Annotated in this window: 46 protein-coding genes, 1 tRNA gene and 1 riboswitch; of the genes, 13 read left to right on the plus strand and 34 right to left on the minus strand. The window is 72.2% G+C overall.

Going from position 1 to position 45319, the window contains the following annotated elements; translation table 11 throughout:
• Positions 1–294: 294 nt before the first annotated feature.
• Genes ACFQW6_RS19885 through argC form a run of 9 tightly spaced genes read right to left on the minus strand, consistent with a single transcriptional unit; the run spans position 295 to position 9555 of the window.
• On the minus strand, positions 295–861 hold the full coding sequence (locus ACFQW6_RS19885; protein ID WP_378549625.1) for a DNA-3-methyladenine glycosylase: 567 nt from the start codon (positions 859–861) through the stop codon (positions 295–297).
• Positions 845–2299, minus strand: coding sequence for an argininosuccinate lyase (gene argH, locus ACFQW6_RS19890; protein WP_378549628.1), 1455 nt, complete (start codon positions 2297–2299; stop codon positions 845–847). The genes ACFQW6_RS19885 and argH overlap by 17 nt, the downstream gene beginning before the upstream one ends.
• Positions 2299–3735, minus strand: coding sequence for an argininosuccinate synthase (gene argG / locus ACFQW6_RS19895; RefSeq protein WP_378549631.1), 1437 nt, complete (start codon positions 3733–3735; stop codon positions 2299–2301). Before argG ends, argH begins: the two co-directional genes overlap by 1 nt.
• Positions 3732–4313: an arginine repressor gene (locus ACFQW6_RS19900; RefSeq protein WP_378549634.1), complete on the minus strand. Its 582-nt coding sequence runs from the start codon at positions 4311–4313 to the stop codon at positions 3732–3734. The genes argG and ACFQW6_RS19900 overlap by 4 nt, the downstream gene beginning before the upstream one ends.
• A 5-nt stretch (positions 4314–4318) precedes the next feature.
• Positions 4319–5245: an ornithine carbamoyltransferase gene (argF, locus tag ACFQW6_RS19905; RefSeq protein ID WP_378549637.1), complete on the minus strand. Its 927-nt coding sequence runs from the start codon at positions 5243–5245 to the stop codon at positions 4319–4321.
• Complete coding sequence (locus ACFQW6_RS19910) at positions 5242–6432, minus strand: acetylornithine transaminase (protein WP_378549640.1); 1191 nt, start codon at positions 6430–6432, stop codon at positions 5242–5244. Before ACFQW6_RS19910 ends, argF begins: the two co-directional genes overlap by 4 nt.
• The gene (gene argB, locus ACFQW6_RS19915; RefSeq protein ID WP_378549642.1) at positions 6429–7367 is read right to left on the minus strand and encodes an acetylglutamate kinase; all 939 of its coding nucleotides are present in this window, start codon (positions 7365–7367) and stop codon (positions 6429–6431) included. Before argB ends, ACFQW6_RS19910 begins: the two co-directional genes overlap by 4 nt.
• A gap of 8 nt (positions 7368–7375) precedes the next feature.
• Entirely contained in the window at positions 7376–8527 is a 1152-nt protein-coding gene (gene argJ, locus ACFQW6_RS19920) for a bifunctional glutamate N-acetyltransferase/amino-acid acetyltransferase ArgJ (RefSeq protein WP_378549645.1), read from the minus strand.
• Complete coding sequence (gene argC, locus ACFQW6_RS19925) at positions 8527–9555, minus strand: N-acetyl-gamma-glutamyl-phosphate reductase (RefSeq protein ID WP_378549648.1); 1029 nt, start codon at positions 9553–9555, stop codon at positions 8527–8529. Before argC ends, argJ begins: the two co-directional genes overlap by 1 nt.
• A 91-nt stretch (positions 9556–9646) precedes the next feature.
• Between argC and ACFQW6_RS19930 the strand changes: the two genes are divergently transcribed.
• Positions 9647–10462 (plus strand): maleylpyruvate isomerase family mycothiol-dependent enzyme, encoded by an 816-nt coding sequence (locus ACFQW6_RS19930; RefSeq protein WP_378549651.1) that lies wholly within the window; start codon positions 9647–9649, stop codon positions 10460–10462.
• Positions 10463–10557: 95 nt separating this feature from the next.
• Here the strand turns inward: ACFQW6_RS19930 and pheT are convergent, their stop codons facing one another.
• From pheT to ACFQW6_RS19965, 7 genes are all read right to left on the minus strand, one after another.
• On the minus strand, positions 10558–13044 hold the full coding sequence (gene pheT / locus ACFQW6_RS19935; protein ID WP_378549654.1) for a phenylalanine--tRNA ligase subunit beta: 2487 nt from the start codon (positions 13042–13044) through the stop codon (positions 10558–10560).
• Positions 13045–13060: 16 nt separating this feature from the next.
• On the minus strand, positions 13061–14173 hold the full coding sequence (pheS, locus tag ACFQW6_RS19940) for a phenylalanine--tRNA ligase subunit alpha (RefSeq protein ID WP_378549657.1): 1113 nt from the start codon (positions 14171–14173) through the stop codon (positions 13061–13063).
• A 155-nt stretch (positions 14174–14328) separates the two neighbouring features.
• Entirely contained in the window at positions 14329–16962 is a 2634-nt protein-coding gene (locus ACFQW6_RS19945) for a DUF4153 domain-containing protein (RefSeq protein ID WP_378549660.1), read from the minus strand.
• The gene (locus ACFQW6_RS19950) at positions 16959–17681 is read right to left on the minus strand and encodes a response regulator transcription factor (protein WP_378549663.1); all 723 of its coding nucleotides are present in this window, start codon (positions 17679–17681) and stop codon (positions 16959–16961) included. Before ACFQW6_RS19950 ends, ACFQW6_RS19945 begins: the two co-directional genes overlap by 4 nt.
• 73 nt (positions 17682–17754) lie before the next feature.
• Positions 17755–18843 (minus strand): ATP-binding protein, encoded by a 1089-nt coding sequence (locus tag ACFQW6_RS19955; protein WP_378549666.1) that lies wholly within the window; start codon positions 18841–18843, stop codon positions 17755–17757.
• A gap of 23 nt (positions 18844–18866) precedes the next feature.
• A complete protein-coding gene (locus ACFQW6_RS19960; protein ID WP_378549669.1) occupies positions 18867–19145 on the minus strand; it encodes a DUF4031 domain-containing protein in 279 nt (92 codons plus the stop codon).
• A 37-nt stretch (positions 19146–19182) separates the two neighbouring features.
• Entirely contained in the window at positions 19183–20301 is a 1119-nt protein-coding gene (locus tag ACFQW6_RS19965) for an epoxide hydrolase family protein (RefSeq protein ID WP_378549672.1), read from the minus strand.
• 79 nt (positions 20302–20380) lie between these two features.
• On the opposite strand from ACFQW6_RS19965, the gene ACFQW6_RS19970 reads away from it, so the two are divergent.
• A complete protein-coding gene (locus ACFQW6_RS19970) occupies positions 20381–21355 on the plus strand; it encodes a helix-turn-helix transcriptional regulator (RefSeq protein WP_378549675.1) in 975 nt (324 codons plus the stop codon).
• A 3-nt stretch (positions 21356–21358) separates the two neighbouring features.
• Here the strand turns inward: ACFQW6_RS19970 and ACFQW6_RS19975 are convergent, their stop codons facing one another.
• The 5 genes from ACFQW6_RS19975 to ACFQW6_RS19995 all read right to left on the minus strand — a co-directional run bounded on the left by ACFQW6_RS19975 (position 21359) and on the right by ACFQW6_RS19995 (position 24500).
• The gene (locus tag ACFQW6_RS19975; RefSeq protein ID WP_378549678.1) at positions 21359–22138 is read right to left on the minus strand and encodes a TrmH family RNA methyltransferase; all 780 of its coding nucleotides are present in this window, start codon (positions 22136–22138) and stop codon (positions 21359–21361) included.
• Between the two features lie 8 nt (positions 22139–22146).
• Positions 22147–22533 (minus strand): 50S ribosomal protein L20, encoded by a 387-nt coding sequence (rplT, locus tag ACFQW6_RS19980; RefSeq protein WP_378549681.1) that lies wholly within the window; start codon positions 22531–22533, stop codon positions 22147–22149.
• A gap of 74 nt (positions 22534–22607) precedes the next feature.
• A complete protein-coding gene (locus ACFQW6_RS19985) occupies positions 22608–22820 on the minus strand; it encodes a 50S ribosomal protein L35 (protein WP_090971167.1) in 213 nt (70 codons plus the stop codon).
• Positions 22821–22947: 127 nt separating this feature from the next.
• Complete coding sequence (infC, locus tag ACFQW6_RS19990) at positions 22948–23631, minus strand: translation initiation factor IF-3 (RefSeq protein ID WP_378549751.1); 684 nt, start codon at positions 23629–23631, stop codon at positions 22948–22950.
• A gap of 302 nt (positions 23632–23933) precedes the next feature.
• The gene (locus ACFQW6_RS19995; protein ID WP_378549685.1) at positions 23934–24500 is read right to left on the minus strand and encodes an SseB family protein; all 567 of its coding nucleotides are present in this window, start codon (positions 24498–24500) and stop codon (positions 23934–23936) included.
• 78 nt (positions 24501–24578) lie between these two features.
• Here ACFQW6_RS19995 and ACFQW6_RS20000 point away from each other — a divergent pair, with 78 nt between their 5' ends.
• Genes ACFQW6_RS20000 through ACFQW6_RS20010 form a run of 3 tightly spaced genes read left to right on the plus strand, consistent with a single transcriptional unit; the run spans position 24579 to position 26807 of the window.
• Positions 24579–25037 (plus strand): hypothetical protein, encoded by a 459-nt coding sequence (locus tag ACFQW6_RS20000; RefSeq protein ID WP_378549687.1) that lies wholly within the window; start codon positions 24579–24581, stop codon positions 25035–25037.
• On the plus strand, positions 25034–26251 hold the full coding sequence (locus ACFQW6_RS20005) for an amino acid deaminase/aldolase (protein ID WP_378549690.1): 1218 nt from the start codon (positions 25034–25036) through the stop codon (positions 26249–26251). Before ACFQW6_RS20000 ends, ACFQW6_RS20005 begins: the two co-directional genes overlap by 4 nt.
• Positions 26241–26807: a 4-amino-4-deoxy-L-arabinose transferase gene (locus tag ACFQW6_RS20010; protein WP_378549693.1), complete on the plus strand. Its 567-nt coding sequence runs from the start codon at positions 26241–26243 to the stop codon at positions 26805–26807. The genes ACFQW6_RS20005 and ACFQW6_RS20010 overlap by 11 nt, the downstream gene beginning before the upstream one ends.
• Here ACFQW6_RS20010 and ACFQW6_RS20015 read toward each other — a convergent pair.
• Positions 26797–27771 carry a GNAT family N-acetyltransferase gene (locus ACFQW6_RS20015; RefSeq protein ID WP_378549696.1) on the minus strand — a complete coding sequence of 325 codons (975 nt, stop codon included), beginning with the start codon at positions 27769–27771 and terminating at the stop codon, positions 26797–26799. The genes ACFQW6_RS20010 and ACFQW6_RS20015 overlap by 11 nt on opposite strands.
• A 34-nt stretch (positions 27772–27805) precedes the next feature.
• Between ACFQW6_RS20015 and ACFQW6_RS20020 the strand changes: the two genes are divergently transcribed.
• A complete protein-coding gene (locus tag ACFQW6_RS20020) occupies positions 27806–28735 on the plus strand; it encodes an aldose 1-epimerase family protein (RefSeq protein WP_378549699.1) in 930 nt (309 codons plus the stop codon).
• A 19-nt stretch (positions 28736–28754) separates the two neighbouring features.
• Here the strand turns inward: ACFQW6_RS20020 and ACFQW6_RS20025 are convergent, their stop codons facing one another.
• The 3 genes from ACFQW6_RS20025 to ACFQW6_RS20035 are packed head-to-tail and all read right to left on the minus strand — an operon-like array spanning position 28755 to position 30355.
• Positions 28755–29246, minus strand: coding sequence for a PH domain-containing protein (locus ACFQW6_RS20025; protein ID WP_378549702.1), 492 nt, complete (start codon positions 29244–29246; stop codon positions 28755–28757).
• A complete protein-coding gene (gene hisG / locus ACFQW6_RS20030) occupies positions 29230–30075 on the minus strand; it encodes an ATP phosphoribosyltransferase (protein WP_378549705.1) in 846 nt (281 codons plus the stop codon). The genes ACFQW6_RS20025 and hisG overlap by 17 nt, the downstream gene beginning before the upstream one ends.
• Before the next feature lie 16 nt (positions 30076–30091).
• Positions 30092–30355 carry a phosphoribosyl-ATP diphosphatase gene (locus ACFQW6_RS20035; RefSeq protein ID WP_299931560.1) on the minus strand — a complete coding sequence of 88 codons (264 nt, stop codon included), beginning with the start codon at positions 30353–30355 and terminating at the stop codon, positions 30092–30094.
• A gap of 107 nt (positions 30356–30462) precedes the next feature.
• On the opposite strand from ACFQW6_RS20035, the gene ACFQW6_RS20040 reads away from it, so the two are divergent.
• Positions 30463–30726 (plus strand): DUF3072 domain-containing protein, encoded by a 264-nt coding sequence (locus ACFQW6_RS20040; protein WP_378549709.1) that lies wholly within the window; start codon positions 30463–30465, stop codon positions 30724–30726.
• Here the strand turns inward: ACFQW6_RS20040 and ribH are convergent.
• The 6 genes from ribH to ACFQW6_RS20070 all read right to left on the minus strand — a co-directional run bounded on the left by ribH (position 30723) and on the right by ACFQW6_RS20070 (position 36609).
• Positions 30723–31202: a 6,7-dimethyl-8-ribityllumazine synthase gene (gene ribH, locus ACFQW6_RS20045; protein ID WP_378549712.1), complete on the minus strand. Its 480-nt coding sequence runs from the start codon at positions 31200–31202 to the stop codon at positions 30723–30725. The two genes, ACFQW6_RS20040 and ribH, sit on opposite strands and share 4 nt — an antisense overlap.
• Positions 31199–32500 carry a bifunctional 3,4-dihydroxy-2-butanone-4-phosphate synthase/GTP cyclohydrolase II gene (locus tag ACFQW6_RS20050; protein WP_378549715.1) on the minus strand — a complete coding sequence of 434 codons (1302 nt, stop codon included), beginning with the start codon at positions 32498–32500 and terminating at the stop codon, positions 31199–31201. Before ACFQW6_RS20050 ends, ribH begins: the two co-directional genes overlap by 4 nt.
• Positions 32497–33198, minus strand: a complete 702-nt coding sequence (gene pnuC, locus ACFQW6_RS20055) for a nicotinamide riboside transporter PnuC (RefSeq protein WP_378549718.1) — start codon at positions 33196–33198, stop codon at positions 32497–32499. The genes ACFQW6_RS20050 and pnuC overlap by 4 nt, the downstream gene beginning before the upstream one ends.
• The gene (locus ACFQW6_RS20060; RefSeq protein WP_378549721.1) at positions 33195–33833 is read right to left on the minus strand and encodes a riboflavin synthase; all 639 of its coding nucleotides are present in this window, start codon (positions 33831–33833) and stop codon (positions 33195–33197) included. The genes pnuC and ACFQW6_RS20060 overlap by 4 nt, the downstream gene beginning before the upstream one ends.
• Positions 33834–34901 (minus strand): bifunctional diaminohydroxyphosphoribosylaminopyrimidine deaminase/5-amino-6-(5-phosphoribosylamino)uracil reductase RibD, encoded by a 1068-nt coding sequence (ribD, locus tag ACFQW6_RS20065; protein WP_378549724.1) that lies wholly within the window; start codon positions 34899–34901, stop codon positions 33834–33836.
• Between the two features lie 83 nt (positions 34902–34984).
• A riboswitch (FMN riboswitch) is annotated at positions 34985–35114 on the minus strand.
• Between the two features lie 151 nt (positions 35115–35265).
• Positions 35266–36609: a M20/M25/M40 family metallo-hydrolase gene (locus tag ACFQW6_RS20070; RefSeq protein ID WP_378549727.1), complete on the minus strand. Its 1344-nt coding sequence runs from the start codon at positions 36607–36609 to the stop codon at positions 35266–35268.
• 80 nt (positions 36610–36689) lie between these two features.
• Between ACFQW6_RS20070 and ACFQW6_RS20075 the strand changes: the two genes are divergently transcribed.
• Positions 36690–36778, plus strand: a tRNA-Leu gene (locus ACFQW6_RS20075).
• A gap of 84 nt (positions 36779–36862) precedes the next feature.
• Here the strand turns inward: ACFQW6_RS20075 and ACFQW6_RS20080 are convergent.
• A complete protein-coding gene (locus tag ACFQW6_RS20080) occupies positions 36863–37771 on the minus strand; it encodes a universal stress protein (protein WP_378549729.1) in 909 nt (302 codons plus the stop codon).
• 193 nt (positions 37772–37964) lie between these two features.
• Positions 37965–39575: an amino acid permease gene (locus ACFQW6_RS20085; protein ID WP_378549732.1), complete on the minus strand. Its 1611-nt coding sequence runs from the start codon at positions 39573–39575 to the stop codon at positions 37965–37967.
• A gap of 144 nt (positions 39576–39719) precedes the next feature.
• Between ACFQW6_RS20085 and ACFQW6_RS20090 the strand changes: the two genes are divergently transcribed.
• From ACFQW6_RS20090 to ACFQW6_RS20110, 5 genes are read left to right on the plus strand one after another with little or no spacing between them, the layout of a single operon-like run.
• The gene (locus ACFQW6_RS20090) at positions 39720–40454 is read left to right on the plus strand and encodes a FadR/GntR family transcriptional regulator (protein WP_378549734.1); all 735 of its coding nucleotides are present in this window, start codon (positions 39720–39722) and stop codon (positions 40452–40454) included.
• Between the two features lie 52 nt (positions 40455–40506).
• On the plus strand, positions 40507–41874 hold the full coding sequence (locus tag ACFQW6_RS20095) for a glutamine synthetase family protein (protein ID WP_378549736.1): 1368 nt from the start codon (positions 40507–40509) through the stop codon (positions 41872–41874).
• A gap of 23 nt (positions 41875–41897) precedes the next feature.
• Positions 41898–43247 carry an aldehyde dehydrogenase family protein gene (locus ACFQW6_RS20100; protein WP_378549739.1) on the plus strand — a complete coding sequence of 450 codons (1350 nt, stop codon included), beginning with the start codon at positions 41898–41900 and terminating at the stop codon, positions 43245–43247.
• A 31-nt stretch (positions 43248–43278) separates the two neighbouring features.
• Positions 43279–44058, plus strand: coding sequence for a 3-oxoacyl-ACP reductase (locus ACFQW6_RS20105; protein ID WP_378549742.1), 780 nt, complete (start codon positions 43279–43281; stop codon positions 44056–44058).
• Between the two features lie 8 nt (positions 44059–44066).
• On the plus strand, positions 44067–44789 hold the full coding sequence (locus ACFQW6_RS20110; protein WP_378549745.1) for a gamma-glutamyl-gamma-aminobutyrate hydrolase family protein: 723 nt from the start codon (positions 44067–44069) through the stop codon (positions 44787–44789).
• Here the strand turns inward: ACFQW6_RS20110 and ACFQW6_RS20115 are convergent.
• Positions 44786–45232: a VanZ family protein gene (locus ACFQW6_RS20115; protein WP_378549748.1), complete on the minus strand. Its 447-nt coding sequence runs from the start codon at positions 45230–45232 to the stop codon at positions 44786–44788. The two genes, ACFQW6_RS20110 and ACFQW6_RS20115, sit on opposite strands and share 4 nt — an antisense overlap.
• Between the last annotated feature and the right edge of the window lie 87 nt (positions 45233–45319).

Here is a 45319-nt window from a genome sequence, read left to right on the forward strand (position 1 = left end):
CAAAACAAACTAATTCGTCGACTAATCAAACACACTGTTGAGTTCTCAAGAATCAGACGCACCCGATCCTCGCCGGCTGGGCCGGTCCGGTCGCGGGGCAACCTGCAGAAACTTACCGGGCGCTTCTCTCACCGTCAAACTGGCGAGTTCGGCACTTCGGTGTGGTCGCAGCTGGTCTCCGCTTCAGCTGACCTTCTGGCCAGGAGGCGGCGCCGCTTGCGGCGACAGGAAGAACATTAGACCCTCCTCGCGGACCATGCAAAACCGGGGGTGCCCGTGATGCATAAGCGCAGGTCAGCGGCCTGCGGCGAGACGCGGAGCCGCCGGACGGTACGTGCTGACGGTGGGGTCGTCGGTGATCCAGAACCGCCACGGACGCTCTGCTGCGAGCCGGAGCCCGACCCGCGGCCCGGTGCTGATCTGGGCCACCGGCTCCCCCGGCACCAGGTCGGGACGGATCCCGTTGTCCGCGAGGTCGATGCCGAGCACCCGGCACAGCCGGGCCGGGCCCCGGGCGAGGTCGCGGTCACGGCTCGCGGGGCGGCGCTCCCGGGCGATGTCGAGCCCGGCGACCACCTCGCCCGCGCGCAGGAGCACGGCGCCGGGGTCGCCTTCGGGGCCGGTGACCAGGTTGGCGCAGTGGTGCATCCCGTAGACGAAGTAGACGTAGAGCCGGCCGGGAGGGCCGAACATCACCGCGTTGCGGGCCGTCCGGCCGCGGTGCGCGTGAGAGCCCGGGTCGAGCGGGCCGGCGTACGCCTCCACCTCCGTGAGGCGCACCGAGACGCCGCCGTGGGTGAGGACCGCGCCGAGCAGGCGGGGTGCCACCTCGAGGGGGTCGCCCTCAGCCCAGGCGGTCACGGTGCCCGATGGTCGCCGTACGTACCTGGTCGAGCTGTTGGCGGACGCGGTCCGGTGCCGTGCCGCCGCGACCGGAGCGCGAGGCGACAGATCCCTCGACGGTCAGGACCGTGCGGACCTCCGGCGTCAGGGACGGCGAGATCCCGGCCAGCTGCTCGTCGGTGAGGTCGGGCAGGTCGCAACCGAGCTCCTCGCAGCGGCGTACGCACGCACCGGCGACCTCGTGGGCGTCACGGAACGGCACGCCCTCGCGCACCAGCCACTCGGCGACGTCGGTCGCGAGCGAGAAGCCTTGCGGGGCGAGCTCGGCCATCCGCGGGCCGTTGAAGGTGAGGGTCGCGACCATGCCGGTCATGGCGGGCAGCAGCACCTCGAGCGTGCGGACCGAGTCGAAGACCGGCTCCTTGTCCTCCTGCAGGTCGCGGTTGTAGGCCAGCGGGAGGCCCTTGAGGGTAGCCATCAGCCCGGACAGGTTGCCGATCAGCCGCCCGGACTTGCCGCGCGCCAGCTCGGCGATGTCCGGGTTCTTCTTCTGCGGCATGATGCTCGACCCCGTCGACCACGAGTCGTGCAGCGTCGCGAAGTCGAACTCCCGGGTCGTCCAGAGGATGACCTCCTCGGCGAGGCGGGAGAGGTCGACGCCCACCTGGGCGGTGACGAAGGCGAGCTCGGCGGCGAAGTCACGCGACGACGTGCCGTCGATGGAGTTGGCCGACGAGCCGGTGAACCCCAGCTCCGCCGCGACCGCCTCCGGGTCGAGGCCGAGCGTCTGTCCGGCGAGGGCCCCGGAGCCGTACGGCGAGTCGGCCGCCACCCGCGCGTCCCAGTCGCGCAGCCGCTCGACGTCGCGCAGCAGCGGCCACGCGTGGGCGAGCAGGTGGTGTGACAGGAGCACGGGCTGGGCGTGCTGGAGGTGCGTGCGCCCGGGCATGACGCTCTCCTGGCCCGGGGTGAGGTGCTTCCCCGCCTGCCCTGCGAGCACGTCGACCAGGTCGAGCACCAGGCCCGCGATCGAGCGCGCGTGGTCGCGCAGGTACGCCCGGAAGAGCGTCGCCACCTGGTCGTTGCGCGAGCGACCCGCCCGGAGCCGGCCGCCGACCACGGCCCCGACCTCGTCGAGCAGCAGCCGCTCGAGGGCGCCGTGGACGTCCTCGTCGGTGGGCGCGGGGACCAGCTCGCCGGCGTCGTACCGCTCCCCCAGCACCGACAGCCCGCGCAGCAGCTCTGCGTGGTCTGCATCGGTGAGCAGCCCGGCGCGGTGCAGGGCGTTGGCGTGCGCCCGCGACCCGGCGAGGTCGTAGGGCGTCAGCTGCCAGTCGAAGTGGGTCGACCGCGACAGCTCCTGGAGCTCTGGTGAGGGTCCGCTCGCGAAGCGTCCGCCCCACAAGGAGCCCTCGTTGGTCGTGCCCTGCGTGGACGGTTGGGTGGCGTCGGGCATCAGTCGTTCCCGACGTCCATCGCGGCGTGGTCGAGCGCCTCGTCGTCGAGCGAGTCGCCCTCGCCCGCGCCGGGCGTGGCGATCCGGTCGGCTCCCCCGGGCTCGATCTCGCCGAAGAGGTTGCCGTTCTCGACCAGGACGTGGCCCTGGTCCTGCGGCTGCATGGCGTAGAGCTCCAGCTTGCTGCGTGAGTCGGCGATGTCGAGGTTGCGCATGGTGAGCTGCCCGATCCGGTCGGTCGGCCCGAAGACGGCGTTGTCCGTGCGCTCCATGGACAGCTTGTCCGGGTGGTAGGAGAAGGCCGGCCCGTCGGTCGCCAGCACGGTGTAGTCCTCTCCGCGGCGCAGGCGCAGGGTGACCTCACCGGTGACCAGGGAGGCGACCCAGCGCTGGATCGCCTCCCGCATCATCAGCGCCTGCGGGTCGAGCCACCGACCCTCGTAGAGCAGGCGGCCGAGGCGACGGCCCTCGTAGTGGTAGTTGGCGATCGTGTCCTCGTTGTGGACGGCGTTGAGGAGCCGCTCGTAGGCGATGAAGAGCAGCGCCATGCCGGGGGCCTCGTAGATGCCGCGCGACTTGGCCTCGATGATGCGGTTCTCGATCTGGTCGGACATGCCGAGGCCGTGGCGGCCGCCGACCTCGTTGGCCCGCAGCACGAGCTGCACCGCGTCGGCGTACGTCTCGCCGTTGATGGCGACCGGCCGGCCCTGGTCGAACCGGATGGTCACGTCCTCGGTCTCGATCGCGACCGCGGGGTCCCAGAACTTCACGCCCATGATCGGCTCCACCGTCTCGAGCGAGACGTCGAGGTGCTCGAGGGTCTTGGCCTCGTGGGTGGCGCCCCAGATGTTGGCGTCGGTGGAGTACGCCTTCTCCTGGCTGTCGCGGTAGGGCAGGTCGCGCTCGGTGAGCCAGGCGCTCATCTCGTGGCGGCCGCCGAGCTCGGTGACGAAGTCGGCGTCGAGCCACGGCTTGTAGATGCGGAGCTCGGGGTTGGCGAGCAGGCCGTAGCGGTAGAACCGCTCGATGTCGTTGCCCTTGAAGGTCGAGCCGTCGCCCCAGATGTCGACGTCGTCCGCGTGCATGGCCCGCACCAGCATCATGCCGGTGACCGCGCGCCCCAACGGCGTGGTGTTGAAATAGACCCGGCCGCCGGAGCGGATGTGGAAGGCACCGCACGCCAGCGCCGCGAGACCCTCCTCGACCAGCGACGCGCGGCAGTCGACCGCTCGCGCCAGCTCGGCGCCGTACTGCAGGGCCCGGGACGGTACGCCGGAGATGTCGGGCTCGTCGTACTGGCCGATGTCGGCGGTGTACGTGCACGGCACCGCGCCCTTGTCGCGCATCCAGGCAACCGCCACCGAGGTGTCGAGGCCGCCGGAGAACGCGATGCCGACGCGCTCGCCGACCGGGAGGGAGGTGAGGACCTTGCTCACTGGGAGTCCTTTGCAGAGCTGGAGTTCGGGCTGGAGTCAGGGGTGGTGTGCGAGAGGCTGGAGGCGGGGCTCGAGCCGTGGCGGACGTCGTTGGCCAGGTCGAGGAACCGCTGGGCCAGGGCGTCGCCGCCCGCAGGGTCGCGGCCGATGACGAGCAGGGTGTCGTCGCCGGCGATGGTGCCGAGGATGTCGCCGAGGTCGGCCTTGTCGAAGGCACTGGCGAGGAACTGCGCGGCACCGGGAGGGGTGCGGAGCACGACCAGGTTGGCGCTGGCCTCGGCGCTGACGAGCAGCTCGGCGCACAGGCGGGCCAGCCGGTCACGGCCGGCCGCGGTCTCGCGGGGCGCGGAGACGCTGCGGTCGCCGCCCTCACCCGGCACGGCGTAGACGAGGGCGCCGTCGGTGTCGCGCACCTTGACCGCGTCGAGCTCGACGAGGTCGCGGCTCAGCGTGGCCTGGGTGACGCGGACGCCGTGGTCGCCGAGGAGGTCGGCGAGCTCGGTCTGGGAGTGCACCGGGTGGGCCGTCACGATGTCGATGATCCGCTGGTGCCGGGCGCTCTTCGTCAGCGGGGTCATGGCGCTCACGATGATCGCTCCAGCAGCCAGGTCAGTACCGCCTTCTGGGCGTGCCGGCGGTTCTCCGCCTCGTCCCAGACGACCGAGTGCGGCCCTTCGATGACCTCCTCGGAGATCTCCTTGCCGCGGTAGGCCGGCAGGCAGTGCATGACGATCGCGTCGGGGGCGGCGTGGGTGAGCAGGTCCTCGGTGACGCCGAAGGGCGGGAAGATCCGCAGCCGTTCCTCGGACTCCTCCTCGCGCCCCATGCTGACCCACGAGTCGGTGACCACGACGTCGGCGCCGCCGACCGCCTCGACCGGGTCGGACGTGAGCTCGATGGAGCCGCCGGTGCCCTGCGCGATCTCGCGCGCCCTCGCGACGACATGGGAGTCGGGCGTGAACCCCTCGGGCGCGCCGACGACGACGTGCATGCCGGCGGAGGCGCCGGCGAGGACCCACGAGTTGCCCATGTTGCAGGCGCCGTCGCCGACGAACGCGACCCGGATCCCGGCCAGCCTGCCCTTGTGCTCGCGCACGGTCTGCAGGTCGGCGAGGAGCTGGCAGGGGTGGAACTCGTCGGTGAGCGCGTTGAGCACCGGCACGCCGGCGTACGCCGCCATGGTGACGACGTCGCCCTGGTGGGCGGTGCGCCACACGACCGCCGCGGCCTGGCGGCCGAGGATGCGCGCGACGTCCTCGACGCCCTCGCGGGACCCCATCGCAGCCAGGCCGCCGTCGACCGTCATCGGGTTGCCGCCCAGCTCGGCGATGCCGGCGGCGAACGACACCTGGGTGCGCAGGGTCGGGCGGTCGAAGACCAGCGCGACCGTCCGCGGACCGGCGAGCGGCTTGTGGTCGAACGGCTCCGCCTTCATCCGGTCGGCCAGGTCGAGGACCTCGAGCAGCTCAGCGGGCGACAGGTCGTCGTCACGGAGGAAGTGGCGGGTCATGGAGTGGGCTCCTGTGCGGCGTCGCGGGCGGTGTCGAGGACGTGGGGCAGGGCCGCGTCGAGGGCGTCGAGGTCGGCGGCGGTGATCACCAGCGGCGGCACGAACCGCAGCCGTGTCGGACCGGTGGCGTTGAGGATGAAACCGGCCTCGCGCCCGGCGGCCACAGCGTGCGTGGCGTAGGGGCCGTCGAGCTCGGCGCCGCGCATGAGGCCGGCACCGGTCACCTCGACGACGCCGGTCTGCTTGCGCAGGAGCGCCTCGAGCTGGGCGCCCCGCTCGACGGCGGCGTCCATCAGGCGATCGGCCTCGATCGTGTCGAGGACCGCGAGGGCGGCCGCCGTGGCGACCGGGTTGCCGCCGAAGGTGGTGCCGTGGTTGCCGGGCTGGAGCAGCGTCGCCGCGTCGCCGCGGGCCACGGTCGCGCCGATGGGGATGCCGCCGCCGAGGCCCTTGGCGAGCGTGACGACGTCGGGCTGCACGCCCTCGAGCAGCTGGTGGGCGAACCACGCGCCGGTCCGGGCGACGCCGGTCTGCACCTCGTCGAGCCAGAGCAGGGCGCCGTGGTCGTGGGCGATCCGCTGGGCGGCGGCGAGGTAGTCCGCGGACGGCACGACGACCCCGGCCTCCCCCTGGAGCGGCTCGAGGACGACCGCGGCGACGGTCTCGTCGACGGCGGCCTCGAGCGCGGCCACGTCGTCGTACGGGACGAAGGTGACGTCGCCCGGCAGGGGCTCGAAAGGCTCGCGGTACGCGGCCTTGGACGTGAGGGCCAGCGCGCCCATGGTGCGGCCGTGGAAGGAGCCCTCGGCGGCGACGAGCCGGGTGCGGCCGGTCCGGCGGGTGAGCTTGAGCGCGGCCTCGTTGGCCTCGGTGCCGGAGTTGCTGAAGAACACACGCGCGTCCTCGGACCAGCCGAGGAGGCCGACGAGGCGCTCGGCCAGGGCGACCTGCGGCTCGGTGGCGAAGAAGTTGGAGACGTGGCCGAGCGTGCGGAGCTGGGTGGCGACGGCCTCGACGAGGGCGGGGTGGGCGTGGCCGAGGGCGTTGACGGCGATACCGCCGAGCAGGTCGACGTACTCCTTGCCGTCGGCGTCCCACACGTGCGCTCCCTCCCCGCGGGCGAGGGCCAGCACGGGCGGGCCGAAGGTGTTCATCACGGCGCCGGTGTAGCGGTCCTGGATGCTCATGACGCGTCCTCCGTCGGGTAGGGCTTGCGCATCCGCGTGGCGACGCCCGGGAGCACCTGGGTGCCGACCCCCTCGTCGGTGAAGATCTCGAGCAGCACGGAGTGGGGCTCGCGGCCGTCGACGACCGTGGCGCGGGGCACGCCGCCGGTGACGGCCTCGTAGCAGGCACGCATCTTGGGGACCATTCCCGCGTCGAGGGACGGCAGCATCTCGCCGAGCGCCTCGGGGCTGATCTCCTGGATCAGGTCGTCGGAGTTGCCGTAGTCGCGGTAGAGGCCCTCGACGTCCGTGAGGACCAGCAGCTTCTCGGCTCCCAGCGCGACCGCGAGGGCGGCGGCGGCGGTGTCCGCGTTGACGTTGTGGACCTGGCCGTCGACGTCGGGCGCGACCGAGCTGACGACCGGCACCCGGCCGGCCTCGATGAGGTCGAGGACCGCCTCGGGCCGCACCTCGGCGACCTCGCCGACGAGGCCCAGGTCGACCTCCGCGCCGTCGACGACCGTGCTCGTGGGGACGGCGCGGAAGAGCCCGGCGTCCTCCCCCGACAGGCCGACCGCCAGTGCGCCGTGCTGGTTGATGAGGCCGACCAGCTCGCGCTGCACCTGGCCGACGAGCACCATCCGGACGACGTCCATCGCTTCGGGCGTGGTCACCCGCAGGCCGCCGCGGAACTCCGACTCGATGCCGAGCCTGTCGAGCATCCGGGAGATCTGCGGGCCGCCGCCGTGCACGACGACGGGCTTGAAGCCGGCGAAGCGCAGGAAGGCGATGTCCTCGGCGAAGGCGACCTTGAGGGACTCGTCGGTCATCGCGTTTCCGCCGTACTTCACGACGATCGTGCGGCCGTGGTAGCGCTTGAGCCACGGCAGGGCCGCGGCCAGCGTGCGGGCCTTGGCCGGGTCGGGCCGGCGCGGGTTCTGGACGGTCTCGGGCATGGGCTGGGTCATGAGCTGTAGGCGCTGTTCTCGTGGACGTAGGCGTGGGTGAGGTCGTTGGTCCAGACGGTGGCGCGGGCGTCGCCGGACTTGAGGTCGATGGTCACGCTCACCTCGCGGCCGGTGAGGTCGACGCCCGCCGGGTCCTCGGCGGGGGTGGACTGCCGGCACACCCACACCCCGTTCATCGCGACGTCGAGGTCGGCGGGGTCGAACTTCGCCTGCGTCGTGCCGATGGAGGCGAGCACCCGACCCCAGTTGGGGTCGTTGCCGAAGACGGCGGCCTTGAACAGGTTGCTGCGAGCGACGCTGCGGCCCACCTCGACCGCCTCCTCCTCCGACGCGGCGTGGAGGGTGGTGATGGCGATCTCGTGGTCGGCGCCCTCGGCGTCCTTGAGCAACTGCATCGCGAGGTCGGTGCAGGCCTGCGTGAGCGCGGCGGTGAAGTCCTCGGGCGTGGGGGTGATGCCGCTGGCGCCGCTGGCCATGACGGTGACCGTGTCGTTGGTGGACATGCAGCCGTCGGAGTCGAGTCGGTCGAAGCTGACCCGGGTGGCAGCGCGGAGGGCGGCGTCGAGGTCGGCGGCGGGCACGACGGCGTCGGTGGTCAGGACGACCAGCATGGTGGCCAGCTGCGGGGCGAGCATCCCCGCACCCTTGGCCATCCCGCCGATCGACCAGCCGGCGCCCTCGACGACGGTGTTCTTGCTGACCGAGTCGGTGGTCATGATCGCCTCGGCGGCGCTGGTGCCCCCGTCGGGGGACAGCGCCGCGCTCGCCGCCTCGACGCCGGCCAGGAGGTCGTCGCGGTCGTTGACGAGGCCGATCAGGCCGGTGGAGCAGACGACGACGTCGATGGCGCCGATGCCGAGGCCCTCGGCGACCTTCTCCGCCACGGCGTGGGTGGTCTGGAAGCCCTCGGGACCGGTGTAGCAGTTGGCGCCCCCGGAGTTGAGGACGACCGCCTTGACGGTGCCGTCCTTGACGACCTCCTGGCTCCAGAGCACGGGGTTGGCCTTGCAGCGGTTGGCGGTGAAGACCGTGGCGGAGTCGAAGGCGGGTCCGTGGTTGACGACCAGGGCGAGGTCCTTGGCGCCGGTGGACTTGAGCCCGGCCGCGACGCCGGCGGCCGTGAAACCGCTGGGGTGGGTGACTGACATCAGGGGGCGATTCCGATCGTGGTGAGCCCGGCGGCCTCGTCGAGGCCAAGGGCGAGGTTCATGCACTGGACGGCGGCGCCGGCGGTGCCCTTGGCCAGGTTGTCGACCACGGCCACCGCCACGAGTCGTCGTACGCGCTCGTCGACCGCGACCTGCACCTGCACGGCGTTGGAGCCGAGCACCGACTGGGTCTGCGGCCACTGGCCCTCGGGGAGCAGGTGCACGAACGGCTCGGTGTCGTACGCCGTGGCGTAGGCGTCGCGGACCTGGTCCGGGGTGACGCCGTCGAGCAGGGGCGCCTGCACGGTGGCGAGGATGCCGCGGGACATCGGCACGAGCAGGGGCGTGAAGCCGACCCTCACCGGCCCCCCGTGCACGGCGCTGAGGTTCTGGACGATCTCGGGCGTGTGGCGGTGAGTGCCGCCGACGCCGTAGGCGCTGGCGTTGCCCATCACCTCGCTGCCGAGCAGGTGGGGCTTCGCCGACTTGCCTGCGCCGCTCGTGCCGGACGCGGCGACGACGGTGACGTCGGGCTCGACCAGGCCGGCCGCGAGGGCGGGGACGGCCGCGAGCGTCGAGACGGTCGGGTAGCAGCCCGGCACGGCGATCCGCCGGGCGCCGCGGAGCAGCTCCCGCTGACCGGGCAGCTCCGGGAGTCCGTAGGGCCACGAGCCGGCGTGCTCTCCGCCGTAGAACGTCTGCCACTCCCCTGCGTCGGTGAGGCGGAAGTCGGCGCCGCAGTCGATCACGACGGTGTCGTCGCCGAGCGCCCGGGCGATCCCTGCGGACTGGCCGTGCGGGAGCCCCAGGACCACGACGTCGTGCCCCGCCAGGGTGTCGACCGTCGTCTCGTCCAGCACCCGGTCGGCCAGCGGGACCAGGTGCGGCTGGAGGGAACCTAGCCGCTCACCGGCGTTGGCACCCGCGGTCACCGCACCCACCTCGACACCCGGGTGGCCCAGGAGGAGGCGGAGGACCTCTCCCCCGGCGTACCCACTGGCTCCGGCGACGGCGACTGTTGCGGTCATTTGCATGACTATACATTGGACTGCATGTATGCGCCGCCTGGGGTCCGATAAGGCGAGGCGGAGCGTCGGTCCCCTCCCTTACGGTGCCCGGATGACCTCACTCCACACCCGCCTGTCCCCCGACGTCTACCTCGACCACCTGCGCGCGGAGTCCGCCCGCTTCCGCGACGTGCTCGCCGCCTGCGACCCGGCGGCCCGGGTCCCGGCCTGTCCCGACTGGGACGCCGCCGACCTGCTGTGGCACCTCGCCACGGTGCAGCGGTGGTGGACCGAGGTGCTGACGGCGAGGCCCGAGCAGCCGGAGGAGATCGACCCGCCCCGCCCGGAGGCGTACGACGACCTGGTGCGCGCCTACGACGAGTGGTCGGCCGGCCTGGCCGCGGCGCTCGACGGAGCGGACCCGCAGGAGGAGGCGTGGAACTGGTCGGACGACCACACGGTCGGTTTCATCCTCCGCCGGCAGGCGCACGAGGCGCTGGTGCACCGCGTCGACGCGGAGCAGGCCGCCGGGGTCGCCAGCGAGCTCGACCCGCGGCTGGCGGCCGACGGGGTGCACGAGTGCCTCGACGTGATGTACGGCGGGATGCCTCCCTGGGGGTCCTGGGAGCCCGGCGACGGTTTGGTACGCGTCGACGTCACCGACACCAGCGAGTCGTTCTGGCTCCGCTTCGGGATCTTCTCGGGCACCGATCCCGACAGCGGGACGTCGTACGCTGACGAGGAGGACTTCCACGTCGTGCCGGCGCCGGACGACGCCGACGTCGAGCCGGACGTGGTCGTCGACGGGCCGGCGGCGGCGCTCGACCTCTGGCTCTGGAACCGCGGCGACGACGCCGACATCTCGACCGCCGGGGACCGGGACGTGCTCGAGCGGTTCGCGGCGATCGTGGCGTCGCCGATCAACTGAGGCGACAACCGGTGGGCTGAGACGACGTACTGGCCCTTGAGTCTCCAGGAGACTCAAGGGCCAGTGTCGTGCGGGAGTGTCGCGGCGGAGGTGGGTCAGGCGCGCTGCACGGCGCCGGTGCGCTCCGCTGCCAGCGCGACGGCGGCGTCGCGGGCCGCAGACGCCTCGCCCTCCTTGAGGGTCCGGTCGATCGCGCGGAAGCGCAGGGCGTAGGCGAGGGACTTCCTTCCCTCGCCGACCTGGTCGCCGGTGTAGACGTCGAAGAGCCGGATCGACTCGAGGAGCTCGCCGGCGCCCTCGCGCAGCGCGGACTCGACGTCGGCGGCCGGCACGGCGGCGTCGACGACGAGCGCGACGTCCTCCTTCGCGACCGGGTAGGACGAGAACGTCGGCGCCGTGCGGAGGTGCACCGCGCGCGCGATCAGCAGGTCGAGGTCGACCTCGGCGGCGACGGTGCGCTTTGGCAGGCCGAACGCCTGGCACACCGTGGGGTGCACCTCGCCGGCATGGCCGATGACCTCGCCGTCGACCGTCAGCTCGGCGCAGCGACCGGGGTGCCACGGCGCGACCTCCGTGGCCGCGGCACTGACCTCGAGGCCGAGCGATGCCGCGACCGCTCGTACGGCCTCGACGGCGTCGGCCCACGAGAAGGGCCCGGCCTCGCCCCACCAGCCGCCGGACACCGCGTCACCTGCACCGACGAGCGCGAGGTGGAGGGGCTGGGCGGGCAGCGCGGCGTCGAGGGCCTCGAGCTCGGCCTCGGTCGGGCGGCGGTCGACCGGCAGGATCGGGGCCGGGCCGGCGTGACGCGGGAGCGTGACGGTGGCGGTCTCGAAGATCGCGAGGTCCGTGGTGCCGTGCCCGACGTTCTTGCCCGCCGCGCGCAGCACGCCCGGCAGGAGGGTCGAGGTCATGAAGCCGGCCTCGGCGTTGAGCGGGTTGGACAGCCGCAGCAGGTCGCGGCGCGGGTCCTCGGCCGGCAGGCCCAGCGCGTCGAGATCGGACTCGCCGACGAACGGGAAGGTCACCACCTCGACGAAGCCCTCACCGGCGAGCGTGCGCCCGATCCGGCGCCGCAGCTGCTGCGGGCGGGTGAGGCCGCGACCGGACGGAGGCGTGGGGAGGACCGAGGGCACCTTGTCGTAGCCGACGAGCCGGACGACCTCCTCGGAGAAGTCCTGGGCGTCGGTGAGGTCGGGACGCCACGGGGGTGGGGTGACCGACAGGGTGCCGGAGCCGTCGACCTCGCAGCCGACGGCACGCAGGCACGCGACCGACTGCTCCTCGGTGATCGGCATCCCCGAGACACGGGCGGCCAGGTCGCCCGCGACCTCGACGACCGGCATGGCCGGCGGGGTCCCGACGACGGTGACGCCCGGGTGGGCCGTGCCACCGCCGTGCTCGACGAGCAGCTCGACGACACGGTCGGCGGCCGCCTCGCAGATGGTGGGGTCGACACCGCGCTCGTTGCGCTTGCCTGCCTCGGAGGTGATCTTGTGCCGGCGACCGGTGCGGAACATCGACACCGCGTCCCAGTGGGCCGCCTCGACGAGGACGGACGTGGTCGTGCCGGAGATCTCGGTGGTCTCCCCGCCCATCACGCCGCCGAGGCCGATGATCCCGGAGTCGTCGGTGACGACGAGGTCGCCGGGGTCGAGCGTGCGGGCGGTGCCGTCGAGGGTCGTGAGCTTCTCGCCCTCGCGCGCCCGGCGTACGACGATCGCGCCCTGCAGCCGGTCGGCGTCGTAGCCGTGGATCGGGCGGCCGGTCTCGAGCATCACGTAGTTCGTGACGTCGACCGCGAGCGAGATGGGTCGCATCCCGGCCGCCGTGATGCGCTGGACCATGAAGTCCGGCGTCGTGGCCGCGGGGTCGAACCCGTCGACCCGCCGCGCCACGAACACCGGGCACCCCTCAGCGTCCTCGACGACCACGGGGTGGCCCTCGTCGTTGGCTGCCGGGGTGTCGCGCAGCGCCGGGTCACGGAAGCCGCTCGCCCCGTCGACGGAGACGAGGACCTCGCGGGCGATGCCGCGCAGGGACAGGGCGTAGGCCCGGTCGGGGTTCACCTCGAGCTCGATGACCTCCTCGTCGAGGCCGAGCACCGCACGGACGTCCTGGCCGGGCTCGCCGGCGTCCGGTGGCAGCACGATGATGCCGTCGTGGTCCTCGCCGAGGCCGAGCTCGCGGGCCGAGCAGATCATCCCGGCGGAGAGGTGGCCGTAGGTCTTGCGGGCGCCGATCTCGAACCCGCCCGGCAGCACGCCGCCGGGAAGGACCGTGACGACGAGGTCGCCCGGCTCGAAGTTGTGGGCGCCACAGACGATGCCCTGCGGCTCACCGGTGCCGTTGGCGCTCCCGACGTCGACGGTGCACCAGTTGATGGTCTTGCCGTTCTTCTGCGGCTCCGGCTCCATCGTGAGGACCCGGCCGATCACCAGCGGGCCGGTGATCTCGCGGCCGGGGCTGACGATCGCCTCGAGCTTGAGGCCGGTCAGCGTGAGCCGGTCGGTGATCTCCTCGGTGGTGGTGCCGGCAGGTACGTCGACGAGGTCCAGGATCCAGGACAGGGGTGCCTTCATCGCTCGTTCTCCCCTCTCAGATCTCGGTGCCGAACGCGCTGCTGAACCGGACGTCGCCCTCGAAGAGCGGACGCAGGTCCTCCAGGTCGTGGCGGAACATGAACGACCGGTCGATGCCCATGCCGAAGGCGAAGCCGCTGTAGACCTCGGGGTCCACGCCGCAGGCCACCAGGACGCGGGGATTGACCACGCCGCAGCCACCCCACTCGATCCAGCCTTCGCCGCGGCAGGTGCGGCACGACGCGGAGCCCCCCTCGTCGACACCCGTGCCGCGGCACACGAAGCACAGCACGTCGACCTCGGCCGACGGCTCGGTGAACGGGAAGTAGGACGGCCGGAACCGCGTGGTGATCCCGTCGCCGAACAGCTGGGACGCGAAGTGGTCGAGCGTGCCCTTGAGGTGCGCCATGGTGATGCCCTCGTCGACCACGAGGCCCTCGACCTGGTGGAACATCGGCGAGTGGGTGGCGTCGTACTCGTCGGTGCGGAACACGCGGCCCGGGCAGACGACGTAGATGGGTGGCTCGCGGGTCAGCATCGTGCGCGCCTGGACGGGCGAGGTCTGGGTGCGCAGCACGACGTGGTCCTCGGCCGGCTCGGTCCAGAAGGTGTCCTGCATGGTGCGCGCCGGGTGGTCGGGCCCGAGGTTGAGGGCGTCGAAGTTGAGCCACTCGGCCTCGACGACCGGGCCCTCGGCCACCTCGTAGCCCATGGCCACGAAGAGGTCGGCGATGAGCTCGGACTGCAGGGTCAGCGGGTGCCGGCCGCCGCGGCGGCGGCGGGTCGTCGGCAGGGAGACGTCGACGGTCTCCTCGACCAGCATCCGCTCCTCGTGCTCCGCCTCCAGCACGGCCTGGCGGGCGGCGATGGCCTGGTTGACGGCGCCGCGGGCCTGGCCGACGCGCTGCCCGGCCTCCTTGCGCGCCTGCGGCGGCAGGGCGCCGATCTCGCGGTTGGCGAGGGCGAGCGGCGAGCGGTCACCTGCGTGGTCGAGCCGGACCTGCTTGAGGGCGTCGAGGTCGGCGGCGTCCGCGATCGCGGTCAGCGCCGCCTCGCGCATCGCCTCGACCTGGTCGGCCTTGAGCGGGGTCACTTCGACGGGGTCGTAGTCGGTGTTGGGGCCGGACATGGCTCCCTTTCGCGCGGCGACAGCAGTTCGCCGCAGAGTCTAGAAGTGGATGAGCGTCGGGTCGGACGGGGACTCCCCGGACCCGGTGACGTCAGCTACCCGACGGACCAGGTCCGGGGCGCAGAAATCGTCGGCTCGTGTCCACGGTGGGGATGCTACTCCCCGAAGGCGGCCCAGACGTCACTGCACTCGTCGACCGGGACGCTCGTCCCGACGTCGGACGCCGCCTGCTCCCCGGCCGGCAGCAGGCCCAGGTCGGTGAGCGGACCCTCGGCTCGGCTGCGGCCCAGGTTCCACGCGCGGGGGTCGTCGAGGGCCTCGGCGCGCATCTCGTTGTCCGGCAGCTGCTCGAGCACGCAGCGGGAGACCTCCGGCGGCAGCCGCTCCGCGATCACCGGCGTCGCGTCGGCGGAGAGGTCCTGGAGGTAGCGGAGGTCGAGCTTGCCAGTGGCGTCGTAGCGGTCGAGATTGCGTCCGGCGACCCAGGCGTCGGGGTTGATCGCGGCCAGGCCGACGAGCGCGACCGCCCCGGACACGAGCGCGATGCGCGGGAGCCAGGCACCGCGTCCGACGGCGCCGGCGACCATGATCGCGAGCACGACGAAGCCGAGCCACCCCTCGAAGACGTCGACGAAGAGCCGCAGCGTGGTGAAGCCGTACGCGTCCTGGTAGACCGACATGCCACGCAGGGCGGATGCGACGACCAGCAGCGTGAGGACGCAGAGCAGTCCGAGCGAGCCGCGCATCCAGCGGCGGTCCTCGACGCCGTCGCCGGCGCGCCGCGAGGCGATCCACACGACCAGCACCGTCAGGGCCGTGGCCAGGGTGAGCTGACCGAAGCCCTGGTGGACGTAGTCGGCGTACGTCAGCCCGGTCGTGGCCTCGATGTAGTCGCGTCCGCCGACCAGCGCCCGTGCCTGCGCGGCGATGAAGGCGAGGAACACGGCGTCGACGACGAGCACCGGCACGAGCCACTCGAAGCGGTTGGCGAGCGCCGTGGGCCGGCGCCTGCCCAGCACCTCGACGTCGGCGGGGTTGAGCGCGAGGTAGGCGGCGCCGAGGGTGACGGCGAAGACGAAGCAGGCCAGGAACGCGCGTCCGACGAGGTCGTTGAAGGTCAGGTTGGGCACGAGCTGGTCGACCCAGGACCCGAAGACCGGGTTGGCGCTGGCGAAGATGGTGCCGAAGACAGCGAGACCCAAGAGCGACCACACCGTCGTACGCACCACGGCCGGGGTGCGCGACCCGGTGCCGGCGATCCGGAGGGACCGGCCGAACCACGGCAGGCCGCGCAGCGACGCGAGCGGCCACGCCATCCCGGACAGCAGGATGCCGGGAAGCGTGCGCGCTCCGGTGACGCCGCAGAGGAACACGGCGGCCGCCACGACGAGCCCCAGCATCTGCACCCACCAGGCGGCCCGCAGGGTCATCGGCAGCACGAGCAGCACGGCCAGTGCTGCGCAGAGGAGGGTCCACGGCTCGCGTCGCCGACGGGCGGTGGCCAGCGCGGCCGCACCGCACGTCAACGCGACCAGCGTCCAGGTGATGCCGACCGCGGTGAACGACAGGGCGATGCCCGCAACGAGCCCGGCCCCTGCCGCGGCGACGACGGTCCGGAGCCCGTGCGGTGCGGCGCGGTCGGGCCAGAAGCGACCGAACACGGCGTCCAGGCCGGACTGCGGCCGCGGGGTCGTCTCCGGCACCTCGACGGTAGGCGGGACGGCGGCACGGACGGCGGACGGGACGGCGGACGGGACAGGGGTCGGCGAGGTGGGGCCGGTGGTGGCGCGCCGGCCGGGGACCTCGAGCCGGATCCGGGCGCCATGCCCCTCTTCGGGGTCGATGAAGCGGAGGGACCCCCCGTGGAGCTGGGCCACCCACCGGGCCACGGCGAGCCCGAGGCCGGTCCCCCCGGCACCGTCAGTCCCGAAGCGCTCGAAGACGCGTTCCCGGTCCTCCGGCGCGACTCCCCCGCCGGCGTCGACCACCTCCAACCACCACGAGCCGGCGGTGTCCGCTCTGTCGGTCCCGGCGTCCCCGGCGGTGATGCGGACGGACGTCTCGGCGGGCGCGTGGCGCGCCGCGTTGTCCACCACGTTGACCAGCAGCTGGCGCAGCCGGGCCGGGTCACCGGCGACCACGAGGTCGCCGGCGACGTCCATCGCGACGTCGCGCGTCCGGCCGGTGGCGCGCACCTGGGCGACGACGTCCTCGACGAGCGCGGCCAGCGCCACGTCTTGGCGGTCCAGGTCGACCACTCCCGCCTCGAGGCGGGAGAGCTGGAGCAGGTCCTCGACCAGCCGGCCCAGGCGCTGGGCCTCCTCGAGCGCGGCGCCGAGGTGCTGGGAGTCGGCGGGCACCACGCCGTCGGCGAGGTTCTCGAGCAGGGCGGTCATGGCCGTGAGCGGCGTCCGCAGCTCGTGGGACACGGTGGCAATCAGGTCGCGCCGCTCGCGGTCGACCCTCGCGAGGTCCTCCGCCATCCGGTTGAAGGCGGTGGCGAGCTGGCCGACCTCGTCGGTCGCCGACGTGCGCACGCGCCCGCTGTAGTCGCCGCGCGCCATCGCTCGCGACACCTCGGTCATCCGCCGCAGCGGCGCGACCATGCCGGCGGCCAGCAGCTGCGTCACGCCCAGCGCGAGCGCGACGCTCACCGGCAGCACGAGCAGGGGCGAGACGTCGGCGGCGGAGCCCAGCAGGGTCAGCAGGACCGCGGTGACGACCGATGCGATCACCAGCAGCCCGAGCTTGGCCTTGAGGCTGGACACGGCGTCGAACCAGGCGCTCATGCAAGGTCCTCGAGGGCGTAGCCGACGCCGTGCACGGTGCGGATCCGCGACGCACCCACCTTGCTGCGCAGCGCCTTGACGTGGCTGTCGACGGTGCGGGTCGCGCTCGCACTGGCCCAGGCGTCGCCCCAGTCCCAGACCTCGCGCAGCAGCCGCTCGCGGCTGAGGACCTGGCCGGGCGCCCGCGCCAGGCACAGCAGCAGGTCGAACTCGGTCGGGGTGAGGTGCACGGCCTCGCCTGCGACCGTCGTACGCCGGGAGCCGGGGTCGATCCGCACGCCGCCGACCTCGATGGCGGCGGGTCGCTCATCCGCCAGCGCCGCCGCCCGCTCCACGCGACGCAGCAGCGCAGCGACGCGGGCGACGACCTCACGCATGGAGAACGGCTTGGTCAGGTAGTCGTCGGCGCCGACCCCCAGCCCCACGAGCACGTCGGCCTCGTCGTCGCGTGCGGTCAGCATCAGCACCGGCACGGGCCGTGCGGCCTGGACGCGGCGGCAGACCTCGAGTCCGTCGAACCCCGGCAGCATCACGTCCAGTAGCACGACGTCGGGACGCACCGCAGCGGCCCGCTCGACCGCTGACGGTCCGTCGAAGGCCTGCTCGACGACGTAGCCCTCGGCGCGCAGCCGCTGCGCAAGGGCGTCGTTGATCGTGCGCTCGTCCTCCACCACCAGGGCGGTCCTCGGCCTGGACGTGGCGGGCGTGCGGGAGGTCATGCCACGACCCTAGGAGGACGGACGGGTCGACGGCGGGGACGACTCGTGAAGGTTGTGTGGAGGTCGCGGCCCGTCAGTCCGGGCGCAGGTCCTCGCGCGGCCAGTCGACCATGACCCGGGCGCCCCCGCCCGGGGCGTCGTCGATGGTCACCCAGCCGCCGTGCGCCCGCGACAGGCCGCCGACGATGTACATCCCGAGGCCGCTTCCGCCCGAGTCGCCGGTGGTCCAGAACTTCGTGAAGACGCGCCGGCGCAGCTCGGCCGGGATGCCGTCACCCTCGTCGTCCACCGTGATCCGGACGCCGTCGAGGGACTCGGAGAGGGCGAGCCGGACCCGCACCTGACCCTGCCCGTGCCGGACGGCGTTCTCGACGAGGTTGGTGACGACCTGGGTGAACTTGTCGGGGTCGGCGAACACCTCCGGCAGGTCCGGCTCGACGTCGAGGCTGATGCCGCGGGCGGTGCCGGCCTCGATGGAGTCCACGACTCGTCGCACGAGCACCTCGGACGAGACCTCGCGCGGGTAGAGCTGGAGGCGACCGGTGTCGATGCGGGCCACGTCGAGCAGCTCGGCGATGAGGCGGGCGAGCCGGTCGGCGTCAGCGTTGACCGTCTCGAGCATCAGCTTGCGCTGGTCGTCGGTGAGCTTGTCCCACCGGTTGAGCAGCGCCTGCACGAAGCCCTTGACGCCCGTCAGCGGTGACCGCAGCTCGTGGGCGACGGTGGCGACGAGGTCGGACCGCTCGCGGTCGAGCCGCGCCCGCCCGCGGCCGCTGCGCAGCCCGATGGCGATGCCCACGACCTGTCCGAGCGGGCCCTCCCGCACCATGCGCGCCGTGGTGAGCACCTCGTCGCCGGAGGCGTTGAGCCACGACTGCTCGGGCACGCCGCGGGTGATCGAGATGGCGTCGAAGGGCCGGTTGACGTCGAGCCAGGTCCGACCGTCCTGGTCGAGCAGCCGCAGCACGTCGGGCAGGGGCAGCCCCCTGGCCTCCTCGGCGTCGACGCCGAGCAGCGAGGCCCCCTGGGCGTTGAGGATCGTCACCACGCCCTGGCGGCTCGCCCCCAGGATCCCGTCGGGGTAGAAGTCAGCGAGCGCACGCAGCCTGCTGGGGCGGGCGGCGTCCACCCGGTGGCGCGGGGCGTAGTCGTCGTCTGACACGCCTCGAACCCTAGTCGGCGCGCCTACCGGTCGCCGTGGTCACGCGCCACCGCCTTGGGCCGGCGCAGACCGGCTGCGCGCAGCGCCGCGACGATCTCGCGCGAGGTGACCGGGACCGCTCCCGCGGCCACCAGGGCGTCGTACGCGTCGGCGGGGACGTCGTAGTGGTCGCGGTCCCAGCCGCGAGCAGGCACGCCGTGGGCGGCGGCGAACGCATGCACCTCGTCGTAGGAGGTGTCGCTGGCGAGGTGGGACCAGAGCCGGTCCCACCTCGCCACGGCAGGTGGGTCGATGAGGATCATTGACGAAGGAGGCTAGCCGGCCGGCCGGCCTTCGGCGTCAGGCGTAGAAGCCGCGGATCGCCCGGGCCAGCTCCTCGGGGACCTCCATCGAGGCGAAGTGGCCACCCTCGGGGTGCTCGGTCCACGACACGATGGCGGTGTTGTCGCGCTCCGCGAACGGCCGCATCGAGCGGAAGTCGTCGGCGAAGACCGCGACCCCGATCCGGCCCTCGTTGACCCGCGGTTCGACCGCCTGCTCCGCGCGGTAGGCCTGCACGGCGCCACCGCTGCTGTTCGTGAACCAGTAGAGGCTGACCTGGGTCAGCACCTGGTCGCGCGTGACCCGCGACGTGCCGTTCCCGAAGCTCTCGAAGAGCTCGTTGTACGCGAGCTGGCCGACCGGCGAGTCGCTGAGCGCGGCCGCGATGGTGCGGGGGCGGGAGGCGTTCATCGTCGCGTAGCCGTTGACCGTCTGGAACCAGCCGGCGAACTCGAGCGCCGCGTGGTCGGCCGGCGTCATCCGCTCGAACTCCGCCGGGTCGCCGGACGGGAAGGAGAACAGCTGGAGGACGTGGGCGCCGAGGAAGCCCTCCGGAGCCAGCATCGCGAGCTCGCGCGCGACGACCGCGCCGTTGTCGGAGCCGTGCGCGCCGTACGACGGGTAGCCGAGCGCGCGCATCAGCCGGTCCCACGCGCGGGCGTTCCGGGCGGAGTCCCAGGCGCCGTCGGTGAGCGGCTGGCTGAAGCCGACGCCGGGGATCGTGGGGATCACGAGGTGGAACTCGTCGGTCAGGTGCGGGACGAGGTCGAGAAAGTCGACGAACGAGCCGGGATAGGTGTGGAGCAACAGCAGCGGGGTCGCGTCCTCGTTCGACGAGCGCACGTGCACGACGTGGATCGTCTGCCCGTCGATCTCGGTCAGGAACTGCGGGTAGGCGTTCATCCGCTCCTCCTGGACACGCCAGTCGAAGCTGCCGCGCCAGTGCTCGACCATGCCCTTCAGGTACGACACCGGCGTGCCGCCGGACCAGTCGTCGGTCCCCGCGGTGTCGGCCGGCTCGGCGGCGAAGCGGGTGTGGGCCAGGCGGGCATGCAGGTCGTCGATCGCGGACTGCTCGACGGACACCGTGAAGGGTCGGAAGGAGAGGGTCTGGCTGGTGTTCTGGTGAGTGGTCATGGAGGTACGGTAGGAAGCAATCCGGCACGGATCGGCCCTGATTTTTCGGGCTCTCCACCACCGATCTCGAGGTGGGTCCATGGCACTCCAGACGTCCTCCCGGCTGTTCGCCCTCCTTGGCCACCTGCAGGTGCGGAGGACGGCGACCGGGCCCGAGCTGGCCGCGCTCCTCGGCGTCGGCGAGCGCACCGTGCGCAAGGACGTCGAGCGCCTGCGCGAGCTCGGCTACCCCGTCGAGGCCGTCCGTGGCGCCGCCGGCGGCTACCGCCTCGGCGACCACGGACGCCTCCCGCCGCTGCTGCTCGAGGCCGACGAGGCCGTCGCAGTCGCAGTCGGCCTCGGCAGCGTGTCCGCCGTGCGGGGCATCGAGGAGGCCGGAGCGCTCGCCCTCGCCAAGCTGGAGCACGTGCTGCCCGACCGGCTGTGGCGGCGCGTGCGGGCGCTGACCGAGAGCACCGACGTCGGCCCGGCCAACACCGGCACCAACGTGGAGGCGCCACCCGTCGACGTCGCACTGCTCGCGGACCTCGCCACGGCGATCCGCGACCGGGAGGGCCTGCGCCTGTTCCACCGACCCGGCGGCGGGGCCGAGGAGCGGCTGGAGTGCGACCCCTACCGCCTCGTGAGCTGGCAGGAGCGTTGGTACGTCGTCGTGCGCATTCGACCCGACGGGCGGTGGCGGGCCCTGCGGGCGGACTGGCTGGAGCTGCGGATCCCGGGCGCCGGACGGTTCTCCCCCGAGCCGCTCGACGGCGGCGACTACGCCGCGTTCGTGCTGCGTGACGTGGCGTTCTCTGGGTGGACCGTGCACTGCCGGATCGCGGTCGACGCGCCCGCCGAGGAGGTGCTGCGGCGGATCAATCCGACCGTCGGCGTGGTCGAGACCGTCGACGACGAGCACTGCGTGCTCGTCACGGGGGCAGACAGCGTGGAGATGGTCGCAGTGTGGATCGGCATGCTCGGTCTGGACTTCCACGTCGACGAGCCGCCCGAGCTGGTGGCGCACCTGCGCACCCTCGCGACGAGGTACGCCGCCGCCGTCCCCGGCGGGTAGCCGTCAGGAGCGCTGGGCGCGCGCGCTGGCGTAGAGGCACACGGCCGCGGCGGTGGACAGGTTCAGGCTCTCCGCCCGGCCGTGGATCGGGATGGCGACGCGGTGGTCGGCCAGCGCGGCCAGCTCCTCGGGCAGGCCCCACGCCTCGTTGCCGAACAGCCAGGCCGTCGGCCCGGACAGGTCGGCGTCGAACAGGTCGACCTCGCCGGCGCCGTCGGCCGCGAGCACGGTCAGCCCGCGCTGCTGCGCGGACCGGACCGCGGCCGCAGGGTCCGGCTCGAGGGCGAGGGGCAGGTGGAACAGGCTGCCGACGCTCGCCCGGACGGTCTTGACGTTGTAGGCGTCGACGGACTGCCCGGCCAGCACGACGCCGTCGGCACCGGCAGCGTCAGCCGTGCGGATGACCGTGCCGGCGTTGCCCGGGTCGCGCACGTCGGCGCAGATGGCCAGCAGGCGAGGAGCGGCGGCCACGACGTGGGCCAGGGGCGCGTCGACCGGCCGGCACACGGCCACCACGCCGGCTGGTGACACGGAGTCCGACAGCGACGCGAGCGCCCGGTCGTCGACAAGGGTCACCGGCGCGGCGCCCAGCAGGTCGGCGTGCTGCTCCGCCGCGTGCGGGGTCGCGAAGACCTCGACGACGCACCCGGCGACGGACAGCGCCCCCTCGACGGCCTTCGGGCCGTCAGCGAGGAAGAGCCGCCGCTCGGTGCGTACCGAGCGACGGCTCAACTTGCGAGCCTCCTTGACGCGGGTGTTCCCGACCGTCAGTGGAGTGCTCATGCGTGGCTTCAGGCGGAGACCTTGGGCGCGTTGACGTCCTCGGGCAGCGCGGCCTTGGCGGCCTCGACGAGCGCGGTGAAGGCCGGCGCGTCGTTGACGGCGAGCTCGGCGAGGATCTTGCGGTCGACCTCGATGCCGGCCAGGCCGAGGCCCTGGATGAAGCGGTTGTAGGTCATCCCGTTGGCGCGGGCCGCAGCGTTGATGCGCTGGATCCACAGCTTGCGGAAGTTGCCCTTGTTCTTGCGCCGGTCGTTGTAGCTGTAGACCAGGGAGTGGGTGACCTGCTCCTTGGCCTTGCGGTAGAGGCGCGAGCGCTGGCCGCGGTAACCGCTGGCGCGCTCGAGGGTGGTACGACGCTTCTTCTGGGCGTTCACTGCGCGCTTGACGCGTGCCATGGTGCTACTCCTTGTTGCAGGGGAAAGTCAGACGGACGGCGGCTGAGCCACCAGGGTGGTGCGGTGGGTGAGGCTCAGATGCCGAGCATCTTCTTGGCGCGTGCGACGTCGCCCTTCTCGAGCTCGACCATGCCGGCGTTGCGGCGGTGCTTCTTGCGGCTGCCCGTCGTCGGCGCGGACGCGAACGCAGCGCCGGACTTGCGGCCGGCCTGCAGACGCATGATCTTGCCCGAGCCGGTCACCTTGAAGCGCTTCTTCGCGCCCGAGTGGGTCTTGTTCTTCGGCATGTGTCTGCCTCAACTTCCTTGTACGTGTGGTTCGGGGTTCGGGGTGCGCGACCCGGCGCTGGGGTCGTTGTCACGGCTTCGCCGCGACCTGCTCGAGCGAGGCCTTCGCTTCGCTCAAGCCTTGCTCTCAGGCCTCGATCTCAGGATCGAGGTTCTCGGAGCGACCGCGCTCCTTCTTCTGCGCGACCGGGCCGGCGAGGTGAGCGGCCTCGCGCTCGGCGTCCTCCTCGGCCTTGCGGTCCGCACGTGCCTGCTCCTTGGTGGCGCGGGCAGCGTCGGCGTCGATCTTGGCGTCGGCCTTCTTCTTGTGCGGACCGAGGACCATCGTCATGTTGCGGCCGTCCTGCTTGGGCGAGGACTCGACGAAGCCCAGCTCCTGCACGTCCTCGGCCAGCTTCTGGAGCAGCCGGAAGCCCAGCTCGGGGCGGTGCTGCTCGCGGCCGCGGAACATGATCGTGATCTTGACCTTGTCGCCGGCACCCAGGAATCGCACGACGTGACCCTTCTTGGTCTCGTAGTCGTGCTTGTCGATCTTGGGACGAAGCTTCATCTCCTTGATGATCACGTTCGTCTGGTTGCGCCGCGACTCGCGGGCCTTCTGGGCGTTCTCGTACTTGAACTTGCCGTAGTCCATGAGCTTGCAGACCGGGGGGCGTCCCTGGGGCGCGATCTCGACGAGGTCGAGGTCGGCCTCCACGGCCAGCTTGAGTGCCTGGTCGGTCGGCACGATGCCAACGGTCTCGCCGTTGGGTCCTACGAGCCGGACCTCGGGTACGCGGATCCGGTCGTTGATGCGCAGCTCGGTGCTGATGGGTCCTCCAGTGGTTCGGGTGGAAGGGAGTCCCTCGCCCGGCCCGACTGGTGTGCCGGAAAATGGACAATGGCTCCCGCTGTTGCCAAGCGGGAGCCAGTCACGACACGTCTCCCCTCTCGGGGAAACTGAGGTGTCCACCTCCGTCTCGCGACGGTGGTGGCTCTGGACCGGGACCCGACGACCTGTGGTGCTGGGCGGTCGATGCGGGTGGGAGACGGTGGTGCGTGCCTCCGCTTGGCGAGATCGGTGTCACCGTGAAGCGTGGTGTCACTGATCGGTCAACACAGAAGGTTAGCGGATCATTCCGTCGAGGGGCCAATCCACCCGTGACCCGCCGAGCCGTCGCCGATGGCGACCAGGCGCCACCCTGCCGCGAGCCGGGTGAGGTCGTCGCCGTCGACGACGTACGACGCGGGGCCGGCGAGGTCCACCAGCAGCGCCTCCGCGCCGTCCTGGATCGCCGCGGTGGCCGCCGTGGCCGCCGGCACCGGCACCGGCCTGGCCTGCGGGTCCCACCGGGCCATCGAGGCGGTGGAGGTGAAGGCGAGCAGGCCCTTGCTGCCGTCCGGGGCCTGCACCAGGACGGCCGCCATGTCGGAGGACTTGTCGTGGGCCAGCCCCTGCTCGTCGACCTCCACCTCACCGAGCACCGCGACGACCGGCACCAGCAGCCGGGCGTCCTGCAGGAGGGTGAGCACCGCACCGGAGCTCGCGGTGCCCGCCGCCCCATCGGCCAGCACGCGGGCGAGCCGCGGGTCCGCCCCGCCGGCGTCGTCGGCGAATCCCGGGTCCGGGATGGTGCGCTCGAGCGGCTGGAGCGAGGAGTCGTCGCCCGCGCGGTGGGGCGATGCGTCGTCGTGGACCACGGCTCCATTCTTACCCAGGCCTCGCCCAGCCCTCCCGGGTCGCGACGGGCGCGTGGTGCGCTGTGGGAGTCTGGGACTGTGGAAGGGACTACCTGGGCTGCACTGACCGCCGCGCTCACCGTCGCGGGTGCCATCTGGACGTGGATCGCGTTCCGCCGGCGAGGATCGGCCAACGGCCTGCGCGCGCTCGGCTTCACCCTGCTCCCCGCGGCCGCGTGGCTGACCGGGACGCTCGAGATGGTCACGGAGATCGCTGGATCGATCACGGACTGGGCGACCACCCTCGTCTTCGACGTCCGCACGTGGGTCGGCGTCGGGCTGGCCGGCCTGGCCGTGGTGCTGTGGTTCGTGAGCGGCATCATCCGCGACCGCCAGCTCGCCCGCGGGCAGGCCACCGGCGTGGGTGGCCGGACGACGCGCGGCAAGGACGAGCTGCCGGAGGCGTCCTCCACCCGCACCGGCCCCACCTCCCGCCCGGCCGTGGACGACGAGATGGCTGACATCGAGGCGCTGCTGCGCAAGCGGGGCATCGAGTGATCGACCGGCTCGTCGACCGCAACCGTCTGTGGTCGCGGCTCGACGCCGCCGTCGCCGGACTGCCCGAACCCCCGCCCACCCCGATCGCCGTGGTCGACCTCGACGCCTTCGACGCCAACGCCGACGACCTGGTGCGTCGCGCGGGCGGCAAGCCCGTCCGCGTGGCCTCGAAGTCCCTGCGCGTGCCGGCGCTCCTCGAGCGGGCCCTCGCGCACGACGGGTTCTCCGGCGTCCTGGCCTACACGCTCGCCGAGGCGCTCTGGCTCCACGAGACCGGCATCAGCGACGACATCGTCGTGGCCTATCCGACCGTCGACGTGGCAGCCCTGCGCCGGCTGACCTCGTCCCCCTCGGCGGCGGCCGCCATCACCCTGATGGTGGACGACCCGGCGCACCTCGACGTCGTGCACTCGACGCGTTCCTCGCCGGTCGTGCCGGTGCGGATCGCGCTCGACGTCGACGCCGGGCTCCGGTTCGGCGGGAGGCACGTCGGACCCAAGCGCTCGCCGCTCTTCGACACCCGCGACGTCGTCGCGCTCGCGCGCCACGTGGTGGAGCGCGACGGCTTCGACCTCGTCGGCGTGATGACCTACGAGGGCCAGGTCGCGGGCGTGCAGGACTCCGTCCCCGACCAGCGCGCGCGGTCGCGCGTCGTACGCCGGCTCAAGCAGGCCTCCATGGCCCAGCTCGCCGTGCGTCGCCGCGAGATCTCCGAGGCGCTCGCCGAGGTGGCGACGCTGGAGTTCTGGAACGGCGGTGGGTCGGGGTCGGTCGAGGCCACGGCTGCCGACGCCGCGGTCACCGAGATCGCCGCCGGCTCGGGCCTGCTGGTGCCGGGCATCTTCGACCACTACGCGTCGTTCGAGCCCCGCCCCGCGGCGTTCTTCGGGCTGCGCGTGACACGCAAGCCCACGCCGGAGATGGCGACCGTTCACGGCGGGGGGCTGATCGCCAGCGGCGCCACCGGCGCGGACCGCTCGCCCGTGCCGTGGGCGCCACCGGGGCTGCACCTGACGGGACTCGAGGGTGCCGGCGAGGTCCAGACCCCGCTGACCGGGCACCCGGCCGCGCAGCTGCGGATCGGCGACCTGGTCTGGTTCCGCCACGCCAAGTCGGGTGAGTTCTTCGAGCACGTCCGCGACGTGCACCTGGTGCGTGGGCATGCCGTCGCCGAGGTGGTGCCGTCCTACCGCGGCTGCGACCGTGCCTTCTGAGGCTCCCGCCGACCCCTCCTGCGTGGCCGGCGAGGTCGCCGAGCGCGTGCTGGCCGCTCCCCCGGCGCTCGGAAGCGGCCGCCTGGTGTGCATCGACGGTCCCGCCGGCTCCGGCAAGACCACGTTGGCCGCGGCCGTCGCGGACATCGTTCCCGAGGCGCACGTCGTCCACTGCGACGAGCTGCTCCAGGGGTGGCGCGGGCTGCCGGGCCTGGCCCGCACGATCGAGGCGTTCCTCGAGCCGCTCGCGCGCGGCGAGGCGAGCCGGTGGACGCGGTGGGACTGGGCGGCGGACGACTGGGCCGAGAGCCATCCCGTCGAGGCCGGAGGACTGCTCGTGCTCGAGGGCACCGGCTGCTGGTCCCCCGCGATCGCGCCCCTCGTCGGGATGCTGGTGTGGGTGGAGGCGGAGTCGGGGCTGCGCCTGCGGCGCGGCCTGGCGCGCGACGGCGAGCAGATGCGGCCGCACTGGGAGCAGTGGCGCATCGACGAGGACGTGCTGTTCGCCCGGCTCGGCACGCGTGACCGCGCCGACCTCGTGGTGGTCACCGGCTGAGGCGGTCACCTGCGGGTGGGGCGTCGAGGTGGTAGGAGTCCTGGCGGTAGAGCGGGCGGAAGCCGGCCCGCTCGTAGATGCCGAGCGCCCCGGTGGGGTTGGCCGTGTCGACGTTGAGGCTGGCGGTCACGTAGCCCGCGTCGCTCGCGCGGCGCAGCACCTCGGCGAGCAGGCCCGTCGCCAGGCCGTGGCCGCGGTGCGCGGGAAGGGTGCCGACGTAGGGCACGTGGACCTCCGGGCCCGGCCCGCCCGACGGAGGTACGGCGTACTCGTGGGCGAGGACGTAGGCGGCGACCGCGCCGCTGGCGTCCCGGGCGACGGCCGAGAGCGCGTGCCGGGCGTGGGCGGGACCTACGACGAACATGGCCCAGAACTCGGGGGTCGCACCAGCGCGGTCGGGATGGTCGGCGAAGGCGCCGTTGTGCGCCTGCCGGAGCTCCTCGGCAGCCGCCGGGTCGAAGGCCGTGACGGCGTACCCCGCCGGCGGCTCGACCGCGGGCCGTCGGTCGAGGTCGGCGACCATGAGGAAGCTGTGTCGCCCGGGCCGCATCCCGGCCCGCCGCAACAGGTCGGCCTGGTCCTCACGACCGGCGAGCGCGGCGGCGGCGAACCTGCCCGGCACCACCGGCGCGAGGGCGGCGTGGAGGGAGCGTGAGCGGTGGAGCGCGCGACTGAGCATGAGCGTCCCAGTGCCCTCACCGAGGCGGGCGGGGTCGACGTCCCCGAACAGAGTGACGTACAGACGCGACCCGTCGGGGCGACCCGGCAGCACAGCCGTGTAGGCGACCAGGTCGTCGCCGTCGAGAGCTCCCTCGAAGACGTTCTCGGCATTCCCACCCATGACCTCGCGGATCTCGCCAGCACCCAGGCAGAACCCCGTCGGGTGGTCGCCCTCGATGCGCGTCATCAACGCCGCCAGCGCGTCGGCGTCCTCGGCGCCGAGGACGCGCGTGGTGATGCCCATGGGGGACACCGTAGTGATGTCTAGGGTGAGCGTCATGGTGCTTCCCAGCGGTGACCAGTACGAGATCTCGGCGGCGGGCTACACCGCGGTCGTCACCGAGGGCGGGGCTGCGCTGCGGGTGCTGCGGCACCACGGCCGCGACCTCGTCCACGGCTTCGACGCGTCAGCGATGTCCACGGGCGGACGCGGCCAGCTGTTGATGCCGTGGCCGAACCGGATCCGTGACGGCCGCTACTCCTTCGGTGGCCACGACCTCCAGCTCGGGCTGACCGACCCGCGCACCGGCAACGCCTCGCACGGCCTCGCCCGCTGGGCCCCGTGGACGGTGGAGGAGCACACCGCCACCTCGGTGTCCCTGGTCCACCGCCTGATGGCGCAGACCGGCTACCCGTGGGCGCTGGACCTGCACGTGCTCTACGACCTGTCCGCGGACGGGCTCGTCGTCACCCAGACCGCGACGAACCTGGCGGCGGAGCCTGCGCCCTACGCGAGCGGAGCGCATCCCTACCTGTGCGTCGGGGACGCGATCGAGCACCTCGAGCTGACCCTGCCCGCCCGGACCCGGGTGGTGCTCGACGACCGCCAGCTGCCGACAGGTGTCGAGCCCGTCGGCGACGACCTCGACTTCACCACCGGCCGTCACATCGGCGACCGGGCGCTCGACCACGGGTTCGGCGACCTCCAGCACGTCGAGGGACGCGCGCGGGTCACGCTCACCGAGCCATCGGGCGAGCGAGGCGTCGCGCTGTGGGTGGACGAGCACCACCGGTGGCTGCAGGTGTTCACCCCGCCTGCGGACGGACCGCGCCCGGCACTGGCGGTCGAGCCGATGACGGCGCCGGCCGACGCCTTCAACTCCGGCACCGACCTCGTCACCCTCGCCCCGGCCGGCAGCCCGGGCGACGAGCTGTCGGTTTCGTGGGGCATCCACGTGCTGCAGCCCGCGGAAGCCAAGGGCGCGTAGCGGTCGGGGCCGGGGCCGACTAGGGGTGGTCGGACCCGCCGCGATCGATCAGCGCACGCAGCTGGCGTACGCCGTCGCGGGCTCGCCTGCCGTCGGAGCCCTGGAACGCCATCGCCGAGATCGTGGTGCCGTCGGCGAGGTCGAGGGTGGCCCACGGGGCGCCGGCCGGGAGGTGCACGCCGAGGACCTGCTCCCACTCCAGTCGACGGGTACGGAAGCCGTTGACGACCACGAGCGACGCCTGCTCGGCGGTCACCCGCGCCCGGCCCAGGGCCCACCCGATGGCGGCGAACCCGGCACCCATCACGAGCAGCGTGAGCCGCTGCAGGATGTTGAACTTGGCGCGCGTCTCGTCGTCGAAGCCGAACCAGGCCGCCGCGCACACGACGAGCAGCATCACGCCGAAGCCGATCACGGCGAAGCGCACGCCCATCGGCCGCCACGTGTGCGGCAGGGTGGGCGCAGCGGGCCCGCGGGGCGCGCCGGCCGGGTTCTCAGAGGCGGCAGGCATGGATGTCGGTCAGCAGGATGGCGCGGGCGCCGGCCGAGTACAGGTCGTCCATCAACCGCTGCGACCCGGCGCGCGGCACCATGACGCGCACCGCCACCCAGCCGGCCTTGCCGAGCGGGGAGATGGTCGGCCCCTCGCGACCGGGGGCGAGCTCGCTCGCCCGGTCGAGGTGCTTCTCCTCGATGTCGTAGTCCATCATCACGAAGCTGCGTGCCACCAGCACGCCCTCGATCCGGCGGCGGAAGATCTCGAAGTCGTCGGGCACCTCGCCGCCGCGGGTGACGAGGACCGCCTGCGAGTCGAGGATGACGTCGCCGAAGGTCTCGAGCCCGGCGGCGCGCAGCGTCGAGCCGGTCTCGACGACGTCGGCGATGACGTCGGCCACGCCGAGCTGGATGCTGGTCTCCACCGCGCCGTCAAGCCGGGTGACGGTGGCGTCGATGCCGTGGCGGAACAGGTAGTCCTCCACCACACCCACGTACGACGTCGCGATGCGCAGGCCGTCGAGGTCCTGCAGCGAGGAGTAGCGCCCGATCGGTCCCGCGAAGTGGAAGCGGGAGCGGCCGAACCCGAGGTTCATGACCTCCTCGGCCTTGGCGCCGGAGTCGAGGAGCAGGTCGCGACCGGTGATGCCGGCGTCGAGGGTGCCCTCGCCGACGTAGAGCGCGATGTCGCGCGGGCGGAGGTAGAAGAACTCGACGTCGTTCTCGGTGTCGACGAGCGCGAGCTCCTTGGAGTCGCTGCGCTGGCGGTAGCCCGACTCGCGGAGGATCTCGGTGGCCGCCTGGGACAGCGACCCCTTGTTGGGGACGGCGATGCGGAGGGTCATGGCTGGCTCTTCGGGTTCACAGGTGGGCGTAGACGTCGTCGAGGGTCAGGCCGGAGGCGAGCATGAGCACCTGCGCGTGGTAGAGCAGCTGGCTGATCTCCAGCGCCGTCGCGTCCTTGCCCTCGTGCTCGGCGGCCATCCAGGACTCGGCGGCCTCCTCGAGCAGCTTCTTGCCGATCGCATGGATGCCGGCGTCGAGCTGCTGCACGGTGCCGGACCCCTCGGGCCGCTCCTCAGCCTTGGCGGACAGCTCCGCCCACAGGTCCTCGAACGTCTTCACGAGGAGCAAGACTAGGCGCTGGGGCACCCGGTGCTGCCCACCGGGCTCGGGCGCGGACCACCCGTCGGTGTGGTTGCGCTGTCGGGGCGGCGGGCTACAGTCGCAGCATGAGCGAATCGAACACGTCTTCGAACCCCGACCGTCCCGAGAGCGACCCCACCCAGGAGGTGCTGGGCGGGCCGCAGGGCGACACCACCCGCAAGGACCCCGAGGAGTGGGTCACCGGCGACGAGCCGATGACGGGCGCCCAGCGCAGCTACCTCGACACCCTCGCCCGCGAGGCCGGCGAGGAGCTGCCGGCCGACCTGACCAAGGCCCAGGCCTCCGAGCACATCGACCGGCTGCAGTCCGCCAGCGACCGGACCAGCTAGCCCGCCCGCACCGCTCGCACCACGCGGGCGGTGTCGAGCGCGGCGGCCGTCGCCTCCCAGCCCTTGTCCTCCGCTGATCCCTCGAGGCCGGCGCGGTCGAGAGCCTGCTCCTCGGTGTCGCACGTGAGGACGCCGAAGCCGACCGGCACCGCGTGGTCCACGCTGACCTGGGTGAGGCCGTCGGTGGCGGCCGAGCAGACGTAGTCGAAGTGCGGCGTGCCCCCGCGGATGACGACACCGAGGGCCACCACGGCGTCGTACCCCGCCCGCGCGAGCGACGCCGCCACCACCGGCAGCTCGAAGGTGCCCGGCACGCGGATGACCTCGGGCTCGTCGATGCCGTACGCCGCCAGCGCGCGCTCGGCGCCGCCGACGAGGCCGTCCATCACCTGGGTGTGCCAGCTCGCCGCGACCACCGCGACCTTGAGGTCGCCGGCGTCGAACGGCTGCGACGTGGGTGCTCCGGCTCCGCTCATGCGGTCTCTCCTTGCTCGGGGTGCTCGAGGTGCTCGGCCTGGTGGTCGAGGGCGACCTGGGGCAGGTCGACGGGGAGGTGGTGGCCCATCCGCTCGGCCTTGGTGCGGAGGTAGGCCCGGTTGTGCTCGGTCGGGCGGATGGCGAGAGGGACGCGCTCGGAGACGTGGATCCCGAAGTCCTCCAGGCTCGCCGTCTTGTCCGGGTTGTTGGTCATCAGCCGCACCGACTCGATGCCGAGGTCGCGGAGCACCTGGGTCGCGGTGCCGTAGTGGCGGGCGTCGGCGGGCAGGCCGAGGTCGAGGTTGGCGTCGACGGTGTCGCGGCCGCCGTCCTGCAGCTGGTAGGCCTGCAGCTTGGCGACGAGGCCGATGCCGCGTCCCTCGTGCCCGCGGAGGTAGACCACCACTCCCCTGCCCTCGGCGACGATCGTCCGCAACGCCTCGTCGAGCTGGGGACCGCAGTCGCAGCGCTCGCTGCCGAAGACGTCGCCGGTGAGGCACTCGCTGTGGACCCGGGTGAGCACCGGTTCGCCCTGCGCGACGGCGCCTGCGATGTCGCCGTACGCCAGTGCGACGTGCTCGCTGTCGTCGATGGTGATGCGGTAGCCGTAGGCGGTGAAGTCGCCGTGCCGGGTGGGCAGCCGCGTCTCGGCGACGCGCTCGACGTGCCGCTCGTGGCGGCGGCGGTAGCGCACCAGGTCCTCGATCGAGATCATCGCGAGGCCGTGCTCGTCGGCGAACTCCCGCAGCTCCGGGGCCCGCTTCATCGTGCCGTCGTCGTTGACGATCTCGACGAGCACGCCGGCGGGCGTGAGGCCTGCGAGCCGGGCGAGGTCGACGGCTGCCTCGGTGTGCCCGCGGCGCACCAGCACGCCGCCCTCGCGGTAGCGCAGCGGGAACACGTGGCCCGGGCGGGTGAGCTCCCACGGCTCGGTCGCGGAGTCGGCGAGCGTCCGGGCGGTGCGGGCGCGGTCGGCGGCACTGATGCCGGTGGAGACGCTGTCGCGGGCGTCGACCGAGATCGTGTAGGCCGTGCGGAGCTTGTCCTTGTTGTGGGGCGTCATGAGCGGGATCTCGAGCCGCTCGAGCATGTCGCCGGGCATCGGCACGCAGATGACGCCGCTGGAGTGGCGGATGGTGAAGGCCATCAGCTCGGGGGTCGCCTTCGCGGCGGCGAAGATGATGTCGCCCTCGTTCTCCCGGTCCTCGTCGTCCACCACGACCACGGCCTTGCCGGCGGCGATGTCGGCGACGGCCCGCTCGACGGAGTCGAGGCGCACGCGGTCGGGTGCGCTCATGCCGACACCGCCTCGCTGCGGTCGGGGTCCGTCGCGTCGACGACGGTGCGGCTGGCGCGCAGCCAGACGAAGAAGCCGATCACCACGAACACGGCGTAGAAGAGGTACATGCCCGCGGTCGGGTAGTAGCCGGCCTGCACCAGCGTCGTCACGCCGACGATGTCGACGAGGATCCAGATGAGCCAGAACTCCACCCAGCCGCGGGCCATGCCGTAGGTGGCGAGCATCGAGCCGGTGAGGATCCACGCCTCGGTGATCGGGCCCCACGAGCCCAGCACCTGGGTCAGGAGGACGTACGCCGCTGCGTAGCCGACGACGCCCAGCACGAGCAGCTGGACGCGCTCGGTGCCGGTCGCCCAGCGGGGGGCGATGGCACCGCCGTCCGACGCGCCACCGGAGCGGCGCACCTGGGTCCAGCGCCACCAGCCGTAGAGGGACATCGCGGCGAAGAAGACCTGGCGACCGGCCTGGCCCCACAGCGGCTCGTCGATCTGGCCGGACAGCTCACCGGTGGCGAAGACGGTGAAGAGCAGGACGTTGCCGATCAGGCCGATCGGCCAGGCCCACACGAGCCGCTTCATGCCGAGGATCGCGCTGGCGAGGCCGAAGGCGTTGCCGATGACCTCGCGGGCACCGAGCGCTCCGTCGCCCGGCACCGGGATCGTGCCGTGGATGAGCCATTCGAGCAGGTCCATCATTCTTCCTCGTCGTTCTCGGGGGTGTGGGTGCTGGAGGAGGTCCGGGCGTAGGCGCCGAGGAGCTTCTCGACGTGCTTGGCGATGACGTCGGCCTCGAGGTTGACCAGGTCGCCGACCCGGCGGCTGCCGAGCGTCGTGCGAGCGAGGGTCTCGGGGATGAGGCTGACGGTGAAGCTGTCCTCGCGGGCCTCGACGACCGTCAGGCTGACGCCGTCGACGGTGATCGACCCCTTGTCGACGAGGTAGCGGTCGAGGTCGCGCGGCAGGGAGATCTCGACGACGTCCCAGTGCTCGCTGGGCGCGCGGGCGAGGACCTCGCCGACGCCGTCGACGTGGCCCTGGACGATGTGGCCGCCGAGCCGCTTGTCGACCGTGACCGCGCGCTCGAGGTTGACCCGGTCGCCGGGGACGACACCCCGCAGCGACGTCTTGTCGAGCGTCTCCTGCATGAGGTCGGCGGTCCAGCGCCCGTCGCCGAGCTCGGACACGGTGAGACAGCACCCGTTGACGGAGATGGAGTCGCCGAGCCCGGTGCCCTCGAGCACCGTCGCGGCCTGGACGGTGAGCCGGATGGCGTCACCCTGGTCGACGACCTCGGCGACGGTGCCGAGCTCCTCGACGATCCCGGTGAACATTCAGTGCCTCCTGTGGCGGGTCGTGAGGGGGGGCGTGTGGGGCTTCATGGTGAGGCGGACGTTGGTGTCCTCGCCGTCGTGGCCCTGCAGCACGTGCACGTCGACGACGTGCAGGTGGACGGCATCGGCGATGGTGGTGATGCCGAGGTCGCCGACGGCGCTGGACCCCGCGCCCAGCAGCATCGGGGCGACGTACGCGACGACCTCGTCGACGAGCCCGGCCGCGAAGAAGGCCCGCGCCAGGGTCGGGCCACCCTCGAGGAACACGTGCTGGCGGTCGCGGGCGAAGAGGGTGTCGAGCGCCTCGCGCGGGTCGCGGGTGCGCAGGTGGACGGTCTCGGCGCGGTCGTTGAGGACTCGCCGGTCGGGTGCGAGGTCGCGCAGGCCCATCACGGCACGCAGCGGCTGGTGCGCCACGGGATCGTCGACCTCGTCACGGACGGTGAGCTCGGGGTCGTCGACGGCGACGGTGCTCGTGCCGACGAGCATCGTGTCGCAGACGCCGCGCAGTCGGTGGGTGTCGAGCCGGGCGGCCCGACTGGAGACCCAGCGGCTGGTGCCGTCGGATGCGGCACTGCGCCCGTCGAGGGTGGTGGCGAACTTCCACGTGACGAACGGCCGGCCGTGCTCGAGGGCGAAGGTCCACGTGCGGTTGACGGCCTGCGCGTCCTCGGCGAGGAGTCCGGGCTCCACCTCGATGCCGGCCTCGCGCAGGCGGGCCGCACCACCCACCGCCACCGGGTTGGTGTCGGCCTGGGCGAACACCACGCGGCGCACGCCCGCGGCGATCAGCGCCTCCGAGCAGGGACCGGTGCGGCCGGTGTGGTTGCACGGCTCGAGGGTCACGACGGCGGTCGTGCCCCGGGCGGCGTCGCCGGCCTCGCGCAGTGCCTCGACCTCGGCGTGGGGTCCGCCGGCGCCACGGTGGAAGCCCTCGGCGACCGTCGTGCCGTCCGGCGCGAGGAGCACGCACCCGACGCGGGGGTTGGGGCCGAGCGGCACGCCCGGCGTGACGGCGAGCGCCAGTGCGCGCCGCATGGCGCTGCGCTCTGCCTCGCTGGTCGTCATCTCCGCCTCCGGTCCGGTGGGACTCAGGGGGGCGGGCGACGGGGCACTCCCCCGCGGAGGGCGAGGGATGGCGTGCGAGCCGTCAGCGTGCACTTCTCATCCGGACTGTGACCGTCGGTCCAGGAGTTCCACCTGGTCAACCGGCCACTGGCTGTGGCCGGGTCGCGGACTGTGACCGCCGGTGCGGAGTTCCACCGCCCCCAGAGCACGCAAGCTCTTCGTGGTCGCAACCATGCCACAGCAGGCACCATTCCCTCACCGGGGTCCGCCGGTGACGTGCGCAACATCCGCCGCGGGGCCGGACGGCGATCGCTTCCACCGGTCCGGGGCAGACGTGAGGTCAGACGTCAGGTCAGGCGTGAGGTCAGACCTGGTCCAGGAACCGGTCGAAGACCCGCGCGCCGAACTCGAGCGCGTCGACCGGCACCCGCTCGTCCACGCCGTGGAACAGCGCGGTGAAGTCGAGGTCGGCGGGCAGCCGCAGCGGCGTGAAGCCGTAGGAGCGCATGCCGAGCCTGCGGAAGTGCTTGGCGTCCGTGCCGCCGCTCATCGTGTACGGCGCCACGAGCGCGTCGGGGTCCTCGGCCAGCAGGCTGCGGGTCATCGCGTCGACCAGGTCACCGTCGTACGGCGTCTCCCACGGCTGCTGGTGGGACTCGAAGTCGAGCTCGATGCCGTCGCCGGCAAGCTCGCGCAGGGTCGCGAAGAACTCGTCCTCGTAGCCGGGCAGGAAGCGGCCGTCCACGGTCGCCTGCGCGTCTGTCGGGATGACGTTGGTCTTGTAGCCGGCCCGCAGCATCGTCGGGTTGGCGGTGTTGCGGATGACCGCGCCGAGCATCCGGGCGGCGTCGCCGAACTCCTCGACCAGTGCCTCGGCGTTGTCGGGCGTGGCCTCCGTGCCGGCGAGCTCGCCGACCGTCGCGAGCAGCACCTCCATGGTGGGCGTCAGGCGCACGGGCCACTGGTGGGCGCCGATCCGTGCCACCGCGCCGGCCAGTCGGGTGACGGCGTTGTCGTCGTTGATCATCGAGCCGTGGCCCGCGCGGCCGCGCGCCGTGAGTCGCATCCAGGCCATCCCCTTCTCGGCGGCCTCGATGAGGTAGACCCGACGTCCGCGCACCGTGGCCGAGAAGCCGCCGACCTCTCCGACGGCCTCCGTGCAGTCGGCGAGCCAGTCGGCGTGGTCCTCGACCAGGAGCTTGGCCCCGTGCCCGCCGCCGGCCTCCTCGTCGGCGGTGAAGCAGAGCACCACCTCGCGGTCCGGGGCCGCGTCGGCCGCCGCGCGGGCGCGCACGACGCTGAGCAGCATCGCGTCGAAGTCCTTCATGTCGACCGCGCCACGGCCCCAGACCTGACCGTCCTTGATCTCGCCGGAGAAGGGGTCGACCTGCCAGTCCGACGCCTCGGCGGGTACGACGTCGAGGTGGCCGTGGAGCAGCAGGGGCGCCCGGCCGTCGCCACCGCCCCAGCGCGCCACGACGTTGGCCCGCCCCGGTCGATCCTCGATGATCTCGGCCTCGATCCCGACCTCGTCGAGCAGCGCGGCGACGTGCTCGGCCGCCTTGCGCTCCCCCGGTCCGTCGTCGGTGCCGTAGTTCGAGGTGTCGATCCCGATGAGGTCCTGGCACAGCTGGACGACCTCCGCGGCGGGGTCGTAGGAGCGGTCCTGCGAGGTGTCTGCCGAGTGGTCGGTGGGCGCCTGTTCCATGCCGTCCATCCTGCCCCACGAGCGCGCACCTGCCCCGATTCGTTGGCACCGAACTGCTTTGCTACTGTTCTCCAGCACTCGTCCGGGTGGCGGAATTGGCAGACGCGCTAGCTTGAGGTGCTAGTGCCCGTATTAGGGCGTGGGGGTTCAAGTCCCCCCTCGGACACCAACGACAAGCCCCTGACCTGCGGAGACGCGGGCAGGGGCTTTTCGCATCGGCCGTCCGTCGCGTGGGCTGACAGACCGCCGCACGTCAGGCTGATCGCTTGCGCGGGTCGACCGTGGGCACCACAGCGACGGCCCCGCACCCGTGTTCGAGCACCGACTCCGACACCGACCCGGTCAGCAAGCGGTCGACGACGCGGCGTTGGTGCGATCCCACGACGGTGAGGGCGGCGTCGCGGCCGATCCGGCGAAGGTCCTGCTCGGGCACCAGTCCGGTGCGCGTCTCGACGACCAGGTGGACGTCGGGATAGCCCTCGCGGTAGCCGGCGAGGCACTCGGAGAGCGTGCGTGCCCGGTGCCCGGCCTCTCCGCCGAGAGTCCCGGGCATCGGCGCACCCACCAGAGCGGACCGGACGTCGTACACGTAGTGGACGACCTTCAGGGGCAGTCCCCGCAGGCTGGCGATGTGGAAGGCGAACTCGAGGACCGGTCTCGAGTCCGCTGTGGCCTCTGCCGCCACCAGCACACCGGAGTGGACGTGACCGGGATGGTCTCCCGGACGATGGACGACCACGGGGCAGACGGCATGCCGAACCGCGGCGAGCCCCACCGAGCCCAGCAGGTGGCTGCGCACCGGACCGCGCCCCCGCGACCCGAGCACGAGCAGGTGGGCACTGGACGAGAGCTGGTTGAGAAGCATGCCCGGATCGGCGATCTCGAAGACCTCGTCGACCGGCACCTGCGGTGCGACCTTGGCGACCACCGCGCGAGCCCGCGCAAGCAGCTCCTCGCCGTGCTCGCGGAGCGAGGCGGAGGAGCTCGGGGTCTGACTCGAGCCGTACTCGCGCCGCGCACCGAGCACAGGACCCGAGGCATTGACGAGAGCGAGGGTGCGTCCCTCCATCTGGGCCTGCTCGGCGGCCCAGTGCAGAGCCCATCCCGTGAAGATCGACTCGGCGACGCCGACCATGACGGCGCCATCCGTCTGCGTGTGCATGTCTGGTCCTTTCTCGAGGTCCACCTCCAGCCTCGTCACCCCTGGACGTGAGGAGCAGAGGCCAAGGGATCGCACCGTCAGGACCAATGGCCCGGTCCCGGCGAGGATCGAGGAGGGCTGGCTCCCTCGGACACAGACACGAAGAACCCCAGGTCGACGACCTGGGGTTCTTCGCATGTCGCGGTGGTCGCGATCAGGAGTCGAACGCCTCCACGACCGCCTCGTCGATGGTGGTCTTCGGGCCCGTGAACCACTTCTTCGCCGAGGCGTTCCACCACACGGCCAGGAGGAGCAGGGAGGCCAGGGTGACCAGCGGGGCGTAGTTGACGAACTTCCAGGCGAAGTCCGACTCGCTGAACGGGTTGCCGGCCGGGACGAAGGGCATCGAGAGGTAGAAGATGACGATCACGATCTCGGCGACGGCGATCAGGTTCATCCACTTGTACTTCGAGCCGTTGTTCCACGCGCCCACCTCGAACCGGTCGCCGTGCTTCCAGCGCAGCCAGATCGGGATCGCGAAGGCGAGATAGAGCCCCATCACCGCGATCGAGGTCACGGCGTAGAAGGCGACCGGGACGATCAGCGGCGCCTCCGGCGTGCCGATGTTGACCTCGACCAGCGCGGGCAGCGTGACGGCAGCGGCACAGAGGGCCACGAAGATGACGGCGTTCGCGGGGACCCGCAGCGCAGTGAGCTTCTTGAGCGTGTTGGAGCCGGGGATGGCGCCGTCGCGGCTGAAGGCGAAGGTCATGCGTGACGCCGAGGTCATGCACGACGTCGCGCAGAAGAACTGTGCCGAGGCGGAGATGAAGAGCACCAGTCCCGCCCAGTTGGCACCCATGGACTGCACGAAGATGTACGCCACGCCGCCCGCGCCGACGCCCGCGTTGTCCGGGTTGCCGCTGGCGTCGTCGGGGATGGCGAAGACCACCGTCAGCAGCAGGATGTAGCCACCGATCACCGAGTAGAGGATCGACTGCCAGATGCCCTTCGCGGCTGCGGTCGAGGCGGAGGCCGTCTCCTCCGACAGGTGCGCGCAGGCGTCGAAGCCGGTGATCGTGTACTGCGTCAGCAGGAAGCCGAACGGGACGATGGCGAACCAGAAGCCGAGCGTGCCGGTCTCCCCGCCGAAGTAGCCGGAGTTGTTGAAGCGCTCGGTGAAGACGTAGCTGAGGGACTGGTGCTGGTCGGGGACGAACAGCAGGATCACGACGATCGCCGCCGCACCCACGACGTGCCACCACACCGACACGTTGTTCATGACCGCCATCAGGTGACTGCTGAAGATGTTCAGCACCGACACCAGCAGCAGGACGACCAGGAAGATGATGAAGACGCGCGTCAGCGAGTAGCTCTCGGCGAAGCTCTCGGACCAGGTGCTGATCGTGAGGTCGATGAAGGTCGCGCACCCGTAGGAGACACCGGCGGTGACGGCGACGAGCCCGATCAGGTTGAGCCAGCCCGTGAAGAAGCCCGCTGCCGGACCACCGAGCTTCGCGGCCCACCAGTAGATGCCGCCCGAGGTCGGGTAGGCCGAGACCAGCTCGGACATCGTGAAGCCGATGATCAGGATGAAGAGGCCGAGGATCGGCCAGGACCAGGAGATCGAGATCGGGCCGCCGTTGTTGAAGCCGGCACCGAAGTTCGTGAAGCACCCGGCCAGGATCGAGATGATCGAGAACGAGATCGCGAAGTTCGAGAATCCCGACCACGAGCGGTTGAGCTCCTGGCTGTACCCGAGCTTCGCGAGGTGCTGCTCGTCGTCGGTCAGTTCGCGTCTAGCGGCGGACTCTGCTGCGGACATGGGCACACCTCTCGGGGCGTCAGTGGTTGTTCGGCACCGTAGACCCGGCCGATCCGGTCGTAAAGACTCCTGACGAGAACTCCCGGAAATTGGTATGAACTCCGACCATTGACGTCCAGCGCGAACCTGCACAGACTGGCCCGCATGACCGCCCAGCCGCACGAGCACCTCACTGCCGCGGTGCTCCGGCCGGTGCGGGGGCACCATGCGTTCGAGAGCTGCGTGGAACAGCTCGCCACGGCGATCCGGCTCGGTGTCTATCCCGTGGGCAGCCTGCTGCCCCCGGAGCGCGAGCTCGCCGAGCGGCTGGCTGTCAGCCGGGCCACGCTGCGCGAGGCGATCGCCGCGCTGCGGCAGGCCGGACTGGTCGAGACCAGGCGCGGCCGCGGCGGCGGATCGACCGTGACCTCGCGGGCGCGCGGCCGCTTCACCGGCGGCCTGGCCAAGGTCTCCGCGGCCACGAAGTCCGAGTGGCTCGACGCGCTCGAGTTCCGGCGCGTGGTCGAGCCCGGCGCCGCCCACCTCGCCGCGAGCCACGACCTCGCCGACTCCGATCGGGACCGGCTGGCGACGTCCGAGGCCGCCGTCCACGACGCGTCGGGCAAGCGCGCCCACCGGCAGGCCGACTCGCGCCTCCACCTCACGATCGCCTCGCTGAGTGGATCGGCGCGGCTGCAGGAGGCGGTGACATCGGTCCAGTCCACCCTCGACTCGATGCTCGGCGCGATCCCGGCGCTCGAGCCCAACATCGGCCACTCGCACCGCCAGCACCGCCAGATCTGCCGCGCCATCGTCGAGGGTCGCCCCGATCGCGCCCGCAAGGTGATGGAGGACCACTGCGACGACACCGCCGCGCTGCTCCGCGGCCTGCTCGGATGAGACACCCACGCCACCCCACGCCAGCACACCCGCCCGCACAGAGGGAGACCCCGTGAGCACACGCAACGACCGCCACCTCACCATGGAGGGGCTCCGCCAGCGCATCGACGCCGGCGACGTCGACACGGTGGTCCTCGCGTTCACCGACATGCAGGGCCGCCTGCAGGGCAAGCGGCTCCACGGACGCTACTTCCTCGACCACGTGGTCGGGCACGGCACCGAGGGCTGCAACTACCTCCTCGCCGTCGACGTCGACATGAACACGGTCGGCGGCTACGCGATGACGTCGTGGGACCAGGGCTACGGCGACATGGAGTTCGTCATGGACGAGCAGACCATCCGACTGCTGCCGTGGCTGCCCGCCACCGCGATGGTGCAGTGCGACCTCGAGTGGACCGACCACCGCCCGGTCCTCGCGAGCCCCCGCACGATCCTCAAGGCGCAGCTCGCGCGTCTCGCCGAGCGCGGGTTGGTGGCACTCGCCGGCACGGAGCTCGAGCTGGTGATCTACGACGACACCTACGAGGAGGCCCACCGCAAGCGCTACCGCGACCTGACGCCCGCCAACCAGTACAACGTCGACTACTCGATCCTCGGCACCACCCGCGTCGAGCCGCTGCTGCGGGACATCCGCAACCACATGTACGCCGCCGGGCTCGACGTCGAGGGCGCGAAGGGCGAGTGCAACTTCGGCCAGCACGAGGTCGGCTTCCTCTACGCCGACGCCCTCACCACCGCCGACAACCACGTCGTCTACAAGAACGCCGCGAAGGAGATCGCCGCCCAGCACGGCAGGTCCCTGACGTTCATGGCCAAGCCCAACGAGCGCGAGGGCAGCTCCTGTCACATCCACCTGTCGCTGCGCGGCGCGGACGGTGAGCTGGTGTTCTGGGACGATGCGGGCGGGGGACGTACGCCGCTCTACGACAGCTTCATCGCCGGCGTGCTCGCGACGGTCGCCGACTTCACGCTGCTGTTCGCGCCCAACATCAACTCCTACAAGCGTTTCGCCGACGGCTCCTTCGCGCCGACCACGATCGGCTGGGGCCTGGACAACCGCACGTGCGCCGTCCGCCTGGTCGGGTCGGGTCCCGGCGCGCGGATGGAGAACCGCATCCCGGGCGCCGACGCCAACCCGTACCTCGCCCTGGCCGCGATGATCGCCGGCGGGCTGCACGGCATCGAGCGGCAGCTCGAGCTCGAGCCGGAGCTGACCGGCAACGCGTACGCCTCGGACAAGCCTCGCGTCCCCGGCACGATGGCGGCGGCGCGTGAGGCGTTCCACGCATCCGCCGTCGCCCGGGCCGCCCTGGGCGACGAGGTCGTCGACCACTACGCCAACATGGCCGACGTCGAGCTGGCCGCCTACAACGCCGCCGTCACCGACTGGGAGCTGCTCCGCGGCTTCGAGCGGTTGTGAGTCGAGTCCCGAGGAAGGCCAAGATGATCCTGATCAACCCGAGCACCGGCGCAGAGCTCGACGGCTCGCCCGCCTCCGCGAGCGTCGACGAGGCCGACGCCGTCATCGCCCGGGCGCACGACGCGTTCCCGGCGTGGCGCGACGTGGCTCCGGGCGAGCGTGCCCGGCTCCTGCGGGCGTTCGCCGCCCTGGTCGACGAGCACCTCGAGGAGCTGGCGCAGCTCGAGGTGCTCAACGCCGGGCACACCATCGGCAACGCGCGGTGGGAGGCGGGCAACGTCCGCGACTGCCTCAACTACTACTCCGCCGCCCCGGAGCGGCTCTTCGGGCGGCAGATCCCGGTCGCGGGCGGCACGGACGTGACGTTCCACGAGCCCCTCGGCGTGGTGGGCATCATCGTGCCCTGGAACTTCCCGATGCCCATCGCGGCGTGGGGCTTCGCGCCCGCGCTCGCGGCCGGCAACACGGTCGTGCTGAAGCCGGCGGAGCTGACGCCCCTCACGGCGATCCGCATCGGGGAGCTGGCCGTCGAGGCCGGCCTGCCCGAGGGTGTGCTCAACATCGTCCCGGGCAAGGGCTCGGTCGTCGGCGAGCGGTTCGTCACCCACCCGCTCGTGCGCAAGGTCTGCTTCACCGGATCCACGACGGTCGGCAAGAAGATCATGGCCGGCTGCGCCGACCAGGTGAAGCGGGTGACCCTCGAGCTGGGCGGCAAGAGCGCCAACATCGTCTTCGCCGACACCGACGTGGCGGCGGCCGCGGCCGGTGCGCCGTACGCCGTCTTCGACAACGCCGGGCAGGACTGCTGCGCGCGCTCGCGGATCCTGGTGCAGCGATCGGCGTACGACGAGTTCGTCGGACGGCTCGAGACCGCCGTCAAGGCGCTGCGGGTGATCGATCCCGCCGACGAGCAGAGCGAGATGGGTCCCCTGGTCTCAGCCGGCCAGCGCGACTCCGTGCAGGCCTACCTCGACGGTGCCAGCGTCGCGTTCACCGGCAGCGTCCCGGACGGGCCGGGGTGGTGGCTGCCGCCGACGGTCGTGGAGTCGACCGACACCACCGAGGCGGTGTGGCGCGAGGAGGTCTTCGGCCCGGTGGTGGCGGTGATGGCCTTCGACGACGAGGACGAGGCGGTCGCCCTGGCCAACGACACGGAGTACGGCCTGTCCGGCTCGATCTTCACCTCCGACGTCGGCCGGGCCCTGCGGGTCGCCCGCCGCGTCGAGGCCGGCAACCTCTCGGTCAACAGCCACTCCTCCGTGCGCTACTGGACGCCGTTCGGCGGCTACAAGCAGTCCGGCCTGGGCCGCGAGCTCGGTCCGGACGCGCCGAACGCGTTCACCGAGGAGAAGAACGTCTTCATCGCCCACTGAACCACCGATCCCCGGAAGGCAAGGAACACCCATGGCAGGACGCATCGAGGGCCGCACGGCCGTCGTCACCGGTGGCTGCAGCGGCATCGGCCTGGCGACCGTACGTCGCTTCGTCGAGGAGGGCGCCCGGGTCGTCGTCGGCGACATCGACGACGCCGCGGGCACGGCGCTGGCCGCCGAGCTCGGCGGCCCCGACGTGGTCACGTACGTCCACGTCGACGTGACCTCCAAGGACGAGGTCGACGCGCTCTTCCGGACGGCCAAGGACACCTACGGCTCGGTGGACATCGCCTTCAACAACGCCGGCATCTCGCCACCGGAGGACGACTCGATCCTCGACACCGACCTCGACGCGTGGCGCAAGGTGCAGGAGGTCAACCTCACCAGCGTCTACCTGTGCTGCAAGGCCGCGCTGCCCTACATGCTGGAGCAGAAGCGCGGCTCCATCATCAACACCGCGTCCTTCGTCGCCGTCATGGGTGCCGCGACGTCGCAGATCTCCTACTCCGCCTCCAAGGGCGGCGTGCTGTCGATGTCGCGCGAGCTCGGCGTGCAGTTCGCGCGCGAGGGCGTGCGCGTCAACGCGCTCTGCCCCGGCCCGGTCAACACCCCACTGCTCAAGGAGCTGTTCGCCAGCGACACCGAGCGGGCCGCGCGGCGACTGGTGCACGTGCCGATGGGGCGGTTCGGCGAGCCGGAGGAGATGGCCAACGCGGTGCTGTTCCTCGCCTCCGACGAGTCGAGCTTCATGACCGCCAGCACCTTCCTCGTCGACGGCGGCATCTCCGGCGCCTACGTCACCCCGGTCTGAGGCCCGCGGTGCGTGTGGCTCCGGTCGTCGGGCTGACGACCTACCGCGAGGTCGCCGCGTGGGGCGTGTGGAACGCCCGTGCCGACCTGCTGCCGACGGAGTACGCCGCCTCGGTCGAGGCCGCGGGCGGCGTGCCCGTGCTGCTCCCTCCCGTCGGCGCGCCGGGTGCCGCCGCCCGGGTCGTGTCGCGGATCGACGCGCTCGTCGTCTCGGGCGGGGCGGACATCGACCCGGACCGGTACGGCGCCCAGCCCCACGCCCGCACGGCGGGCTGGCGACCGGACCGCGACGCGTGGGAGCTCGCGCTGCTGGACGCCGCCGACGAGGCCGGGCTGCCCGTGCTGGGCATCTGCCGCGGCATGCAGCTCATGGCCGTCCACGCGGGCGGGTCGCTCGACCAGCACACGCCGGACCTCGTCGGCCACGAGACGCACTCGCCCGGCGGGGACGCCTACGGCTCGATCGACGTGGCGACCGAGGCGGGTTCGCGGCTGGCCGCACTCGTCGGAGCCAGCGTCGAGGTCAGCTGCCACCACCACCAGTCGGTGGCGACCCACCCCGGGTTCACCGCAGTGGCGCGGGCGGCCGACGGGACCCTGGAGGCCATGGAAGCGGCCGGCGACCGCTGGCGCCTCGCCGTCCAGTGGCACCCGGAGACCCGCGTGGAGATCGGCCTGATGGCAGGACTGGTCGCTGCCGCCGACGAGCACGCGACCGCCGGGGGACGCTAGCCGCGTCCCTGCCGCCGCCGCAGGGTCGCCGGGAGGGTCAGCACCAGCGCCACGGCGATGCCGAGGAACATGCCGATCGAGTTGGCGGCGACGTCGCGGGGATCGGAGACCCGGCCGGGGATCTCGCGCTGGACGGCCTCGATCATCGAGGTGAGCACGATGCCGGCAGCGAGCGCGACCAGCCACAGGCGCGTGCCGACGAGGAGCAGCAGGAACATGCCGAGCGGGACGAAGAGCCCGATGTTGGCGATGAACTCGATGCGCTCGACGCTCAGCCGGCTCGTCACCGGATCGAGGTCGGGGTAACGCTCCAGGCGTGCGAGCACGCGGCCGGCCAGCCCCGCGTAGTCGGGCTGCTCGTTGCCCGGCGTCAGCGTCACGAGGGCGACGAATCCCAGGTAGACCACGGTCAGCAGGCTGAGGAAGGGATGTCGGTGCAGCACGACGCCATCATCCGGGTCCTACCTAGCTGTAGTTCCCCGTGACGTTGTGAACGCGGTCGGCGGGGACGAGGCCTCCGATGCCGGTGT

This window comes from Nocardioides sp. GCM10028917 (genome assembly GCF_042666175.1).
Classification (GTDB): domain Bacteria; phylum Actinomycetota; class Actinomycetes; order Propionibacteriales; family Nocardioidaceae; genus Nocardioides.

Bases quoted from the DNA above. Each gene is read 5' to 3' on its own strand.
- ACFQW6_RS20015 (WP_378549696.1), bottom strand. From the start codon at position 27,771: ATGGGCATCACCACGCGCGTCCTCGGCGCCGAGGACGCCGACGCGCTG.
- ACFQW6_RS20020 (WP_378549699.1), top strand. From the start codon at position 27,806: ATGGTGCTTCCCAGCGGTGACCAGTACGAGATCTCGGCGGCGGGCTAC.
- ACFQW6_RS19970 (WP_378549675.1), top strand. From the start codon at position 20,381: ATGGCACTCCAGACGTCCTCCCGGCTGTTCGCCCTCCTTGGCCACCTG.
- argH (WP_378549628.1), bottom strand. From the start codon at position 2,299: ATGCCCGACGCCACCCAACCGTCCACGCAGGGCACGACCAACGAGGGC.
- ACFQW6_RS19950 (WP_378549663.1), bottom strand. From the start codon at position 17,681: ATGACCTCCCGCACGCCCGCCACGTCCAGGCCGAGGACCGCCCTGGTG.
- pheS (WP_378549657.1), bottom strand. From the start codon at position 14,173: ATGTCCGGCCCCAACACCGACTACGACCCCGTCGAAGTGACCCCGCTC.
- ACFQW6_RS19960 (WP_378549669.1), bottom strand. From the start codon at position 19,145: ATGATCCTCATCGACCCACCTGCCGTGGCGAGGTGGGACCGGCTCTGG.
- ribH (WP_378549712.1), bottom strand. From the start codon at position 31,202: ATGAGCGGAGCCGGAGCACCCACGTCGCAGCCGTTCGACGCCGGCGAC.
- ACFQW6_RS20070 (WP_378549727.1), bottom strand. From the start codon at position 36,609: ATGGAACAGGCGCCCACCGACCACTCGGCAGACACCTCGCAGGACCGC.
- ACFQW6_RS19930 (WP_378549651.1), top strand. From the start codon at position 9,647: ATGACCTCACTCCACACCCGCCTGTCCCCCGACGTCTACCTCGACCAC.
- hisG (WP_378549705.1), bottom strand. From the start codon at position 30,075: ATGACCCTCCGCATCGCCGTCCCCAACAAGGGGTCGCTGTCCCAGGCG.
- ACFQW6_RS20100 (WP_378549739.1), top strand. From the start codon at position 41,898: ATGATCCTGATCAACCCGAGCACCGGCGCAGAGCTCGACGGCTCGCCC.
- ACFQW6_RS20085 (WP_378549732.1), bottom strand. From the start codon at position 39,575: ATGTCCGCAGCAGAGTCCGCCGCTAGACGCGAACTGACCGACGACGAG.
- ACFQW6_RS20025 (WP_378549702.1), bottom strand. From the start codon at position 29,246: ATGCCTGCCGCCTCTGAGAACCCGGCCGGCGCGCCCCGCGGGCCCGCT.
- ACFQW6_RS20060 (WP_378549721.1), bottom strand. From the start codon at position 33,833: ATGTTCACCGGGATCGTCGAGGAGCTCGGCACCGTCGCCGAGGTCGTC.
- pnuC (WP_378549718.1), bottom strand. From the start codon at position 33,198: ATGATGGACCTGCTCGAATGGCTCATCCACGGCACGATCCCGGTGCCG.
- ACFQW6_RS20105 (WP_378549742.1), top strand. From the start codon at position 43,279: ATGGCAGGACGCATCGAGGGCCGCACGGCCGTCGTCACCGGTGGCTGC.
- ACFQW6_RS19900 (WP_378549634.1), bottom strand. From the start codon at position 4,313: ATGACCCCGCTGACGAAGAGCGCCCGGCACCAGCGGATCATCGACATC.
- argF (WP_378549637.1), bottom strand. From the start codon at position 5,245: ATGACCCGCCACTTCCTCCGTGACGACGACCTGTCGCCCGCTGAGCTG.
- ACFQW6_RS19945 (WP_378549660.1), bottom strand. From the start codon at position 16,962: ATGAGCGCCTGGTTCGACGCCGTGTCCAGCCTCAAGGCCAAGCTCGGG.
- pheT (WP_378549654.1), bottom strand. From the start codon at position 13,044: ATGAAGGCACCCCTGTCCTGGATCCTGGACCTCGTCGACGTACCTGCC.
- argJ (WP_378549645.1), bottom strand. From the start codon at position 8,527: ATGTCAGTCACCCACCCCAGCGGTTTCACGGCCGCCGGCGTCGCGGCC.
- ACFQW6_RS20090 (WP_378549734.1), top strand. From the start codon at position 39,720: ATGACCGCCCAGCCGCACGAGCACCTCACTGCCGCGGTGCTCCGGCCG.
- ACFQW6_RS19965 (WP_378549672.1), bottom strand. From the start codon at position 20,301: ATGACCACTCACCAGAACACCAGCCAGACCCTCTCCTTCCGACCCTTC.
- ACFQW6_RS19975 (WP_378549678.1), bottom strand. From the start codon at position 22,138: ATGAGCACTCCACTGACGGTCGGGAACACCCGCGTCAAGGAGGCTCGC.
- ACFQW6_RS19985 (WP_090971167.1), bottom strand. From the start codon at position 22,820: ATGCCGAAGAACAAGACCCACTCGGGCGCGAAGAAGCGCTTCAAGGTG.
- argC (WP_378549648.1), bottom strand. From the start codon at position 9,555: ATGACCGCAACAGTCGCCGTCGCCGGAGCCAGTGGGTACGCCGGGGGA.
- ACFQW6_RS20080 (WP_378549729.1), bottom strand. From the start codon at position 37,771: ATGCACACGCAGACGGATGGCGCCGTCATGGTCGGCGTCGCCGAGTCG.
- rplT (WP_378549681.1), bottom strand. From the start codon at position 22,533: ATGGCACGCGTCAAGCGCGCAGTGAACGCCCAGAAGAAGCGTCGTACC.
- ACFQW6_RS20040 (WP_378549709.1), top strand. From the start codon at position 30,463: ATGAGCGAATCGAACACGTCTTCGAACCCCGACCGTCCCGAGAGCGAC.
- argB (WP_378549642.1), bottom strand. From the start codon at position 7,367: ATGCCCGAGACCGTCCAGAACCCGCGCCGGCCCGACCCGGCCAAGGCC.
- ACFQW6_RS19910 (WP_378549640.1), bottom strand. From the start codon at position 6,432: ATGAGCATCCAGGACCGCTACACCGGCGCCGTGATGAACACCTTCGGC.
- ACFQW6_RS20050 (WP_378549715.1), bottom strand. From the start codon at position 32,500: ATGAGCGCACCCGACCGCGTGCGCCTCGACTCCGTCGAGCGGGCCGTC.
- ribD (WP_378549724.1), bottom strand. From the start codon at position 34,901: ATGACGACCAGCGAGGCAGAGCGCAGCGCCATGCGGCGCGCACTGGCG.